Genomic DNA, 56,670 nt, shown 5'->3' with positions numbered 1-56,670 from the left:
GCTCGACGCCTCCTGCGCGACGACAACACGGCCGGTCTTGCGTGCCGACTCGATGATGGGGCCGTAGTCGACGGGCGCGAGCGTGCGCAAGTCGATGACTTCGATCGACACGCCCTCCTTCTCGGCGAGATCGGCGGCCTGCAGGTTCATCGCCGTCTGCGCGCCGAACCCGACGAGCGTCACGTCGCGGCCCTCGCGGGCGACGCGGCTGACGTGCAGCCCGATCGCATCCGACTCGGTGTCGACCTCACCCTTCGGCCAGTACCGCGACTTCGGCTCGAGGAAAATCACGGGGTCATCGCTGCGAATCGCCTGCTGAATCATCCAGTAGGCGTCGTTCGGCGTCGAGGGCGATACGACGCGCAGGCCCGGCGTGTGCGCGAAGTACGTTTCGGGACTCTCCTGGTGGTGCTCGACCGCGCCGACGTGCCCGCCGTACGGGATGCGGATCACGATCGGGAGCTTCACCGCACCATCGGTGCGCGCACCGTACTTCGCGAGCTGCGACGTGATCTGGTCGAACGCGGGCCACACAAACCCGTCGAACTGAATCTCGCAGACGGGTCGATAGCCGCGCATCGCGAGGCCGATCGCGGTGCCGACGATGCCCGACTCGGCGAGCGGGGTGTCGAACACGCGGTGCTTCCCGAAGTCGCTCTGCAGGTGCTCAGTGACGCGGAAAACGCCGCCGAGGGTGCCGATGTCCTCACCCATGATGAGCACCTTCTCGTCGGCCTCGAGCGCGGCGCGCATGCCCGCGTTCATCGCGCGCGCGAGCGGCAGGTTCAGGCGCTGGGGTTCCGTAGGCTGCAGGTCGTCGGTCATTCGCCCTCCTCCAGCGACGCCTCAAAGTTGAGGTAGCTCGCGATCTCTTCCTCGATGAGCGGATGCGCCTCGGCATACACGCCCTGGAACATCTCGATGGGGTCGGGGTCGGGCAGCTCAAGTGTGCGGCGGCGGATGTCGGCCGCGTAGTCGCGCGCCTCATCCTCGAGCACGGCGAAGAAGTCGTCGCCCTCACCCTGCGCCCGCAGGTACGCCTCAAGGCGCACGATCGGATCGCGATCGCGCCAGAACTGCTCCTCTTCGCGGGTGCGGTACTTCGTCGGGTCGTCGCTCGTCGTGTGCGCGCCCATGCGGTACGTAAGGGCCTCGATGAACGCCGGCCCCGAACCCGCGCGGGCCCGGTCGAGGTGCTCCGCCGTCACGGCGTAGCTCGCCATGACGTCGTTGCCGTCGATCTGCACGCCCGGCATGCCGAAGCCGTCGGCGCGGCGGTAGAGCGGGGTGGGCGACTGCACCGAAACCGGCACCGAGATCGCCCAGTGGTTGTTCTGCAGGAAGTACACGGCGGGCGCCTCGTAGCTGCGCGCAAACACGAGCGACTCGTTGAGGTCGCCCTGGCTCGTCGAGCCGTCGCCGAAGTAGACGATCGTCGCCTCGTCGACCTCGGGGTCGCCCGTGCCGACGACGCCGTCAAGCCGCTGGCCCATCGCGTATCCCGTCGCGTGAAGCGTCTGCGACGCGATGACGAGCACGTAGTTGTGGAAATTCGCTGTCTCGGCGACGTCCCACCCGGCGTTCGTCGTGCCGCGCAGCAGGCCGAGCACGCGCACGAGGTCGAGGCCGCGAACGAACCCGACGCCGTGCTCGCGGTACGAGGGGAACGCGTGGTCCTGCGGCCGCATCGCGAGCGCCGAGCCGATCTGCGCACCCTCCTGGCCCTCGGCCGGAACGTACAGCGCGAGCTGCCCCTGCCGCTGCAGGTTCGTGGACTCCTTGTCGAACGCCCGCACGAGCCGCATCGAGCGCAGTGCGGTGCGCCACAGCTCGGGGTCGGCGCGCTCGATGCGCTCCAGGTACGGCTCCGACGCGGCCGTACGGGCGAGCTCGCCCGTTGGCGTCAGCAGCTGCACCGGGTCGGTGGGCTGAACGGTGGAACTCACGCTCTACGCGCCTCCTCGAAGTGGATCAACCTCGCCAGTCTATTGCGGCCCGGTCATGCGGGTGAGCCCGACTCGCCCCGCAGGTACGGGTAGCGCTCGATCGCCTGCCAGCACGCGGCGAGCAGCGGCGTCACCGACTCCTCCTCGCCGATCGTGATGCGCAGGCCGTCGCCCGGGAACGCGCGGGCAATGATGCCGCCCTCGCGCAGAATCTCGTTGACGCCCTCGACCTGGTCGCCCGCCGGCAGCCACACGAAGTTCGCCTGGCTCTCGGGAATCGGCCAGCCCTGGTCGATGAGCGCGCGACGCACCTCGTCGCGGCGCGCCGAGATCTCGTTGACGCGCTCGCGCACCGCGTCGGCCTCCTGCATCACCGCGAGGGTCGCGGCCTGCGCCTGGTCAGAGATCGTGAACGGAATCGCCGTCGTCGCAAACGCCTGCAGCACGGCCGCGTTGCCGAGCATGTAGCCGACGCGCAGGCCAGCGAGCCCGTACGCCTTCGAGAACGTGCGGGCAACGACGAGGTTCGGATGCGCGGCGAGCAGTCGCGTCGCGTTGACCGCCTGCGGGTCGGTCACGAACTCGATGTACGCCTCGTCGGCGATCACGAGTAGGTTGCTCGGTACGCGCTCGAGGAACCGCTCGAACTCGTGCTGGCCCACCGCGGGGCCGGTCGGGTTGTTCGGGGTGCAGACGATGACGACGCGCGTGCGGTCGGTGATCGCGTCGGCGATCGCGTCGAGGTCGACGCGGGCCCCCTCGCCGAGGGGCACCTGCACGCTCGTCGCGCCGGCGACCGTCACGAGGCCGGGGTAGGCCTCGAAGCTGCGCCACGGATACACGACCTCGTCGCCCGCGCCCGCCGCGGCCTGCACGGCCTGGTAGAGCAGCGAGACCGAGCCGGCGCCAACGATGACCTGGTCGGCCGGCAGGCCGTAGTGGGCGCCGAGCGCCTCGCGCACGGCGGTCGCCTTCGCGTCCGGGTAGCGGTTGAAGCCGCTCACGCCGTTCACGGCGGCGAGCACGGCGGGAAGCGGAGCGAAGGGGAGCTCATTTGACGAGAGCTTGAACGCGGTTGCGGGGGCAGGTTTTCCCTGCTGGTACGCGCGCTGCGCGACGATCTCCGGACGAAGCATCACTGGTGCGTCTGACATGCTCGAAGCTTACCCGCCGCGGCGTTCCCAGCCGCAGCCGCCACAATGGGGGCATGCGTTTCCTCGCCTCGATTGTGCTCAACGCCATCGCCCTCTGGGCAACCGTGTGGCTGCTTCAGGGCGGCCTCAGCGTCACCGCCTACGACGACAGCCAGGCGTCGCTCGTGCTCACCTACCTGCTGCTCGCGGTGATCTGGGGGGTCGTGAACGCCGTCATCGGCAAGGTCGTGCGCACCGTCTCGCTGCCGCTGTACTGCCTCACGCTCGGGCTATTCGCGCTCGTCGTGAACGGGTTCCTGTTCTGGCTCGTCGGCTGGGTGAGCGGCATCCTCGACTTCGGCCTCACGATCGACAACTTCTGGTGGTCGATCGGTGGCGCCGTGCTCATGGGTATCTTCTCGGCGATCCTCAACGGCCTGTTCCGCACGGGCAAGCATCGCGACGAGCGCCGCTCACGCAGCGAGGGCGAGCGGTAGGTCACCGGAATTGGGTCGGCCACCGATGGCGGTCGTAGAGCCGCAGCCCCTCGACCAGCTCCTGTCGAGTCGGCCGCGTGCCGCCGCCGCCGTCCCCGAATTCGGGTAACCGCTCGAACGAGAAGTCCGTCGTCTCGACGGCGGTCGCGCCCTGCAGCGGCGCGAGCGCCTCGGCACGCTGGGCCGCGACCTGCGGGTCGTCGACCCCGTCGTATCCGGCCGCCGTCTGCTGATACTCGGTGAGCGAGTGCGGGCCGAGGATCGTCTCGCCCTGCGGTACCCCGTCAGGGAACGGATCGCGGCGCACGACCGACACGTCGCCCTGCGCCTGCGGCGTGAAGCCCTGCAACCCGGTGATGAGGTCGCCGTCGTGCTCGAGCTGGGTCACCGGCACGTCGCCGCCGATCTCGTTGCCGTGCATCGGCGAGCCGGCGAGCAGCACCGACGAGGTGTTCCAGGTGCCCGACTTCGCGAGCTGCGACACGATGAGCGCGCCCTGTGAGTAGCCGACGAAGACGACCTCGTCGCCCTCGTTGATTCCAGCCTCCCCCATCGCCGTCTTGACCGCGGCGAGCGACTCGGTGTCGCTGCCCGCGTAGGCGGCGAGGTTCGAGAGGTTGTCCATGCCGTTCGTGCCGTCGCCGAGCTCGGGCGAGCTCGTGCCCGCGACGCTCACGACGTGCACGGTGCTGCCGTCGTCGCGCACGTACTCGGTGATCGAGGCGTGCGGGCCGTTCGCGTCGGTCGCGGGAATCGTGGCCGCGAGGTCGGCCATCGACGACACCTGCCCCGCCGGCTCGTCGCGCTTCGCTGCCGTCACCTGCATGTTCGAGGGGGTCGTCACCGCGAGCACCGCCGCGAGCGCCCCCGCAACCTCCTCGGGCGAGCTGAAGGCGTGGAAGCCGCCGACGAAGCTGTTCACGACCTCGTCGCCGGCCGAAACGCCCGTGCGCACGAGCAGCACCGTGAGCGGGTTCGCGAGCTTGTGCTGGTTGTCGTTCCACCACGCCGCGACATCCTCACCGTCGGGCACGACACCCGCGTGCTGCAGGCCCGCGCCGGCCGCGAGCGCCCCGACCGTGATTGCCATGCCGGCGGGGCTCAGCAGGAACGGAATCGCGGCAAGCGCGGTCTGCGCGACGAGCGTCGTTGCCGTGTAGACGAGCGCGGCGACGATCGCGTCACTCACCTCGGTAATCGCGGCGACGGCGGCCGCATCGGCCGCCTCGTACCAGGCCTGCGCCTGCGTGAGGTGCGCCGCGACGCCGCCCGTAAACTCCGAGATGCCCGCGACCGCCGAGGAAATGAGCGCGGCCTCGGCGCCGATGATCGCGATCTGCGGGCCTGCGGTCGTCGCCCACGCGTTCGCGGGAATCCAGTTCGCGCTCGCGAGGCGCGTGCTCATCGAGAGAGTGCCATCGGCGATCTCCTGCAGACGGGCCGCCGCCGTGCCGAGCTGGCTCGTCTCGACCGTCACCTCGCTCACTGTGGCACCGCCTTCGGCTCGGTCAGCGCGTTCGCGATGTCTTCGAGCGACACGACGAACGGCTGCACGAGGTCGTACTGCGACGCGACGGTCCCGCAGGCGAGCGCCGCGGCGTCGAGCATCCCGTCGATGCCCGCTCGCGCGAGGTCGTACGTGAGCCGCGCGAACGACACCCAGTCGCCGATCGCCGCATCCTCGACCGCGGGTCGGTGCACCTCCGAGAGCTCACCCGCGGCGTCGCGCAGCAACTCGGCGAGCGAGGCGAGATCGGCCCGCACCTGGGCGCCAATCGACGACTCTCCGCCGTACGCGTCGACGCACGGCGGCGCGGCGTCTGGAGAGACGATTTCGGGGATGCTCTGCACGATTCCTCCTGCGCGCTCGGCGCATCCGGGGCTCGGATGCGGTGCCGCGAGTGTGTCGCAGCGGCCGCGACGCGCGCTCTGGCCGGCCCGCCGCCTGTGGAGAACCGCGCATCCACAGCCGCCCCGCGTGGAGCGGCGCGAACCGCGTCAAGGGCGCGCCGCAACAACTCCCGGCCCAACGCTGTTGTTGACGTCACCCGCATGCGGAACAATGTGCGCATGTCTGCAGTGGAGCGCGCCGAACCCGCATTTCGCATTTGCTTCGTCTGCACGGGCAACATCTGCCGCTCTCCCATGGCCGAGGCCATCAGCCGCGACATGGCCGCGCGCGACGGTTACGGCGACCACCTCGCCTTCGATTCGGCCGGCACCGGCGACTGGCACGTCGGCGAGAAGGCCGACCCGCGCACGCTCGCCTCGCTCGAGCGGGCGGGATACACGGCCGAGGGCCACCGCGCGAAGCAGTTCGACCCCGACTGGTTCGAGCGCTTCGACCTCATCGTGACGTTCGACCCGAGCCAGGAACGAATCCTGAAGACCTGGGCCGACACCCCCGAGCAGCGGGCGATCATTCGCTCCCTGCTCTCGTTCTCTGACCTGTCGGATGAGTACGGCGACGTTCCGGATCCCTACTATGGAAGCGACGACCTGTTCAACGAAGTGCGCGACCTCATCGAGCACGCCTGTGAACAACTCCTCGCGCAGGTCGAACCGGTTGCCCGGGCGGCGCGCGAGACCGCGATTCCCTAGAACGGAGCCCCGATGAGCCCCCTGCCCCCGCAGCTGATCAGCCCTCTCGACAATCGGTACTACAAGGCGGTGGCGCCCATCGGCGAGCACCTCAGCGAGGCCGCGCTCAACCGCGCCCGCGTGCGCGTCGAGATCGAGTGGCTCATCTACCTCACCGACGCGGGCATGTTCGGCGCTGCGGCGCTCGATGACTACCAGAAGGCGCGACTGCGCGCCGTCGTCGACGAGTTCGACCAGCGCGCGATCGACGCGCTCGCCGAGATCGAGGCGCGCACCCGCCACGACGTGAAGGCGGTCGAGTACTACGTGCGCGACCAGCTGCGCGCGCTCGGGCTCGAGGGCGTCGAGGAGCTCACGCACTTCGGCTGCACGTCGGAAGACATCAACAACACCTCGTACGCGCTCACGATCCGTGACGCCGTCGAGCAGGTGTGGCTGCCGGCCGCGCGCGACCTCGTCGCCCAGATCGCCGACCTCGCCAGCGCGCAGCGGGCGCAGCCGATGCTCTCGCTCACGCACGGTCAGCCGGCGACCCCGACGACGCTCGGCAAGGAGCTCGCCGTCGTGGCTCACCGCCTCGGCCGCGTGCTGCGCCGCGTCGAGTCGCAGGAGTACCTCGGCAAGTGGGCGGGCGCGACCGGCAACTTCGCCGCGCACCTCGTCGCAAACCCCGAGTTCGACTGGGAGCAGGCCGCCGACGACTTCACCGCATCCCTCGGGCTCATCTGGAACCCCCTCACGACCCAGATCGAGTCGCACGACTGGCAGGCCGAGCTCTACAGCGACATCGCGCACTTCAACCGCGTGCTGCACAACTTCTGCACCGACGTGTGGCAGTACATTCAGCGCGGCATCTTCAAGCAGATCCCGCAACCGGGCGCGACCGGGTCGTCGACGATGCCGCACAAGATCAACCCGATTCGCTTCGAGAACGCCGAGTCGAACCTCGAGCTCTCGTGCGCCGTGCTCGACTCGCTCGCGGCGACGCTCGTCACCTCGCGCATGCAGCGCGACCTCACCGACTCGTCGTCGCAGCGCAACATCGGCGTCGGCTTCGGCCACTCGCTGCTCGCGATCGACAACGTGCGCCGCGGGCTCGGCGAGCTCGCCGTGAACCCCGAGGTGCTCGACCGCGAGCTCGACGGCAACTGGGAGGTGCTCGCCGAGGCGATCCAGACCGTCATTCGCGCCGAGATCGTCGCGGGCCGCTCGCAGATCGAAGACCCGTACGCCGTGCTCAAGGAGCTCACCCGCGGCCACGCGGTTGGCCGCGACGAGCTCATCGAGTTCGTCGACGGGCTCGACATCGGCGACGACGCGAAGGCGCGCCTGCGCGACCTCACCCCGGGTGGATACACGGGGCGGTCGGAGCAGCTCGTCGAGCGGCTCTAGCTCTCGGGCTTCTCGGGCTTGGGGGCGTCGCCGGCCTCGGCGTCGGCGGCAGCCTCCTCAGCCTCGACAATGCCGTCGTAGGGGCGCCAGGCGGCACCCTTCGCCCCGGGCTCGTCGGAGTCGTAGAGGTGCCGGTCGAGGTAGACCGGCACGTCGGGGTTCGGCTTGTAGTTGAGCAGCAGCAGCCCCATGACGACGAAGACGGCGACCATCGCGATACCGGCGAAGATGAGACCGAGGCCGAAATCCTTCACCGTGAGCAGCACCACGAGCAGCGTGAACAGACCCGAGGCCGCCGCAATGACGACGACCTCGAACGGTTTCATGAGCGCCTTGCGCTGCCGTTTCTTCTGCTGCTCGTCGTGGTCGTTCGCGTTCGCATCGCTCACGCGACAGCTCCTTCCTTCGCCCCGAGCTGCCGGCGCCGCAGCGCCGCCCGCAGGCTGATTGCTTCAACGACCAACAACACTCCGAGCAGCGCGAAGTAGGCGCCGACGAACCCGATCGACTGCACGTCGGCGGTCAGCGAGCCCTCAACGTTCTCGTGCCCGCCGTACGCGTCGTTCAGCTCCGGCGGCACCAGGGCGACGGCGATGCCGAGCAGCATCGTGAGCGCGCCCGCGATGAGGATTTCGCTCGCGTAGAGCGCGTGCTTACGGCTGACGTAGGCAGCGACGAGCTCGATGAGCCCGGTGACGATGCCCCAGATCGCGACCGTGAGAATGAAGCTCCCCGCGGTCGCCCAGTCGTGGCCACCCGTCGCCATGAACAGCGAAAAGCCGCCGGCGAGGGCGCCGAGCAGGCTCCGCACCGCCACGAACACGCGCGTGGGGTGACCCTTGATGCCGACGACTTCGAAGCCGATGATGATCGCGCTCCAGAGCACGACCGCGCCGAACACGGCGAAGCCGAACCGAGCGTTGTGGTCTTGGGTAAACGTGATCACGAGCGCGCCGATAATCGCCGGCAACGCCCGGAGCAGGATCGAGATCCAGAGGCTCTCGGGAAGATTCCGAAGCGTGTCGTCGCCCTTCGCTGCGGCCGCCGTACTCGACATGCGATCCTCCCCGAACTGTAAAAACCTCGTTGGGGATCAGTCTACCCAGCTACGCCGAGTGAGGGGCGCCGCCGGACGTCGGCCGCTACTCGGTGAGGGTCGTGTCGGTCTCGGCAATGAGCTCGTCAAGCTCGCTCGCGTCGGGCATGCGGTCGCTGCAGGTGATCTGGTACATGAGCAGGTCATCCTCGAACGCGTGCACCGTGAGCAGGCCGGCCGAGTTGTAGGTGTCTTCGGTGAACGAGACCGTACCGAGCTCGATCGTGACGCCATTCGTGTCGGTCGCCGTGGTCGTGCCCGCGTTGTCGAGCTCGTACCCGGTGGTGTCGGTGTTGAGGTACACGTTGAGCGACGACGCGACATCGTCGGGGTCGAAGTCGGTACCGGCGGCGACCGAGGGCACATACGAGGTGAGGTAGGTGCAGGTGCTGTCGTCGTTGTAGAACAGCTCCTGCCCCTGCACGTCCTGGCTCTCCCACGAGCCGTTGTAGGTCACGCTGACGCTGGTGACCGGGTCGGTGTTCGAGAGAGGGTAGTCGACGGTGTCGCCGCCACCGTTCTCGCCGCCGCCGTTCTCCTCGCCACCGTTCCCGTTTTCGCCACCGTTGCCATCGTCGGCCGTGTTCCGGTCGTCATTGCCGCCACCGCCAAACAGCGCGATGCCGCCCCAGATACCGCCACCGACGAGGGCGACCGCGGCGACGCCGACCAGCACAAACACCCAGGGCGCGGGGCCCTTCTTCTTCGGCGGGGTGGGGTTCTGCTGGCCGGGGGCGCCGTCACCGTAGTTGCCGTAGGCGGGCGCTGCCTGCGGCTGCCCGCCGTACTGCTGCGGCTGCTGGGCGTAGTCCTGCTGGCCGTAACCCTGCTGCCCATACTGCGGCTGCTGCCCATACTGCGGCTGCTGACCGTAGTTCTGCTGCTGGCCGTACTGGCCGGCGTCGCCCTGAGACGCGTAGTTGTCGCCTTGCGAGGCGTACTGGTCGCCCGAGTACGAGCCGTAGTCATTGCTGCCGTACTGGTTGTACTCGTTCTGCGATCCGAAGACCTGGCGGCCGTTCTCTTCGCCACCGTCGTTCGACGATGCTCCGTAGCCCGAAGGCGGGAATTGGTTCGACACTGGCGTCTCCTTCGTTGGCGCTTCGGTGCTTAGTCTTCGGGGTGGAGCGTGAAGTCGGTGTCCGCCATCATGTCCTTGAAGGTGTCCTCATCGATGTCGCCGCTGCCCTGGCAGATGCCCGCCATCATGAGCATCTCGCCCGAGTCCGAGAACGGGTGCAGCGCCATGTAGCCGACGCCTTCGCCCGACTCGGGAGCGATCTCGTAGAGCACGAACTCGACGTTGACGCCCTCGGTGTCAGCCTTGTCGATGTTCTGGAGCTTCTCGGCGGTCACGCTCGTGCCGCTGCTCGAGCCAGCCGCCTCTTCGACCGCATCCTGCATGCTGCCCTCGACGTCATCGGGGTCGATGCCCGTCACGCCGCTCTCGAAGCCCGCGTAGTAGACGCACGTCATGTCGTCGTTCATGTACGAGCCCTGGCCGTAGTCTTCCCAGTCGCCCTTGTAGTCGACGTCGACGTCAGAGACGGTCTTGTCGGACTCAATGTTGTAGTCGTTGCCGCCACCGAAGATGGCGATGCCGCCCCAGATGCCCCCGCCGATGAGCGCGAGCACGACGACGCCGGTGACAATCCAGGCCCAGACCGGGAAACCCTTCTTCTTGCCGCCCTGCGGGGGCTGCTCACCGTAGCCACCGCCGTAGGCGCCGCCGTACGGCTGACCGGGCTGCTGGCCCTGGCCGGGCTGACCGTAGCCGGTGTTCGCGGCGCCGTAGACCTGCTGGCCGCCCTGGCCCTGCTGGTCTTGCTGGCCGTACCCGCCGTATCCGCCGCCCGACTGCTGACCGTAGCCACCGTAGCCGCCGCTCGACTGCTGGCCCTGGTCGTACGACCCGTAGCCGCTCTGCTGGCCCTGCTGGTTCTGGTCGGGGCTGCCGTAACCCTGGTAGCCCGACTGGGGCTGGTAGCCCTGGTAACCACCGGTCGAAGCGCCGTAGCCACTGTTCGACTGCTCGGGAGCGCCGTAGCCGCCCGACTGGTTCGGGTTCTGGAACTGCCCGGGGTTCTGGGCGTCACCCTGGCCGTTGCCGGTGGGAGGGAACTGGTTCGACATGCGATTCCTCACAAACATTGGGACTGGCGCTCGAAAAATCGAGGTGTACGTCAACGTTTATATCAAGCGGCCTCGCCGCACCCCATCCGCCCTAGGTGCGACATTCGGCTAGCTCGCGGGAACGAGCTCGATCTCAACGTCGCCGAGCGCGCTCATCATGAGGGACTCATTCAGCACGGCCTCGTTGTCACACGTGAGAATGAACACGACGTAGTGCCCCGAGCCCGTGAACGCCCGCACCGCGGTCGCGACGGCGAGCTCGTTGTCTTGCACGTGCTGGTCGTAGATGAGCTCGAGCGTGAGCTTGCTCGACGTCTCGACCTGCACCGAGCTCTTGCCACCCTGCTCGTAGCCGAGCCGCTCGAGAATGAACTCGGTCGCGCCGAGATCGTTGAGCTCGTTCGGCACCTGCACGATGTCATCGTCGTATCGCCCGGTCTCCCACGCGAACATGCAGAGGCTGTCGCCGTCTTTCGTGATGTTGACGTACTGGTGCTCGAATGCCGCGTCGCGGTCGTCGACCTCTTCCCAGCCCTGGTTCCCCGCTTGGAACTCCACCTCGGGCACATCATTGACGGCGGTCTTCATCTCGATGTCGAGGTCGGCGCGCAGCCGCTGAAACCCGAGCGAGAACGCGAGCCACACGACGAGCGCAAAGATGACGGTGCCGACCCCGATGAGGGCGCCGACACCGATGCGCTTGCGCACCGAGGTAGGTGGGTCGATGCCGGGCTCGGCGCGTGTTGCGCTCATGCGTCGTCTCCGACGCGAGGCGGCGACGGCTGCTCGGGGTCGGGCTTGAACATCGGCCGCCGAGCGTCGAGGTCGGGGCGCGCGTCGACGAGGAGGTTGATCCAGCGGTTGTGCGGGTCGGAGTCGACGAGCAGCGCCTTCACGAGCAGCGTCGCGGGCAGTGCGAGCAGCGCGCCGACGGGGCCGAGCGCGAACGCCCACACGAGCAGCGAGACGAACGAGACCGTCGGCGTAACACCCACCGCCTCGCCCGCAAACTTCGGCTGAATGAGCGACTGAATCACGAAGTTGATGATGCTCCACACCGCCAGCACGATGAGCGCGTTCACCCAGCCGTTTGCGAGCAAGGCCATGAGCACGGGCGGCACCATGCCGATCACGAACCCGATGTTCGGGATGTAGTTGGTGAGGAACGAGAACACGCCCCACACGAGCGCGAGCGGTACCCCGAGCATCTCGAGCGCGACGACGTCGAACGCCGCGACGATGAGACCGAACACGGTCGTGACGATCCAGTATCGGGCGACGCCCTGCGAGAACGAGTCGAGCGCGACGCCGAGGCTCGGGCGAACGTCGCGGATCGTGCGCACGCGTCGCTCGAAGCTCATCGCATCAAAGAGGAGGAAGAAGATGATCACCGCGAGCGTCGCGAGCAGCGAGAGCACGCCGCCGACGTTGCTCGCGAGGCCCTGTAGCACCGAGACGATCGCCGAGGGTGAGAACACACCCTGGAGCTGCTGCATCACCTGGTCTTGCGAGATGCCGAAGCTCTCGACCCAGTTGAGCAGCGTGACGTAGAGGTCTTGGAACCGGCCGCCGTACTTCGGCAGCTCTTGGATGAGCAGCGCGATCGACCACGCGAGCAGCGCGACGAACGCGAGCAACAGGCCGTAGACGACGACGCCAGCGATGAGCACCGACACGAGCCGGGGCACGTGGTGACGAATCAGCCAGTGCATGAGCGGCGACACCGCGAGCACGAGATTGACGCCGAGGAAGATCGGCGTCACGAAGCCCTGAATCTGCTGCAGCAGCACGAGGCCGATCATCGAGAGCACGACGATCGCAATCGCCGTGAGTGCGCGCGACCCGCCGCGCACGCCGTCGGCGCGCTCCCCCGCCTGCTCGTGCATCCATGCCCTTCCCTGCAACAAGTTCCCAGGGAGTTTACGCCGCGCAAATGACCGCGAAACAGAATGCTCGACCACGTGGATGCTTTGTCCTATCATTCTGCCATGACGAACCTTCGCGTAGGACTCATTGGCTACGGCACCGGCGGGCGCTGGTTCCATGCCCCGTACCTCGAGGCCGCCGAGGGCATCGACCTCGTCGGCGTCGTCACGCGCTCGCCGAAGCGCGCCGCGCTCGTGCGCGCCGACCTGCCCGGTGTGGCGGTGTACCCCACCCTCGACGACCTCATCGACGCCGGTGTCGATGCCGTCGCGATCTCGACCCCGCCGCAGACGCGCCGCGCCCTCGTGCTCGAGGCGGTCGCGCAGGGGCTCCACGTCATTGCCGACAAGCCATTCGCCCCGAGCGCCGAAGCCGCGGGCGAGCTCGAGCGGGCTGCCCGCTCGGCCGGGGTGCTGCTCAACGTCTTCCACAACCGCCGCGAAGACACCGACATCGTCACTGCGAAGCGCGTGCTCGACTCGGGCGAACTCGGGCAAATCACGCGCCTCGACCTGCGGTTCGACCTCGACGAGCCGGACACCCTCGAGGGCGGCCCGACGGGCGGGCTGCTGCGCGACCTCGGCACCCACGTCGTCGACCAGGCGCTGCAGCTGCTCGGCCCCGCAGCCGCGGTGCACGCCGACCTCTTCGAGGTCGAAACCGAGCAGGGGCCGACCGACAGCGCGTTCGCAATCGCCCTCGAGCACACGAGCGGCGCGAGGTCGTACGTGTCGGCCTCGAAGCTCTCGCGCCTCGTCTCGCGCGAGCTCCGCCTGCACGGTACCGCCGGCTCGTACGTCTCCGACTTCAGCGATGTGCAGACGGCCGCGATCTTCGCGGGCTCGCGGCCCGCCGCCGCTCGCGCCTCGTGGGGCATCGAGCGCGAGGCGCGCTGGGGCATCCTCCGCACCGCCGAGGGCGAGCGACGCGTGCCGTCGGCGCAGGGCGACTACACGCGGTACTACGAGGCGTTCGCCGCCGCGGTCGCTTCGGGCGGCGAGGGCCCCGTGCCCGCGGGCGACGGCGTCGAGGTGCTCCGGGTGCTCGACGCCGTGCGCGAGAGCGCGCAGCAACGGCGAACCGTTGAGGTTGCGCCCGCCACATAGGCAACTCATCGGTACGGCATGGGACTCCCGTAGGAGTCGGGAATAGCGTCGCGGCGTTCCTTCCCCTCCCTCCCCAGGAGTCCCATGTTCCGCACCTACCTTGCGGGCGAACTGCGCGGTCGCAAGAAGCAGACCATCATCGTGAGCCTCGGGCTCGCGATCGCCGTCGCTCTCGTCATCGTTGTGAACTCGCTCTCGCTCGGCGTTCGCCAGGCGCAGGCCGCCTCCCTCGAGGCCGTCTACGGCGTCGGCACCGACCTCACCGTGACGGGCGCGCAGGCCGAGCCCGTCTCGGGCGGAACGATCCGCGAGGGCTCCCAGCTGCAGACCGACCGGATGCGCGGCACGCTCGACGCCTCGACGCTCACGACCGTGCTCGGCATCGACGGCGTCTCGCAGGCGACCGGCACGCTCAGCCTCACCAACTCGACGTTCTCGGACGAGCTGCCCGACGCAGCCGACATGCCGTCGGACGAGGGTGAAATGGGCGAGGGCGAGATGGGCCAGGCCGCACCTGGCGGATTCGGCGGCGGCGAGTTTGGCTTCGACTCGTTCTCGGTGCTCGGCATCGAACCATCGTCGGTGATCGGCCCGATGAGCTCGGTCACGACGACCGACGGCCGCCTGCTCGCGAGCGATGACGCCGGCACGAACGTTGCCGTGCTCGACGAGACGTACGCCGCGAGCGCCGACCTCGCCGTTGGCGACACGCTCGAGGTTGGCGGCGAAGACTTCGAGATCGTCGGACTCGTCGCGTCGACGAGCGACTCGGCTGACACGGCCGCGAACGTCTACATTCCCCTCGACGTCGCGCAGGAGCTCTCGGGCGCGGGCGACGTCATCTCAACCATCTACGTGCAGGCCGCGTCATCAAACGACATTTCGACCGTGCAGGCCGGGCTCGCCGAGGCGCTCCCCGACGCGACCGTGAGCTCGCAGTCGGAGCTCGCGTCGACCGTCTCGGGCTCGCTGAGCACGGCCTCGAACCTCATCTCAAACCTCGGCACGTGGCTGTCGGTCGTGGTGCTCCTCGTCGCGGTCGGGCTCGCCGTGCTGTTCACGAGTTCGGGCATCGCGCGACGCACCCGCGAGCTCGGCACGCTCAAGGCGATCGGCTGGTCGAACGGCCGGATCGTGCGTCAGGTGGCGGGCGAGTCGATGGTGCAGGCGCTCATCGGCGGCGCCGCTGGCCTCGTCGTCGGGCTCGGCGCGATCGCGGTAATCAACCTCATCTCGCCGACGATCACGACGTCGGCTGCGGGTGGCCCCGGTGGCGGTGGGCCCCAGGGTGGCATGCCCGAGGCATTCGCTTCTGCGCTCACACTCAACGCACCCATCAGCGCCGGGTTCGTCGCGCTCGCGTTCGGGCTCGCGGTTGCGGCCGGGGCCATCGCCGGCGCGGTCGGCGGCTGGCGCGTATCCCGCCTCAGCCCCGCCGAGTCGCTGCGTGCGGTCGGCTAATCACCAACGAACCACAGGAGACCACGATGACCATCACGACCGACCTCGCCGCGCTGCGGCTCGAGAACGTGACGAAACAGTTTCCCCGCAAGCGCGGCCCGGTGACGCCGCTCAAGGGCGTCGACCTCGAAGTGCGGACGGGCGAGTTCGTCGCTGTGCAGGGCTCGACGGGCGGCGGCAAGTCGACGCTGCTGCAGGTGCTCGGCGCGCTCGACCGACCGACGAGCGGGCACGCCTACTTCGGTGACGTCGACCTTGCCGAGGCGACACCACGCCAGCTGCAGGGGATCCGCGCGACCGAGATCGGGTTCGTGTTTCAGGCGTTCAACCTGATTCCGACCCTTACGGCCGCCGAGAACGTGAACATGGGGCTCGAGCCGCTCGACCTCGACGACGCCGAGCGGCAGCTGCGGGTCGCCGACGCCCTCGAGCGGGTGGGCCTCGCCGATCGCGCCGACCACCGGCCCGACGAGATGTCGGGCGGGCAGCAGCAGCGCGTCGCCATCGCGCGGGCAATCGCGAAACGGCCCCGCGTGCTGCTCGCCGACGAGCCGACCGGCAACCTCGACGAACGGATGCGCGACGACATTCTGCGCGTGCTCGAGCAGCTGAACGAGGAGGGCCTCACGCTCGTCGTCGTGACGCACGACTCGGCGGTCGCGAAGCGTGCGCGCCGGCGCCTGCGCCTCACGAAGGGCACGCTGCGCGAGCGGGAGTAGCCGCCGGCGCTACCCCATCGGCGCCGGGGCCATGCCGGGCGCGTAGTCGACGAAGCGGCTGAGGTGGCCCTGGAAGAGCACCGTAATGGTGTCGGTCGGGCCGTTACGGTGCTTTGCGAGGATGAAGTCGGCCTCGGAGGCGCGCGGGTGATCCTTCTCGTACGCACCCTCACGGTGCAGCAGGATCACCATGTCGGCGTCCTGCTCGAGCGAGCCCGACTCGCGCAGGTCGCTGATCGCGGGCTTCTTGTCGGCGCGCTGCTCGGAGTTTCGGTTGAGCTGCGACAGCGCGATCACGGGCACCTCGAGCTCCTTCGCGAGCAGCTTGAGGGCACGCGAGAACTCCGAGACCTCCTGCTGACGCGACTCGACGCGCTTGCCCGAGGTCATGAGCTGGAGGTAGTCGATGACGATGAGCTTCAGGCCGTGCTTCTGCTTGAGGCGGCGGCACTTCGCGCGAATCTCGACGAGCGTCATGTTCGGCGAATCGTCGATGTAGAGCGGCGCGTTCGCGATGTCGCCCTGCGTGCGCGAGATCTTCTGCCAGTCGTCGTCAGACACCTTGCCGGTGCGCATGTGCTGTAGCTTCACGCTCGCCTCGGCCGAGAGCAGGCGCATCGCGATCTCGGAACGGCTCATTTCTAGCGAGAAGAAGATCGACGGCATGTCGGCGTGAATCGAGGCCCAGCGGCACAGGTCGAGCGCGAGCGTCGACTTTCCCATACCGGGTCGGGCCGCGACGATGATCATCTGGCCCGGATGCAGTCCGTTCGTGAGCGCGTCGAGGTCGCGGAAGCCCGTGGGCACGCCCGTGAGCTCCCCGTCGCGGTTCGCGGCCGCATCCATGTCGGCCTGCGCGGCGAGCATCGCCTCTTGCAGCGGCACGTAGTCTTCGGTCTCGACGCCGCCGGTGACGCCGTAGATCTCAGCCTGGGCCTGGTTGACGAGCTCGACGACCTCGCCCTCGGCCCCGTACCCCATCTGCACGATGCGGGTGCCCGCCTCGACGAGGCGCCGCAGCACGGCGCGTTCGGCGACGATCTCGGCGTAGTAGCCGGCGTTCGCGGCGGTCGGCACGAGGCCTACGAGGGTGTGGAGGTAGTCGGCACCGCCGGCCCGCTGCAGGTCGCCGGTCTTCGTGAGCTGGTCGGTGACGGCGATGACGTCGGTGGGCTCACCGGCCGAGTAGAGGTCGTAGAGCGCACCGAAGATGATCTCGTGCTTCGGAATGTAGAAGTCGGCGCCGCGCACCGTCTCGACGACGTCGGCGACCGCGTCCTTCGACAGCATCATGCCGCCGAGGGTCGACTGCTCGGCGAGCAGATCGTGCGGCGGCGTGCGGTTGCCATCGTGCGCCGCCTGCCGGCTCGACTCCCGACTGTCTGAGCCGAGGTGCGTGATCGTCATGGCGTCCTTTTCTATCCTGCGTTTTCGCGACGAACGTGCGTCGCGCGGTCGCAACCAGTCGTACCTCGACCCTGCGACATGCCTCGCTGTCGCGAGACGAAACCTCACCCTAGTGCCGTCTCGAGGGGGTCATCCGCACCACCTCGACCTTCCTGTGGATAACTTGTGGATGCCCGGTGGACGACGCGCCGTGCGAATGTGGACGACGGTGTGGATAACTGTGGAATCTTCGGCAGCGATTCTGCGCGAAAACTGCCTTGACCTGGTCTTTATTGCGTCAACAAGCGGTGGATAAGAAGGTGTATAAACCCGTACTTGAAGGTTGCCGACTTGCGAAAGTATCCACAGGTGTGCTTCGTTTGCACGCCGATCAGGAGCGCCGCAGCGCCCGGAAAACGGCGCGAAAACGCCGCCCGCGGGGAGCGTGTGCTCCGCAGCGGGCGGCGTTCGAGCGAGGGCCCTAGCGGGCCGCGATCACCTGCACGGTGAGCGTCGCGGTGACGTCGTCGTGCAGACGAACGACCGCCTCGTGGTTGCCGACAGTCTTGATCTGCGACGGGAAGACGACCTTGCGCTTGTCGATCTTGCCGAGGCCCTGGGCCTCAACCGCGTCGGCGACGTCGGCCGTGCGCACCGAGCCGAACAGGCGGCCTTCGGCGCCCGACTTCACGTGCACGCGCACGAGCGCGTTCTCGAGGCTCTGCTTGAGCGCCTGTGCCTCTTCGACCGACTTGATCGCGCGGGCCTCGCGGGCCTGCTGGATCTGCGCGACCTGCGACTCGCCACCGCGAGTCCAGTTCACGGCGTAGCCCTTGGGAACGAGGAAGTTACGGGCGTACCCGTTCTTCACCTCGACGACGTCGCCAGCCGAACCGAGGCCGGTGACTTCCTGCGTGAGAATTACCTTTGCCATGTTCGCGTCCTCCTAGCGGCCCGAGCCTGCGTAGGGCAGGAGCGCCATCTCGCGGGCGTTCTTCACCGCGCGAGCGATGAGGCGCTGCTCCTGCACCGACACACCGGTGATACGACGGGCGCGAATCTTGCCGCGCTCGGAGATGAACTTGCGAAGCGTGTTGACGTCCTTGTAGTCAATGACGCCGACCTTGATGCTCTTCGCCGGGGCGACGGGCTTGCCCTTACCCCGGTGAGCGTTGCGGCGGTTGCCGCTCGACTTTCCAGCCATGTTGAGATGTTCTTTCTGAAATCGAAGAAAACGTGTTGTGCGGTGAGAGCTGCCGGCCTAGAACGGCGGCTCTTCGTCGTACCCACCACCGGCGCCGGGGGTCGCCCATCCGCCCGAGCTGTAGTCGTTCGACTGCGGCTGCTGGCGGGGTGCGCTGTTGCCCCAGGGCTCCTCGGCTTGCGGCCGCGATGCCTGCTGCACGGGGCGCTGCTGCTGGCCGCCACCGAAGTTGCCGCCCTGGCCCGAGCCGCCCGACGTGCGGGTGACCTGTGCCGTTGCGTAGCGCAGCGACGGGCCGATCTCGTCAATCTCGAGCTCGACGGTGGTGCGCTTCTCGCCCTCGCGGGTCTCGTACGAGCGCTGCTTGAGCTTGCCCTGCGCGATGACGCGCTGGCCCTTCGTGAGGCTCGACGCGACGTGCTCGGCGTAGTCGCGCCACACGGATGCGCGCAGGAACAGCGCCTCGCCGTCACGCCACTCGTTCGACTGACGGTCGAACGTGCGCGGCGTCGAGGCAATGGTGAAGTTCGCTACGGCCACACCCTGCGGGGTGTACCGGAGTTCGGGGTCGGCGGTGAGGTTGCCCACCACGGTGATGATCGTGTCGCCTGCCATTTCGCTCCCTGCGTTTCGCTACGTGTGTGCGGTGTTGGGTTTCGACGTGTGTGACTTACTTGGCGTCAGCGGTGGCGTCGTCTTCCGACTTCGCCGAGCTGAGCCGGAACGATGCCTCGTCGGCGCGCAGGATCTTGGTGCGCAGCACGGCCTCCGAGAGGCGCAGCTGGCGGTCGAGTTCCTGAGCCGTGGCCGAGGTCGCGGTGAAGTTCACGACGGCGTAGATGCCTTCCGACTTCTTCTCGATCTCGTATGCGAGCTTGCGCTTGCCCCAGATGTCGGTGTTCTCGATGGTTCCGCCGTCCTTGGTAATAACGGCGAGGAACTTGTCGAGGCTGGGGGCGACGGTGCGCTCGTCAATCTCGGGCGTGATAATCACCATGAGTTCATACTGATGCACGATTAACCCACCTCCTTTGGTCTCGAACGGCTGCAGACGGTCTGCAGCAGGAGGGTTCTGCATCGCGCCGGTTTCCCGGCGCAGTGTCACGTGACCAGTGGATTCGGCCACGCAACCTTCATATCGTACTGGCAGACTGCTCCCCAGCGCCAGTGCGAGTTCCGACGAGAGAGGCCGCTCAATGACCACCCCGCAGCAACCGCCGTATCAGCAGCCCTACGGCCAGCAGCCCTATGCCCAACCGTTCGGCGCCCCGCAGCCGGCCGGCGGCGAGTTCAACGTGATGGGGCTCATCGCCGTCATCTGCGCCGTGATCGCGTTCGGCCTGAGCTGGATTCCGCTCATCGGCTGGCTCGGCATCGTGCCCGCGATGGTCGCGATCGGCCTCGGTATCGCCGGGTGCATTGTCGAGCGATACCGGGGCCGTCGCGGGCTCGCGATCGCCGGGATCATCGCCGGCGGCGTCGCGTTCTTCACGGCGATCGTGCTGCCGATCTTCACGAGCGCCTGGTTCATCTTTGGCCAGATCAGCCAGATGAACGACATCGGCTAGGCGAGCGAGCTACGAGACCGAGTCGGCGGCCTCCTGTGCCGCGGCGAGGCCCTCGGCGACCGGCGTCGCGCCCGTAAACACCTCGTTGAGGATGGGCGTGAAGGCCTCGGCCTGCGCGTTGAAGTTCGCGCCGGTCACGGGCGCGCCGGGCTCGGCACCTTCGAGCACCGAGAAGAACGGCGCGGTGTCGACGCCCTGGCCCTGCCAGTACTCGTCGTACGCGGCGCGCGCGTCGGTCACGGCCGGGATCGCCGCGCCCTCGGCGCCGATGTAGCTCGCGCCCTCGGTCGAGCCGAGCCACTCGAGCAGCGCCTGCTGCTGTTCGGGGTGCTCGGAGTTCGCGTTGCCCGCGACGATGACGCCGGGCGCGGTGGTCACCTTACCCTCGGGGCCCGCCGCGATCTCGGTCGCCGACCACTCGAAGGTCGCGCCCGACTGCACGTTCGCGAGGTTGTAGGTGCCCGACTCGAACACGGCGAGCTTGCCCTGCAAAAACTGGTCGCGGGTGTAGTCGCCGTTGCCGTTCGTCGCCTCGGCGGGCGGGGCCACGTGGTACTCGTTGATGAGCGCGACGAGGTATTCGTAGGCCTCGACGGTCTTCTCGTTCGTGAAGGTGAGGTTGCCGTCGGCGTCCTGGTACGTGCCGCCGTTCGAGTAGATGAAGTTGAGCTGAATGTTCTGCAGCTCGAGCGCCGCGTTGAAGCCGTACGTCGCGACGTTGTCGGGGTCGAAGTCGGCCGAGGCGGCGTTGTTGCCGTTGTTGTCGACCGTGAGCTTCTGCAGGAGCGGCAGCAGCGTGTCGTCGGCCTCGTTCGGGCTCCAGGTCGCCGCCGAGAGCTCCTCGGCGGTCACGCCCGCCTCGTCGAGCAGCTCCTCGTTGACGTAGAACGCCGAGCCGCCGTCGGTGAGCTGCGGGACGCCCCACAGGCCTTCATCGGTGCTGTACTGCTCGACGACCGACTCGTCCCACGCCGCGAGCGCATCCTCGCCGAGCGTCTCGGTGATGTTCACGAGGTTGCCGTTAGTGATGTAGTCGCCGACGCTGGCGCCATTGATCCAGAACAGGTCATCGCCGGCGCCGCTCCCGACCTCGTTGCGCAGCGTCGTGAAGTAGTTGTCCCACGGCACGACGTTGAGCTCGACCTTGATGCCCGGGTTCGCGGCCTCGAACGCCTCGATCGAGGGCTCGTAGGCGGTCGCGACGTTTTCGTCCCACAGGCGCAGCGACAGCGTGACGTCGCCGCCCTCATCTCCGGCCGAGCTGCAGCCCGCGAGGGCCGCCGCGGTGAGCACTGCCGCAGTGCCCGCGAGTATCCGACGAATGGTCATGATCTTCGTTCTCCCAGAATCGACGAACGCCGATGCATTACGGCGCATGTTTCTGTCGATTGTTGCAGGTGCGAGCGTTTTGCCCCGCGATACGTGCGTTCTCACGTACCCCGTGACCGCGTGTGACGCGAGTCGCCCCGGGGTGCGCCTAGCGGAACCCCGAAATCCGAATCGAGCGCACGATCTGCTTCTGGAAGATGACGAACAGCACGATGAGCGGGAGCATCGCGAGCACCGACGCCGCCATGACGAGCGTCGTGTTGTTCGAGTACTGCTCCTGTAGCGAGGCCGTCGCGGTCGTGAGTACGTGGATGCGGTTCTGGCCGATCATGAGCGGCCACATGAAGTTGTTCCAGTGCGACACCACGGTGATGAGCAGCAGCGTCACGATCGTCGAGCGCGACAGCGGCACGACGAGCCCGAAGAGGATGCCCCACGTGCCCGAGCCGTCGATGCGCATCGCGTCGACGAGCTCCTGCGGGATCTGCCGGAACTGCTCGCGCAGCAGGAACACCGCGTACGGCGAGCCGAACAGGAAGGGCAGCACGAGCCCCCAGAACTCCCCGCCGAAGCCCGCCTCGCTCATCATGAAGTAGAGCGGAATCACGGTGACCACCTGCGGCACCATGAGCGTCGACAGGAACACCCAGAACAGCAGGTTGCGGCCCGGGAATCGCAGCCGTGCGAACGCGAACGCGGCCATGATCGAGAACAGCAGCTGCCCCACCGTCACGAGCGCGACGACGCCGACGGTCACGGCCGCCGCCTCGCCGAAGCTCACGCGGCGCTCGCCGAGGGCGACGAAGTTCTCGATCGTGGGCGGCAGGGGCAGGCTCACGCCCTGCGACGAGAACTGCCGCGGCTCCTGAAATGCGGTGAGCACGGCGAGCACGAACGGCGCGAGCGTGAGGAGAGCGGCGCCGATGAGCACGACGTACGTTGCGGCGCTCCCGAGCCACCGCATCCCGCGGTTGCCGCCGACGAGGCGCGGCTCAATCTTCGGCGCGTCAGCGGTCATAGTTCGCCCTTCGCGAGAAGTACGCGTTCTGCACGAGCGTCACGACGACGAGCAGGGCGAAGAGGATGAGCGCGAGCACCGACGCCTGGCCGATGTTCGAGAGGGGCACCGCCTGCTGGTAGATGCGCGCCGCGATGAGGTCGGTCGAGCCGCTCGGGCCGCCCGCCGGTGACAGCGTGTAGACGAGGTCGAAGGTCTGGAACGCCGCGATGACGCCCGTCACGAGCACGAAGAACGTGGTCGGCGTGAGCAGCGGCAGCTTGATGCGCCAGAAGATGCGGCCCTCGGTCGCGCCGTCGATGCGCGCCGCCTCGACGATCTCGTTCGGGATGTTCGTGAGGCCCGACATGAAGAACAGCGAGACGTACCCGATCTGGGTCCAAGCCTGCACGAACGCGACGGTCGGCAGCGCGAGTCGCTCGTCGCTGAGGAGGCCGAGGTGGGTGCCAGCGAGCGTGTCGGCGACGCCGCCGTACTCGAGCAGCCAGCGCCAGACGATGCCGAGCACGACCGGCGCGCTCACCCAGGGCAGCACGAGCACGGTGCGCAGCACGGCCGAACCCGGGAGGTTGCGCACGAGCAGCACGGCGAGCAGCAGCCCCGCGGCGATTTGCACGGGCACGACGAGCGCGACGAAGAGCGCCGTAACGCCGAAGCTGTGCCACATCGTGCCGCTTTGCAGCGCCCACTCCCAGTTGCGCAGGCCCACGAACTCGACGGGCGAGAGCACATCCCACTGCGCGAACGAGAGCACGACGAGCATGATGATCGGCACGACGAGGAACGCGAGCACGCCGAGCAGTGCGGGCGCGAGCAGCCCGTACGCCGTGAGCGCCTCGCGCACCGCGACCCCGCGGGTCCGCCCGGCCGTCGACATCAGGCGCCGCCCGGCGTATCCCGCTGCGCCCACCAGGCGCGCAGCCGTCGCTCGGCCTCCTCGGCGCCGAGGGCGCCCTCGTCGAGGCGCAGCTCGAGCAGGAAGTTGCGGGCCTCGCCGACGGCGCGCGACGGCTTCAAATCGAGAATGCGCATGATGTCGTCGCCGTCGAGGTCGGGGCGAATCGCGTCGAGCGCCTCCTGCTCGCGCAGCTCGTCGAGGCGCTGCTGCATGTTGTCGATGCCGAACTGCAGGCGTTCCGACTTGCGCTTGTTGCGCGTCGTGATGTCGGCGCGAATGAGCAGCAGCAGTTGTTCGAGCAGCGGCCCGGCGTCGCGCGCGAAGCGGCGCACGGCGGAGTCGGTCCAGCCCGCGTCGCCGTAGTTGTAGAGGCGCATGTGGAGCTCGACGAGGCGCGCGACCTGCTTCACGGTGTCGTTGTCGAACCGCAGCGCCGTGAGGCGCTTCTTCGCGAGCTTCGCGCCGACCCAGTCGTGCCCGTGGAACGTCACCTTGCCGTTCGCGCCGAACTCGCGGGTGCGCGGCTTGCCGATGTCGTGCAGCAGGGCGCCGAAGCGCAGCACGAGGTCGGGCGAGGGGCGCTGCGGGTCGTCGGCGTGCGCCGCGCGTTCGAGCGCGATCGCGTTCTCGAGCACCTTGATCGAGTGGTCGAAGACGTCCTTGTGCTGGTGGGCGTCGTCGCGCTCGAGCTGCAGCGCGGGCAGCTCGGGCAGCACGAGCTCGGCGAGCCCGGTCTCGACGAGCAGCTCGATGCCGGCACGGGGCGAGTCGGTCGCGAGCAGCTTCACGAGCTCGTCGCGCACGCGCTCGGCCGAGATGTCGCGGATGCGCTCGCGCATTTCGCGCACGGCCTCGAGGGCCGGGAGGTCGAGGTAGAACCCGAGCTGCGACGTGAAGCGCACCGCACGAAGCATGCGCAGGGGGTCGTCGCCGAACGACACCTCGGGCTCAATCGGGGTGCGCAGGACGCCCTCAATGAGGTCGTCGAGGCCGCCCGTCGGGTCGACGAGGCGCAGCTCGGGAAGCGCGAGTGCGAGGGCGTTGACCGTGAAGTCGCGGCGCAGGAGGTCGCCCTCGAGCGAGTCGCCGAAGGCGACGACGGGCTTGCGAGACGTGCCGTCGTACGTGTCGGCGCGGTAGGTCGTGATCTCGACCTGCTCGCCGTCGATGCGCGCGCCGATCGTGCCGAACTCGCGGCCGATGTCCCAGTACGCCTCGCTGATGGGTCGCACGATCTCGAGGATGCGCTCGGGCCGCGCGTTCGTCGCGAAATCGAGGTCGTGCACGGGCACGCCGAGGAAGGCGTCGCGCACGGGGCCGCCGACGAGCGCGAGCTCGCAGCCGGCGTCGGCGAAGGCCGCCGCGAGGCGCGCGACGGGGCACGATTCGGCGAGTTCGGAGAGCCGGGCAAGGGCGGTCTGGACGTGCTGCACCGGCCCAGTTTACGAGGCGGCGGCACGCCTCGGCCCCCGATTCGCGGGTGCGCTCGTAAACTATCGCCATGTTCGTAGCCGCCCGGAACGTCTCGAACCGGTCGTTCGCGCGGCTCGGCTCGGGTGTGCTGGCGACGATCGCGCTCGCCGCCGGGCCCACGCTTATCCCCGCCGCGAGCGCCGACGCCTCGACGTTTGCCGAGCCGGTCGACGGCGCGGTGACGGCCGAGATCACGACCGATCCGCTCAGCGTCGACGCCGCCGCGACCGACATCGCAGCCGACGGCACGCTCGAAGTGTCGGGCACCGTCGTCATCACGAACGGCACCGACGACGCGCTCGGGGCCGGCGACGTGCAGGTCGCGGTTGACGACGAGATCCTCACGACGGCGAGCGCCCACGACGCCTGGCTCGCCGCGACCTACGCCCCCGACGCGCCGGGTGACGACGTCGTCGTCGCCGAGGTCTCGACGGGCGAGATCGCCGCTGGCGAATCCGCCGAGGTGCGCTTCGCGACCGAGCTCGAGGTCGACACGACCGAGGCCCTGCAGTCACAGCTGCACGGCATCGCGGCGCAGTACCGGGTCGACGACGAGGTGGCCGAGGGCCGCGCGACCGTGCTGCTACCGGGCGAGACGGCATCCGCGCCCGTCGCGCTCACGACGATCGTGCCCGTCACGGCGCCCCTCGGCGACAACCCGCTGCTCACCGCCACCGAACTCGACGCGCTCACGGCCGACGACGGCGAACTCACGCAGCTGCTCGACGCGGTCGAGGGCACGGATGCGACGCTCGCGATCGACCCCCGCGTACTCGTCTCGATTCGGGCGCTCGGCGTCGACGCCCCGCAGAACGCGACCGACTGGCTCGAGCGCCTCGAGTCGCTCGAGAACCCGAGCTTCCCCCTCGAGTTCGCCGACGCGAACGCCGCACTGCTCGAGCTCGGGGGCGAGGATGCGCCCCTCACGATCGACAGCTTCGACTTCGAGACACGCAAGCACGACTTCCCGGAACCCCCGGAGCCCGAGCCCGACGAGTCGCCGACGCCCTCCGCATCCGGCACCGCGACACCCGAGGCCACCGACCCCGCGAGCGACGAGCCCGTCGACCCGACGAGCGTAGAGGCGCTCACCGCCTTCGACTACACCCGCGGCGACCTCGTCTGGCCGCTCGCGACGACCGAGGCCGACGTCGCCGGGCTCGCGAGCAACGCGACCGTGGTGCTCGACTCGGCGCAGGTCGACGACGCGACCGACTGGAGCGCCGCAAGCGGCACGCAGCAGCGCCTCGGCGACGGCGAGGCGCTCGTCGTCTCGAACCGGCTGAGCACGCTCGCCGCCGACGCCCTCGAGGCCACGAGCGACGCCGAACGCAACGCCGCGATCGGCAAGCTCACCGCCGAACTCGCGCTGCTCATGGGCGACGAGGCCGCGACCGTGACGATCACCCTGCCGCGCTCGGCGCCCGACGCCTCGGCATACGCCGACCTCGTCGCAACCCTCGAGGGGGCGGGCGTCGCCGAGGTGACCGCCCCGCCGGCCGAGGCCACCAACCCCGCCGACCTCGGCGAGGTCGCCGCCGCGACCGGCGGCTTCTCAGACTCGACGCTGCAGCGGTTCGACCAGCTGCTGCAGCAGGAGGAATCGGGCCTCACCCTCGTCGACCTCTACGACAACCCCGACGACGTGCGCGAGCAGCTGCGCGTCAACCTCTTCAAGGCGATCAGCAACCAGGTGATCGAGGCCGGAACCTTCCAGGAATCGGTCTCGGCCTACAGCTCGTTCGCGACCGGCGCCCTGAACGGCATCACGGTCGAGCCCGGCAGCGAGGTGCAGCTCATCGGCCACGAGTCGTCGGTGCCCGTGTTCATCGAGAACACGACCAACCGCACCGTCACGGTGCGGGTCGAGGCCCGCGCGACGACCGGGCACCTGCGCGTGAACTCGTCGACCACGGTCACCGTCGAGCCGAACTCTGCCGCGCGCGCCCAGATCCCCGTCGAGGCGATCGCGAACGGCACGAGCGGGCTCAGCATCACCCTGTGGGCGGGCGACGCGGTGCAGCTCCCGAGCACCGGCAGCTTCGTCGTGAACGTGCACGCCGACATGGAAAACATCGCCATCGTGCTCGGCTTCGTGCTCGTGGCCGCCCTCATCGGCTTCGGCACGTGGCGCATGCTCCGCCGCCGCCGCCACCGGGAATCGGGTACCGTTCCAGAGCCCGCAACCCCAGACTCCGCGGCGCCAAAACCCGTAACCCCAGACTCCCCGACAACGTAGGCGGTACCACGACAGCATGGCAGCATCGCTCGGCCGCACCAGCCTGATTCTCGCCTCGGGCACGCTCGTTTCGCGCGTGCTCGGGTTCGTCAAGGCGATCGTGCTCGCGGGCACGATCGGCCTCGTCGGGTCAGCCTCGGCCGACGCGTTCGCGAACGCGAACTCGCTGCCCTCGAACGTCTACGCGCTCATCTCGGGCGGCCTGCTCAACGCCGTGCTCGTGCCGCAGATCATTCGCGCGACGAAACGCGAAGACGGCGGGCGCGTCTACGTCAACCGGCTGCTCACCCTCGCGATCTCGGCGCTCGCCGGCCTCACGATCATCCTCACCATTGGCGCGCCCGTGCTCGCCTGGATCTACGGCATCACGCTCACGCCCGAGCAGCTCGGGCTCGTCATCGCGTTCGCGTACTGGTGCATACCGCAGGTCTTCTTCTACGGCCTCTACGCCGTGCTCTCCGAGATCCTCAACGCCCGCTCGATCTTCGCGCCCTTCGCCTGGGCGCCCGCGCTGAACAACATCATCGCGATCGGCGTGCTCGCGCTGTTCGGCGTCGTGTTCGGCGCCGACGCGACCGGCTCGCGAGTGATCGAAGACTGGACGCCCGGCATGATCGCCCTGCTCGGCGGCGGCACGACCCTCGGCGTCGTCGTGCAGGCCGTCGTGCTGTTCTTCTTCCTCAAGCGCGCCGGCTTCGCGTACCGCCCCGACTTCCACTTCCGCGGCACCGGCCTCGGCCGCATCGGCAAGCTCGCCGGCTGGTCGTTCGGTGTGCTCATCATCGTGCAGCTCACGGGCTGGATCGAGACCCTCGGCGCGAACGTCGCGTTCGGAACCGCGGCGTCGCTCGCCGCGCTGCAAAACGCGTGGATGATCTTCATGCTGCCGCACTCGATCATCACGGTCTCGCTCACGACGACAATGTTCACGTCGCTGAGCAAGAAGGCCGCCGCGCACGACACCGACTCGGTCGTCGAAGACTTCTCTCGCGGCGCCCGCTCGATCTCGCTGTTCATGGTGTTCTGTGCGGCCTCGCTCATCATCATTTCCCCCGCCTTCGCGCGCATCTTCGACGCGAACGAGGCGGGCCTCGAGGCGCTCGCCCTCGTGCTGTCGGCCGCGCTCATCGGCCTGCTCGCGTACTCGCTGCTCTACTACGTGCAACGCGTGTTCTACGCGTTCGAAGACACGAAGAGCGTGTTCCTCCTCTACGCGTACACGTCGCCCGTGCAGCTCGCGCTCATCGGCCTCGTCGCCTGGCTCGTGCCGATCGAACACATCGTCGTCTCGCTCGTGCTCGTGCAGTCGTTCATCACGTGCTGCCGGTTCGTGCTGCAGTCGTTCGTGCTGCGCCGCCGCCTCGGCTCGATCGAGGGGCGTTCGATCGCCATCTCGACCGCGAAGTTCTTCGTGCTCATGGTGCCCGCAGCCATCGTCGGCATCGCCCTCATGTGGGCCATGGGCGGATACACGACGGGTGGCTACGCCCGCGGCGGCATCTTCCACGCGCTCGTCACCTGCGCCGTCGCCGGATTCTCGATGGCCGCCGTCTACTTCGGCGGCGCGCTGCTCTGGCGCCTCCCCGAGCTCGAGACGTTCGCCGGCCCGCTCATCCGCCGCATCGACGGCACCCGCGGCCGCCACTCCGCCGAACTCCACCGCCACGCCCGCCGCGCCGCCGGCGCCGAGAAGTTCGCCGAAGAGCACGGCACGCTGCTCGAAGAGGTGCAGGCCGACCCGAGCGCCGCCGTCGCCTCAACTTCGCAGGCATCGCCCGAGGCCGAACTCGTGCAGTCGGCCCTGCGCAACACCACCCGCTCGCTCCCCTCGCGCCGCGAACTGCGCGAATACGAGGCACGGATGCGCCGCGAAGAGTACGAGCGCCGGGTCGAGCGCGACGACGAGCCGCTCATCTAGCGGCCAGCCACTCGCCCACGCGCAGCCACAGCGCGCACAATGGAATATCTGCGTGCCCAACGCGTTCAGCTGAATAGGCGCCCAGCCAGAGAATTTTCCGAGCCCTTCCACCACCAAGGAGCCACATGAGCACGCGAAACGTCGCGATTATCGGCAGCGGACCCGCCGGCTACACGGCCGCGATCTACGTCGCCCGAGCCGGCCTCAAGCCCGTCATGTTCACCTCGGCCGTCGAGGTCGGTGGCGAACTCATGAACACCACCGACGTCGAGAACTTCCCCGGCTTCCCCGACGGCGTGCTCGGCCCCGACCTCATGACGAAGCTCCAGCAGCAGGCCGAACGCTTCGGCACCGAACTCGTCTACGACGACGTCACCGAGCTCGACCTCGACGGCGACGTGAAGCACATCACCACCGCCTACTCGGGCGAGTTCGACGCCCTCGCCGTGATCATCTCGACCGGCTCCGCCTACCGCCGCCTCGGCCTCGAAAGCGAAGACCGCCTCGCCGGCCGCGGCATCTCGTGGTGTGCCACCTGCGACGGCGCGTTCTTCAAGGAACAGCACATCGCCGTCGTCGGCGGCGGCGACTCGGCGATGGAAGAGGCGACGTTCCTCACGCGCTTCGCCGACCGCGTCACGATCATCCACCGCTCCGACAACTTCCGCGCATCCAACATCATGCTCGAGCGCGCCCGCGCGAACGAGAAGATCGACTGGCTGCCGTTCAAGGCCGTCGAGGAGTTCATCGGCGAGCAGACCGTCTCGGGCCTGCGTCTGCGCGACACCCAGACCGGTGAGGAGTCGCAGCTCGACGTCACCGGCGTGTTCGTCGCAATCGGCAACGACCCCCGCACCGACCTCGTGCGCGGCAAGCTCGAGCTCACCGACAAGGGCGTCATCGCCGTCGACGGCCGCAGCTCGCGCACCTCGGTCGCCGGCGTGTTCGCCGCCGGCGACGTCATCGACGACCACTACCGGCAGGCAATCACCGCCGCCGGCAGCGGCTGCACCGCCGCGCTCGACGCCGAGGCCTACATCGCGGGCCTGCCCGCCGAGCTCCTCGCCCGCGTCGACGCCGCCGAGCCCGCCGACGCGGCCAACTAGGCCGCGCATCCACCCGAATCGCTGAAGGAGAACCCATGGCCACCAACGGCACCAGCGCCAACTTCCAGACCGAGGTGCTCGACTCCGAGCAGACCGTCATCGTCGACTTCTGGGCCGCGTGGTGCGGCCCCTGCCGCCAGGTCGCGCCCGTGCTCGACCAGCTCGTCGAGGAACACCCGAACGTCAAGCTCGTGAAGGTCGACGTCGACACCGAACAAGACCTCGCGATGCAGTACCGCGTCGCCTCGATCCCCGCGATCAAGGTCTTCAAGGGCGGCGAGGTCAAGGCCGAGGTCGTCGGCGCACGCCCCAAGGGCGTGCTCGAGAAGGACTTCGCGGGCCTGCTCGACTAGCCAGTTTGCGGGTGTGCCGCGCCCGGGCCAACGTGAGGCCCGGGCGTACACTGGCCTTTCGACCTAGCGCAGAAGGATCGACGTGGCAGCGAAGAATCACCCCCCGGCAACCGGCGGCCGAAATCTCGACCCCTGGTACGCGAACTACGCCCGGCGCACCGCCGGCCTCACCGTGAGCGAGGTGCGCGCACTCTTCGCCGTCGCCTCCCGCCCCGAGGTTGTCTCGCTCGCCGGCGGCTCGCCGTTCGTCTCCGCCCTGCCCGAAGACCTCATTCGCGCAGCCTTTGAGCGGATGCTCGCAGAACACGGCGCCGACGCGCTCCAGTACGGCGGCGGCCAGGGCATCGTGCAGCTGCGCGAGCGCATCCTCGACCTCATCGCCATCGAGGGCATCACCGGCGTCAGCGCCGATGACGTCGTCACCACCACCGGCTCGCAGCACGCGATCGACCTCATCACGAAGCTCTTCATCGACCCGGGCGATGTCATTCTCGTCGAGTCGCCCACCTATGTCGGGGCGCTCGGCACCTTCAAGTCGTACGAGGCCGACGTCCGCCACGTCGAGATGGACGACGACGGCCTCGACATCGCCGCCCTCGAGGCCGCGATTCACGCCGCCCGCGCCGAGGGACGCAAGGTGAAGTTCCTCTACACCGTGCCGAACTACAACAACCCCACCGGCGTCACCATGCCGATGTCGCGCCGCCGCGAGGTGCTCGACCTCTGCGTGCGCGAGGGAGTGCTCATCGTCGAAGACAACCCGTACGGGCTGCTCTACTTCGACGAGCCGGCGCCCGACGCCATCCGTTCGCTCGATGCCGACAACGTGCTCTACCTCGGCTCGTTCTCGAAGATCCTCTCGCCCGGCGTGCGCGTCGGCTACGTCATCGCGCCCCACGGCATTCGCGAGAAGCTCATCCTCGCCGTCGAGTCGTCGATTCTCTCGCCCTCGACCTTCAACCAGTGGCTCGTCACCGAGTACCTCGAGACGACCGACTGGCGGGCACAGATCGACACGTTCCGCGGCATCTACCGCGACCGCCGCGACGCGATGCTGCGCGCCCTCGAGGAATACCTGCCGCAGCTGAGCTGGACCACCCCGCAGGGCGGCTTCTTCACCTGGGTGCAGCTGCCACCGGGCCTCGACTCGAAGCAGATGCTGCCGCGCGCCACGACCGAACTCGTCGCGTACACGCCCGGCACCGGCTTCTACGCCGACGGCCGCGGCCGCGACAAGATCCGCCTCTCGTTCTCGCTGCCCGAGCCCGAACGCATCCGCCTCGGCGTGCGCCGACTCGCGAACGTCATCAACAACGAACTCGAGCTGCTCGAGACGTTCGGTGACGTCACCGGCACCCGCGAAATCGACCACCGTTTCTCGTCGGCCCCGCCCGACCTGCAGTAGCCATTCGCTCGAACCGGCAAGGAGCATCCGGATGACCATTCAGGGACAACACGTCGTGATTCTCTCGGGCGGAATCTCGCACGAACGCGACGTTTCGCTGCGCTCGGGCCGACGGGTGGCGGATGCGCTCACCCGCGCCGGCGCGAACGTCACGGTGCGCGAGCCCGACCAGCAGCTGCTGCCGTGGCTGCTCGAGCACCGCGAAGACATAGACGTCGTCTGGCCCCTGCTGCACGGCGCCTCGGGTGAGAACGGCGCGCTCTACTCGCTGCTGCGCGCCGTGGGGCTGCCCTACGTCGGCGCCCGCCCGACCGCCGCGAAGCTCGCCTGGAACAAGGCGACCGCGAAGGCTATCGCGAAGCGCGCCGGGCTCACGACGCCGCAGTCGATCGTGCTGCCGAACGAGACGTTCCGTGAGCTCGGGGCGACGAGCGTCATTCAGGCGATCGCGCTTGGGGTGGACTTCCCGGCCGTCGTGAAGCCCACCGAGGGCGGCTCGGCCCAGGGCGTGTCGTTCGTGAACGACATCTCGGAGTTCGGGCGCGCGCTCGTCACCGCATTCACCTACGGCGACTCGGTGCTCATCGAGAAGCGCGTCATCGGCACCGAGGTGACCGTCGGCGTGCTCGACCACGGCGACGGCCCCTTCACGGTGCCCGCCGTCGAGGTGGAGCCTCGCGGTGGCGTCTATGACTACGCGGCGCGCTACAACGCGGGCGAGACGACGTTCTACGCGCCCGCCCGCCTCGCCGAAGACGTCGCCGAGCGGGTCGCCGAGCAGGCGCTGCTCGCGTACGAGGCGATCGGCCTCGCCGACCTCGCGCGCATCGACTTCATCGTTGACGAGGACGGCACGCCCTGGTTCCTCGAGGCCGACCCGATTCCCGGCATGACCGAGACCTCGCTCGTGCCGTTGGCGCTCGAGGCCGCCGGGCTCGAGGTGCCCGAGGTATACGCGAAGCTCGCGACGCACGCCGCGAACCGCGGGGCGCGCACGAGCGTCGAGACGGTCGCCGAGGCGTAGGCCTACTCGCGCTTTTACTCCGCCGGCGCTACTCGGCCTCGTCCTCGCCGAGGTCCTCGAGGATGCGCGTCAGGTCGGCCATCGACGCGAAGTCGATTGTGATCGTGCCCTTCGTCTTGCGCAGCACCACCTTGACGCGCGTGTTGAGGCGGTCGCCGAGGCGTTCCCCGACCTCTTCGAGGTGCGCCGCGAGCGAGTCGGAGCCGGCCGGCGCATCCTTGCGGGTCGGGCGCTCGGCGCGGCCGGCACGGGTCGCGAGGGTCGCGGCCGCGGTCTCCGACTCGCGCACCGAGAGGCCCTCGTTCACGATCTTGTCGGCGAGCTGCGTCATGGCGGCGGGCTCCCCCACCGAGAGCACCGCGCGGGCGTGGCCGGCGCTCAGCACTCCTGCCGCGACGCGGCGCTGCACGTCGACCGGCAGGTTGAGCAGGCGCAGCGTGTTTGAGATGCGCGGGCGCGAGCGGCCGATGCGCTCGGCGAGCTCGTCTTGCGTGCAGCCGAAGTCGTCGAGCAGCTGGCGGTAGGCCGAGGCCTCCTCGAGCGGGTTGAGCTCGGCGCGGTGAAGGTTCTCGAGCAGCGCGTCGCGCAGCATGTCTTCGTCTTCGGTCTCGCGCACGATCGCGGGGATCTCGTCGCGCCGGGCCGCCTTCGTCGCGCGCAGGCGGCGCTCGCCCATGATGAGCTCGAAGTCGCCGTCCACCGCGCGCGGGTCGCCGGCGGGCAGCGGACGCACCACGATCGGCTGGAGCACGCCGAATTCGCGCACCGAGATGATGAGCTCGTCGAGCGCGTCCTGGTCGAATTCGTGCCGCGGCTGCCGAGCGTTCGGCACGATACGCGAGGGGTCGAGCGTGCGGAGCGTCGCGCCCGGCACGGGCAGCAGCTCGGGTTCGGCGGTGTCCTCGGTGGCTTCCTCGGTCGCCACATCGATGTTGGTCGATGCATCGCTCACTGCATCGTCCGCAGTCGATGCAGCAGGTTCCACATCGTTCGACTTCGATGTGCTGCGCGACTTCGAGGTCGTGCGAGTGCTCTTCGCCGCAGTTGGCTTCGTCTGCTTCTTTGCGGGGGCTGCGGGCTCGTCGGCTTGGGTCTCGGGAGTCTGGGTTTCGATAGTCTCAACCTCGACTGCCTCGACTTCAGCCGGTGCCTCTGCAGTCGCGACGCCGGCTGCCTGCCGACCGGAGGGCGCCGAGCCGTTGAAGAAGACGTCGATGTCTCGATCTTCGGTGGTCGTGCCCGAGGGGATCAGTGCGCTGAGGCCGCGGCCCAGGCCACTGCGCTTCTTCTGTGCCATTAGCGTTTCGCTCCTTGATTTGCGAGCTCGTTGGCCGCCTCGCGGTAGGCCACCGCGCCGCTGCCCTCGGGGTCGTAGGTGATGATGGTTTGGCTGTAGCTCGGGGCCTCAGAGATGCGCACCGACCGTGGGATGACGGTCGTGAGGGTCTGCTGTGGGAAGTGCTCGCGAACCTCGTCGGCGACCTCGCGCGAGAGGTTGGTGCGACGGTCGAACATCGTCATGAGGATCGCGCTGACCGTGAGGTGCGGGTTGAGGTACTCGCGCAGGCGGTTAATCGAGTTAAGCAGCTGGCTGAGGCCCTCGAGGGCGTAATACTCACCCTGAATCGGGATGAGCACCTCTTTCGCCGCAGCGAAGGCGTTCATGGTGAGCAGGCCGAGCGAGGGTGGGCAGTCGATGAAGACGTAGTCGTAGCGGTCGCCGGCTCGTTCGCGCTCCTCGAGGTATTCGGTGAGGGATGCGCGCAGTCGCGTCTCGCGGTTCGGTACGTCGACGAGCTCGATCTCAGCGCCGGCGAGGTTGAGCGTCGCGGGGCAGCATGACAGGCCCTTAATGTCGGGCGAGTCCTGCACGACGTCGGCGAGGGGGACGCCGTCGATGAGCACCTCGTACGTGCCCGTTGCGTCACCATATCGATCAATATTTAGCGCTGTCGATGCGTTGCCCTGCGGATCGATGTCGATCACGAGCACGCGCAGGCCGGCCTGCGCGAGGGCCGCCGCGATGTTCACCGTAGTCGTCGTCTTCCCAACGCCACCCTTCTGGTTCGAGACCGTGAAGACTCGGGTCGATTCGGGCTTTGGCGTGGAGACCGTCTTGAGTGCGCGCTTCTTCGCGTTCAGTGCGGCAATCTGCCGCGCGATCGGTGAGTCGAACGCATCGCTCATAGAGGTGTGGTCCCTTCGCCATTGCTTCAACCGAACGGAGCGGTCTCGGACGATCTATTGTCGCCCACGGTCCCGACATGAGCAGGGAGGCCCGTCGGAGTTGTGGATAACTCGCCTACGCGACGGTTGCCCGCACGACGCGGGTCGATTCGGTGTCGAGGTCGAGGCCGACCTCTTCGACGCGGATGTCGGTGAGTTGGAACTTGCGGATCACCTTTGCCGCCTTCTGGATCTCCGCCTCAGCCGAGCGTCCCTTGAGCAGCACGAGCTCGCCCTCGTAGCGAACGAGGGGGGCAGTGATCGGGATGAGCTTGCTCAGCGCGGCGACGGCGCGAGCGGTGACCTGGTCGAACGTGTGCGTATCGGCGAGGTCTTCGGCGCGGGCGCGCAGAGGCGTGACGTTCTCGAGCCCGAGGGCGGCGACCTGTTCGGTGAGCCAGGTGTGTCGTCGCTCCATCGGCTCGATGAGTGTGAACTGCACGTCGGGGCGGGCGATTGCGAGCGGGATGCCCGGAAGGCCGGCACCAGAGCCGACGTCGCCTACGTTGCCGTTCAGCAGCGGGGCGATGAGCGCCGAGTTCACGACATGGCGCGTCCAGAGGCGGGGATACTCGAGGGGGCCGAGCAGGCCGAGGGTCTCGCCGTCGGTCGCGAGGGCGTTTGCGTACGCCTGCGCGAGCGGTAGCCGGTCACCAAAGATCTGTTCGGCGACCGCTGGGCGCGGTTCCACCTCGACGGTTTCCTCGCCAAGATCGACGCTCGTCACTGGATCCGGCATTGCCGTGGGTCCACTCATCCTCGAAGTCCTTTCCTTCTTTGCAATTGTTTCACGTGAAACGTGGGGTCGGGGTGCCGTTGAGAGCGCGGTGAGGTCGTGTCGAGGAGCGGAGGGAGCTGCGGACCGCTGCTTTCGGCTTTCATATGATTAAAGTCCTGGTCAACATCGTTTTTCGTACGCGGTTGCGTTCACTCAAGCTAGCGTCGCGAGTGCGTGCGCTCGTCAATTCATCTGATGCACTAACCAGGGTTGGTTGCCGTCGCCGATCGGCACATTCACGCCGTTTCACGTGAAACGGTGCTCGTATGGGATGCCACAATCTCGCCTCCGCGTCGCCATTGCGCTCCGGAGGATGACCGCTTGCTCGACCCGCCCCATCGCCAACGATCAATCTGCCCGCAGGTGGATCGCTGCCGTCGACTTCACGCTCCATGGAGCTGAGCAGGGAGGAGCCACCGTCGAAGTAGTCGGTTCCGGTCGGCCGCGCATAGCGGCATCTGACGTCGTTTCACCTGAAACGGCCCCGGCGCTCGGAGACCAGTACTTGGCGCCCCGTCGAACTTCCGTGGGGAACGTGGGAAGTGGGGTTCGCCAGTCCGGACGGATCGGAGTGCGGCGCGAAATCAACGACCAATGCAATGCCGGTCATTGCATACGGATAAGCACTCGCGTACTCCACCGCGCGTGCACATGCTTGCAGTGCCTACCTGCGGCGCTTGCATGACTCCTAACCAGGCAGCGTTTCACGTGAAACGCTGTGACTGCCAACCAGAGAGCGGGGAGCCCGAAATGCCATCCCGAGAAACAACATCACTTGCCAACAGTGAAGGTCATGGCCACCGCAGTAGCTGACGCAGTGACGTACTGCGCCTCCCTACCCGTTAAGCCGCGTTTCACATGAAACACGTGCAGCGTCATTCCCCACTGCACGGTACTCGCGGCGCCGGGCTGACGAGGACGGTCACCTCTCTCGCTCATGAGGGACTCAGAAAGCGTGACCGACTCACGTGGCAAGACGTCACGCCCGCAGATGACAAAGGCCCGTTTCACGTGAAACGCCACCGTGTCAATCAGATTGCCCGGGGAGGGCGACTCCCGACACGCGCAGCCCCGCCTCACTCTGACCTGGCACTCATTGAACCGCCCCTGGATCGCACAGCTGCGAGATGTCTGCAGATCCTGGTTGCCTCGGTTTCACGTGAATCGTGACCGCCTCGCTCAACTGAACCAGGGGCGCACGGACGCCAACGAACGCAAGCCGTCGCGTCACGCCGACGCGCCACTCGCTCAACTCTCGCTTGGGAGAGTGCCGCAAGTTGTCTAGCGCCACTGCTTGCCCCTGTTTCACGTGAAACGTGACCACCTCGCCGAACCGAACCAGGGGCGCGCGGATGTCAACCACCGCAAACCGTCAGGTCACGTTGACGTGGTACGCGCCCAACTCTCGCTTGGACGCAGTGCCGCAGAATCTCTATGGCCACTGCTTGCCTCGGTTTCACGTGAAACACATCCACCTCGCCCAACCGAACCAGGGGCGCACGGATGCCATCGAACGGAAGCCGTCACGTCACACTGGTGTGCTCCTCGCCCAACTCTCGCTTGGGCGCAGTGCCGCAAGTTGTCCGACATCCCTGGTTGACTCGATTTCACGTGAAACACATCCACCACGTTCAACCGAACCAGGGGCGCACGGAGGTGCAGCGTACACAGACCGTCACGTCACGCTGGCGTGCTCCTCTCCCTGCTCTCGTGTGGACACAGTGCCGCAAGATGTCTGTCGCCACTGCTTGCCTCAGTTTCACGTGAAACACATCCAAGTCACCCAACTGAACCAGACGCACGTAGGTCCCGGCATGCGCAGACAAGCTGCCCACGCTCACCTGACCCTCGCGCACCTCTCGATGGGGCACCGCGCAATAGATAGTCGGCCGAACGTGATTCGCTCGGTTTCACGTGGAACACATCCATCTCGCCAAACTTGAGGATGTGGCTGTGAAGGGCATTCTCCTCACACGAGCAGCGAACGATCGTGGGGACAACGGAAGGCTGCTCACTGACGTAGAGCATGTCTGACGGTAGGTGAACTACTTGTGGCCCGGTTCCACGTGAAACACCGCCGCGGATCGCGAGCGAGGTCGAGACTCTCGGAATCAGGTTCGCGCACCGACCCACCCGACCCACCTCCCAAGGGTGAGGGGCTCATCCGACTGGAGCCAATGAGCCAAGAACCATGCGTTTGCGTAGCTTCAGTGGCTTCGTTTCACGTGAAACGGGACGGCCACAACGAGTGCCTCACGAGCTTGTATAAAGGCATCTCCTGAAGCTCAATGGCCGGCAGCAGTGGGGCCCACAGTCAAATTGCGTCTAGGTGACGAGAACGACACTTCTACCGGTCGCCGGCGGCTGCGTTTCACGTGAAACACGAGATCCCCAACCGTGTTTCGCAGGGACCTGGAGGCATCCTGCCTATGAGAGTAATTCCCTGCCGCAATCACGCCAGGACGTTCATAATCACAGGCTGGTGAGAGCGAGAAGTCTCTGCAGACCTCGTCTCGACTCGTTCCACGTGTAACCAACCCGCTTGAGGCTGGAGAACACCCGGCTCTCACAATCCAGGCAGCAGACTCCGCGACTCACAACCATCGCGACTAGAAGTCGAGCACTACGCTCCTACGGAATCCCGTTGGCCGCGTTTCACGTGAAACGAAAAGCACGCAACAAGTCCGCCATGGAGTTGCCGGCACACCGCCGAACAGCAATACCCAACATCAAAGAGACTCACACGATCATTGCGATGAGTCGGTGAGGAGGAGACGTCTCTACTGGCCACCGCTCGTCTCGTTCCACGTGAAACCAATCCGGATCAAAGAGAAGAACGCACCACTCCGACGATGCTCGCCCCGTGACTGACATCCATTACGAGTAGATGGAGAGAACACCATCTCTGCCGAATTCCGTGTGCCGCGTTTCACGTGAAACCCGGTGTACGCAAAACCCTCTCCACGGAGCTACCGTCCTAAACACACGAACAGCGGTTCCCGATAGCAGTGGAGCTCACCAGTTCGTGCGAACCGATTAATGACAGCGACACGTCTCTGCAAAGCTCCTCTCGACTCGTTTCACGCGAAACCGGCCCAATGAAGCGTGGAGAACCCTCCACTAGCGCATTCCACAAAGTCGACTCCGCGACTCACAATCACGGCGAATGGTTGGTGAGAACGACGCGTCGCCACTGGCGTTCCTCGAGTCGTTCCACGTGAAACAGTCCCCGATGCAGCCGAGAAACGCACCATTCTCGCCATGCACGAAGCAAGAGTCTCGACCTTCATTCATAGCGAGTGAGTCGTAGCAACAGCAACCCGGCCAAACTCAGCACCCAATGTTTCACGTGGAACGGGTTCAGCTGCATTGACAACGGCATCAAGCTCGACAACCAACGTCGAACTCTCCGTCGGTTCACATTGTTGAATACGTGGCAAAGCAGCAATGAGTGGAGCAAGTCGACCGCCCATCCACCTACTTCCGTAGCCTTCGTTTCACGTGAAACGCGCGCACACTTCCGTGGCAACGCCTCAGATCCACGTGACACATCACCGTGACCTCGCCAACGACCACGTGGCGACATATTGGCCAATTTGACGCATAAAACCGAGTTGGCTGAAACTCCACCAACGTAATTACATGAGTGTCGGTATACGTCAACTCGCTGCACGTCGCACCCAACCGGCTGAGATCCGCATCAGCAAGCCGAAGTCGGGCTCACCATTACGACACCAACCACATTGATCGCATCGTCACAATCCAGATCAGCGACGCTAGCAACCTACATCGACATTAATCGATCTCGCGACCAACGGGAACAAATTCGGACCGAACACCCACAAGGTGTCCGGCCCGAACCGAAAAACTTCGACGACTACTTCGCCCGCAGCACCGTGTGGCGCTTGCGACCCTCGCCTTCACTCTCGGAGTCGTATCCACGCGCCGCAGCAATGTCGTGCACGAGCTTGCGCTCGTACGACGACATCGGCGGGAGCGCCGCCGTGGCCGCGCCCTCTTCGATGCGAGTGACGGCCCGATCCACGAGCTGCTCGAGTTCGCGCTGGCGCGCGTCCCGCGATCCACCGATGTCGAGGATGAGTCGTGAGAACTCGCCGGTCTCGGCCTGCACGGCGAGACGGGTCACCTGCTGGAGTGCGTCGACCACCTCGGGCGACGAAATGCGCTCGAGGTTGCTCTCGCCATCGGCCGTCACCGAAATGTAGGTGCGCCCACCAGTCACGTCGATCTCGAGGTCGCCATCAATGTCGGCGATATCGAGCAGCTCTTCGATGTAGTCGGCCGCGATGTCACCCTCGTCACGATCGCCGTCGTCGGCAGCATCGTCGTCGGACTCGTCGGCAAGGTCGGTCTCATCGACAAGCTCGGTCTCGGTCGCCAGCGTCGCGGCGGCGTCGGTCTCCACACGCTCGTCGTCGACGAGGTCGTGCTCAGTGGTCTCGTTGGCGCTCATTGCATTCCTTCTCTCAACATCCCAGATTAGTGGGTAACCGGGCGCCGGGTCATCCTCGCCCCGACCGAAAAGCGGGTGCCGAGTCATCCGACCCGACACCCGCATCCCGCAGCTACTTCTTCTTTTTCTTCTTCTGTCGCTGCTTCGACACCGGCTGCTGACGTTGCTGCGACTTCTTCTCCTGTGCCTCGAGCTCGAGCTCGCGCGCGGTCTTGCCGTCACGCACGATGCGGTTCGCCGGGTTGTCGGGGTGGTTCTCCCACTTGCCGCGCTCCTTGAGCCGCTCAACGCGCTTCTTGTAGGCGTCGGAACCGGGGGTCGGCATGTTGCGGATGGTCCACCACTGCTGACCGGTCGTCCACACGTTCGTGAGGAACCAGTAGATCATCACGCCGATCGGGAACATGATGCCCGAGACCGCCATGACGAGCGGGAGCAGGTACATGAGCATCTGCTGCTGACGGAACATCGGCGACGCCTTCGCGGCCTCCGAGATGTTCTGCGAGGTGATCTGGCGCTGCGTGAAGAACTGCGTTGCAACCATGAGCACGATCAGCACGATCGCGACGATGATGACGTTGGTGTTGCCGTTGGCCTGCGAGAGGATCGAGCTCAGCGGGGCTCCGAAGATCTCGGAGTTCGCGAGCAGCACAGCGTGGTCTTGGCTCATGAGGCCGACGCCGGCCTCCTGGTGGTTCGCCGCGTTCAGCACTCGGTAGAGCGAGAAGAAGATCGGCATCTGGATGAGCATCGGCCAGCAGCTCGACAGCGGGCTCGAGCCGTGGCGCTTGTAGAGCGCCATCGTCTCTTGCTGCATCGCCTGCTGCGAGAACTGGTCGCGCTTGCCCTTGTACTTGTCCTGAATCTTCTTCAGTTCGGGCTGGAGCTCCATCATGCCGCGCATCGACTTGATCTGGCGCACCATGAGCGGAATCATCGCCGAGCGCACGACGAGCACGATGACGAGCACCGACAGCACCCAGGTCCAGCCGCTGTCGGCGGGAAGCCCGAGGAAGCTCCAGAACGAGTGGGCGCCGACGAGGATGAGCTCGATCACCCACCGCAGGGGCCAGAGAATTATGTCGAAGAAGTTCATCGAGCGTCTTCGCCTTTCATTTGCATGTCAGACACGACGAACCCCAACTTGGTCCGTCGAATCGGGAAGGGACGTTTGGGCTCCGGGACGTAGTCAAAGTCCGGCTTCGCCCAGGGATGGCATCGCATGATCCGTCGAGCCGCCAGGTAGCTCCCGCGCACCAGGCCATACACCTGCACTGCTTCTAAACCATACGCGGAACAGGTGGGGTAATACCGACACACATCGCCGTAGATGGGCGAGATGATGCGCCGGTACAGCAGGAGGAGCACGATGCCGAGGTTTCGGGGCACGAGCGTGATGGTGTGCAGGATACGCAGCATCGGTCGTCGTCGATCAGCCGGTCGCGTCGGAGCACGAGCAGAACTCGTCGTCGGCTTCGACGCCCGAGGTGTGCATCCCGAGCCGACCGGCGCTGTCGAGCACTGCGCGACGTGTCTCGCGCCGCAGTTGCTCGTAGGAGAACGACGCAGCCTCGGGGAAAACGCGGATCACGAATGACGCGCCCGTCGGCAGCAGGAGCAGCAGCTCGTGCGTGATGGCCTTGAGCCGGCGCCTCGTGCGATTCCGCACAACGGCAACACCCACCCGCTTGGTGATGATGAAACCAAAGCGGGTGGGTGTTGCGGAGTCGCGGTTCGCCTCGCCGATCGCGACGAGACCGGCGGCGTTCGCGCGACGGCCACGACGGGAGATGCGACGGTAGTCGGCCCCGCTCGTAACTCGGTTCGCGCGAGCGAGCACGGGAACTACGCCGAGAGGACCTTGCGGCCCTTCGAGCGGCGCGCGGCGATGACGGCGCGGCCGGCGCGGGTGCGCATGCGGGCGCGGAAGCCGTGCTTCTTGGCGCGGCGGCGGTTGTTCGGCTGGAAAGTACGCTTCGACATAAGAAAATCTCCTGATCGGGGCCCGAGGCTGTGGGGCAGCGAAACAAGGCCCGGATGCGGGCATAACTGCATCAGGGTACGCCACATTCAAGGGTCAGGTCAAGGTTGATGCGAGCTCGAATGTTGGCGGGCTACCACGATTCTCGCTCTCACCTGGCCCGACTCGCCGGAGATGATCAAACGCTGAGCGCCTCGGTTCGCGCCGTGCCCGTGATGTGGTTTACAGTTGCGTATCTGCCCCGCACGGCGTCACTTGCGGCCACAATGGGCAACCTTTTCCACAGGTCCTGTGGATAACTTTGCAATTGTGGATAGCTTGAGAGACGATCGACGTGCAGAGCCGCACGGTACGAGCAGATTACGCGGTCGGGTCTTCACACGACCGCGGTGCCGAGCGCCCAAAAACCACCCAGCCAGACCACCGAGAGGAAGCCACACGTGACGCAAGCCGTGTCAGCGGTCTGGTTAGAACTGTTTGAGGCGATCCGCAACAACCGCGATGTGCCCGGTTCGATGCGGGGATATTTCGCGCTGGTGCAGGCAAAAGGCGTGATGGACGGCACTATTTACCTTGAGGTGCCGAACGATCTCACCCGCTCGCAGATCGAGCAGCGCGGCCGCGTGCACCTGCTCGACGCAATCGCGACGACGCCCGCTGCCGGCGAGGTGAAGAACTTCGCGATCGTCGTGAATCCGAATGCCGAGCCGACCCCGGAGCCGGATGTTCGCGTCTACGACGACGCCGTCGCACCGGAAAGCGCCCTCGATCAGGTCGCGCAGGCGCACCGTGGCGCGACCTACGACGACCAATTTGCCGACTTATCCACCAGTTATCCACAGGTGGATGCGCCGCCGCGGCCAGCTGCGGAGCACCCGCTCGCGGCGCCCCCGCAGGCAGTCCAGCAGCCGGCCCAGGGCCTCGACGTTGCGCCGTATCACGACCCGGTCGCGACACCCCCGAACGGTGACTCGCGGCTCAACCCGAAGTACATCTTCGAGAACTTCATCATCGGTGGCTCGAACCGCTTCGCGCACGCCGCCGCGGTCGCGGTGGCCGAGACGCCGGCGCGCGCCTACAACCCCCTCTTTATTTATGGCGACTCGGGGCTCGGCAAAACGCACCTGCTCCACGCGATCGGCCACTACGCGCAGGACATGTACCCGGGCATCAAGGTTCGGTACGTCTCGAGCGAAGAGTTCACGAACGACTTCATCAACTCGATCTCGCAGAACCGCTCGGCGGAGTTCCACCAGCGCTACCGCAACAACGACATCCTTCTCATCGATGACATTCAGTTCTTGCAGGGCAAGGACTCGACGATGGAGACCTTCTTCCACACCTTCAACACGCTGCACGAGCACAACAAGCAGGTGGTCATCACCTCAGATGTGCCCCCGAAGCAGCTCACCGGGTTTGAGGATCGCATGCGGTCGCGGTTCGAGTGGGGCCTGATCACCGACGTGCAGTCGCCCGACCTCGAAACGCGCATCGCGATTCTGCGGAAGAAGGCCGAGGCCGACCGCCTCGAGCTGTCGAACGATGTGCTCGAGTTCATTGCCGTGCACGTCACGAGCTCGATTCGTGAGCTCGAGGGCACGCTCATTCGCGTGACGGCGTTCGCGAACCTGAATCAGCAGGCGATCGACCTCAGTCTCGTGACGACGGTGCTAAAAGACCTCATCACGAACGACGAGCCGAACGTCATCGCGCCGCAGGACATCATTCGCGAGACCGCCGAGTACTTTCACCTGACGAACGACGACCTCTACGGGTCGAGCCGCTCACAGGCGATCGCGACGAGCCGTCAGATTGCGATGTACCTCTGCCGCGAGATGACGAACCTCTCGCTGCCGAAGATCGGCCAGCTGTTCGGCGGACGCGACCACACGACGGTCATGTACGCCCACCGAAAGATCACGAAGCTGATGACCGAAGACCGCTCGGTCTTCAACCAGGTCACCGAGCTCACGGCGCGCATCCGCCAACCGGCAGGACGCTGACCGCCCGACGCCACACACCACAAGGCACCACCGACAAAACCACACACCGCACGCGCTCGACGGCAAAATCGCCCTCGGGCGCGTAGTTGTCTGCACTGCCTGTGGATAACTCTGTGGACAACCGCGTGGACAACCCGTGGAATCTGGAAAATCATCAAGTTGTGGATAACTTGTGGAAAGCGACGGCCGCGACGTGGACAACCTGTGCCGAATCTCACTCACCCTGTGCAGTCCCCAGCAAATTGCTCGAAAACTGGGGACGATGCTCACTTTCCATCCACGTGAAAATCACATCTTTCACCGATGTAGTTCCCTGGGAAACACTGTTCACCACAGAGTTATCCACACCATCCACAGGTGTTAAGAGTGAGGTTACAGATTTCCTACCCCAAAGAAGCCCGCCGGTGACATTGAGGTTGCCGGCCGTTGACGTCGAAGAGACGGCCGAGCGCAGCCACGACAAATGGCGCGATGAGACACTGGCAACACCAACCCGCTAGCATTGATTCCCCACCGAGCCATGGAGGAATCGCCCATGAAGTTTGAAGTCAACCGCGACATGTTCAGCGACGCCGTGTCGTTTGTCGTCAAGCTCCTCCCGCAGCGGCCGACCCTCCCCATCCTCAGCGGTGTTGTGCTCGAAGCCACGGGTGACAAGTTGCAACTCTCGACCTTCGACTACGAGGTTTCGAGCCGCACGTCGGTTGACGCGAACGTCGAAGACTCGGGTGCGGTGCTCGTGCAGGGTCGACTTCTCGCCGACATCGCGAGCCGACTGCCGGATGCACCGGTGCAGGTCGAGCGCGACGATCGCGGCATCACGATCACCTGTGGTCGCACAAACTTCACGCTGCCGACGATGCCGCTCGAAGAGTTCCCGGCACTCCCCACGATCGAGGGCACCTCTGGTGTCGTCTCGGGCGCCGACTTCTCGGAGGCGATCAGCCAGGTCGTCGTCGCGGCCTCGCGCGAAGATGTCGCTCCGGTCATCACGGGTGTGCACCTCACGTTCTCGCCGACGCAGCTGCAGCTCGTCGCGACCGACCGCTACCGGGTCGCCGTGCGCGAGATCGAGTGGCAGAGCAATTTCGCCGAGGGCGACCAGGCGCTCGTGCCGTCGCGCACGCTCGGCGAGGTCGGTAAGTCGTTCTCCCACGCCGACGAGGTTGTCATCACGCTCGTGAGCGAGGGCGACCGCCAGCTCATTGCGTTCACGGCGGATGGCCGCACGGTGACGTCGCTGCTGATCAAGGGCAACTTCCCCGCGGTTTCGCGGCTGTTCCCGGCCGAGACTCCGCACTTCGCGGTACTGCAGGGCAGCGATGTTGTCGACGCCGTGCGCCGCATGCAGCTCGTGCTCGAGCGCGAGCAGGCGCTGCGCTTCAGCTTCACCGAGGAGGGCCTCAAACTCGACGCGATGGGCGCCGAGCAGGCCGCCGGCGCCGAGGAACTGAGCATCAACCTGCAGGGCGACGACATTGTCGTATCGCTCAAGCCGCAGTTCCTGCTTGAGGGCGTCGGTTCGGTGCACTCGGCGTTCGTGAAGATCGCGTTCACCGCGACCGACAACCCGAACAAGCCCGGCCCCGTGCTGCTCACCGGCCAGACGTCGCTCGACGAGTCGGCCGCGACCGACACCTTCCGCTACCTGCTGCAGCCGAACCTGCTCATGCGCTAGCGCGACAGTGCACGTCACCCACCTGAGCCTGCGGAATTTTCGCAATTACCGCACGGCCGAACTCGAGCTGCACCCGGGCATCCAGGTGTTCGAGGGCGCGAACGGCCAGGGGAAGACGAATCTGGTCGAGGCGATCGCGTACCTCGGCACGCTGAAGTCGCACCGGGTGTCGTCAGACACCGCACTCGTGAGGTTTGGCGAGGAGGGCGCGATTGTGCGGGCGGAGCTCGCGCACGGCGAGCGCACGCTCTCAATCGACGTCGAGATCGCGAAATCGGGCAGCAACAAGCCGCGGGTGCGGGGCCACGCAGTGAAGGCGCGCGAGTTGCCGCGGTTCTTCACAACCGTCGTGTTCGCCCCCGAGGATCTCTCGCTTGTGCGGGGCGACCCGGGCCAGCGCCGCGAGTTTCTCGATCAGCTGCTCGTCACCCACTCGCCCCGGTTTGGCGACACAATTTCGAAGTACGAGCGCGTGCTGCGGCAACGCAACTCGCTGCTGAAGTCGGCACGGCAGCAGCGGCTCGCGGTCGAGCAGCTCACGACGCTTGAGATTTGGGACGATCAGCTGATCGAGCTCGGCACCCGGGTCGTCGCGCAGCGCCTCGCGCTCGTCGAACGGCTGCGGCCGCACCTCGCGAAGGCCTACACGGCGCTCGTCGATGCCGACCACGGTGCGAGCATCAGCATGCGGGTGAGCTCGCTCGCCGATGCGGGGAAACACATGGATGGCGACGGCGAGGGCGAGGAGATCGGTGGCGTCGTGACGGTCGACGAGATCGCCGAGCGGTTCCGCGAGCGGCTCACGGATGCGCGCCCGCGCGAGCTCGAGCGCGGGGTGACGCTCGTCGGCCCGCACCGCGACGACGCGACGTTCTGGCTGAACGGCCTGCCGGCCCGCATCACCGCGAGCCACGGGGAATCGTGGTCGTTCGCGCTCGCGCTCAAGCTCGCGGCGGCGGAGCTCATTCGGGATGAGTCGCGCACCGGCGACCCCGTGCTGATCCTCGACGACGTCTTCGCCGAACTCGACGGGTCGCGCAGGGCGCGGCTCGCCGATTCGGTGCGCGATTTCGAGCAGGTTCTCGTGACGTGCGCCGTGGTGACCGACCTGCCCGAAGACCTGCGAACCGACACGATTCGCATCCGCGCGGGTGAGATCGAGGCGCGCGATGGCTGACTTCAGCGAGTCGTCGCTGGTGTGGATGCGCTGCAAAGAGGTGTTCGGCGGGCAGAAGATTTCGCGACGGCTGCTGGGCCGGCGGGGCGCATCCACCCCCGAAGAGCCCGACAGCGAGGAGCACCTGCCGTTCGGTCCGAAGCGCGACCCGCAGTCGTCGGGCGCCGTGCTTGGTCAGCTGTTCGCGCAGTTCGATTGGCAGACCCCGCTCGCCCAGGCGCGGGTGATAGACGGCTGGGAGGAGTTCGCGGGCGCCCGCACGGCGGCGCACACGAAACCGCTCTATGTCGAGGAGGGCGTGCTGCTCGTGCAGTGCGACTCGACGGCCTGGGCCACGCAGCTGCGATCGATTCGTGGGGAGCTGCTTGGGCGCATCCGTGCCGCCGTTCCCGAGGTCGAGCTCGACGACATCAAGTTCCTTAACCCCGGGGCGCCGTCGTGGCGACACGGAAATCGTTCTGTGCCGGGCCGCGGGCCTCGGGACACCTATGGGTAGGGAACCACGGGGCTGGGGGGAAAAGCCGCGAGAACGGCAAATAACGGCCTTTCCGTGAACTTCTTGGTAGAATTGATCGTCTGAGACTCTGAGTGTCGCCGGCGAGAACCTCGCTGCGCGCTCGGGGCCATGCGAAGTGAACACTAGAGGAGTCCGTATGACCGACACTGGGGCAAACCAGAACGGATCAACCACCGGCCGGGTCGAGCACGACTACGGCGCTGGCCAGATCCAGGTGCTCGAAGGGCTCGAGGCGGTGCGGAAGCGCCCCGGTATGTACATCGGCTCCACTGGCCCCGACGGTTTGCACCACCTGGTCTACGAGATCGTTGACAACTCGGTCGACGAGTCGCTCGCCGGCTACTGCGACGACATTGAGGTGCGCCTGCGCGAAGACGGCGGCGTGACCGTCGTCGACAACGGTCGCGGTATTCCCGTGAGCGAGCACCCGATCGAGAAGATCTCGACGCTCGAGGTCGTGCTCACGAAGCTCCACGCGGGCGGCAAGTTCGGCGGCGGCGGATACGCGGTGTCGGGCGGTCTGCACGGCGTCGGCTCGTCGGTGGTGAACGCGCTGTCGACCCGCTTCATCGCCGAGGTGTCGCGTGACGGCTACGAGTGGCGCATGGAGTTTGCGAATGGCGTGCCGCAGGGCCCGCTCGAGCAGGGTGACGCGACCGACGTCACGGGCACGCGCATCACGTTCTACCCGAACGGCGACATCTTCGAGACGGTTGAGTTCGACTGGGAGACGCTGCGCACGCGGTTCCAGCAGATGGCGTTCCTCAACCGCGGCCTGCGCATCACGCTCGTCGATGAGCGTGACCCCGCGACGCTGAACGAGGGCATCACGCAGGTGCACGAGGTGCTCGAGCCCATCGAGGGCGAAGGCGAGCCGGTTGTACAGGCACCCGATGAGCAGGTTGGCGAGCCCGAGGCGGAGACGACCCCGGTGACGCCGGAGTTCACGCAGCGCAAGCAGGTTTTCAAGTACGACCGCGGCCTTGTCGACTACGTCGAGCACCTCGTGAAGCGCAAGAAGATCGATGTCGTGCACCCCGAGGTCATCGACATGGTCGAGGAAGACAGCGACGCGACGATTTCGGTCGAGATCGCGATGCAGTGGACCGAGGCGTACAGCGAGTCGGTGCACTCGTTCGCGAACACGATTAACACCCGCGAGGGTGGCACGCACCTCGAGGGCTTCCGCACGGCGCTCACGACCACGATGAACCGGTACGCGCGCGACAAGAACCTCCTCAAAGAGAAAGACGAGAACCTCTCGGGCGAGGATGTTCGCGAGGGCCTCGCGGCGATCATTTCGGTGAAGCTCGGCGAACCGCAGTTCGAGGGCCAGACGAAGATGAAGCTCGGCAACACCGAGGCGAAGGCGTACGTGCAGCGCGTCACGAGCCAGGCGCTCACGGAGTGGCTCGACCGCAACCCCACGCAGGCTCGCGACATTATTCGTAAGGCGACCCAGGCATCCGCCGCTCGCCTCGCCGCCCGTCGGGCGCGCGAGCAGACGCGCCGCAAGGGCCTGCTCGAGTCGAGCGGGATGCCCGGCAAGCTCAAGGACTGCATGTCGCGGAACCCCGCGGAGTCGGAGATCTTCATGGTCGAGGGTGACTCGGCCGGTGGGTCGGCGGTGCAGGGCCGCAACCCGCGCACGCAGGCGATTCTGCCGCTGCGCGGCAAGGTGCTCAACGTCGAAAAGGCGCGCCTCGACCGCGCACTGCAGAACGCTGAGATTCAGTCGATGATCACCGCCTTCGGTACGGGCATCGGCGACGACTTCGACGTCGCGAAGGCCCGGTACCACAAGGTGATTCTCATGGCCGACGCCGACGTCGACGGCCAGCACATCACGACGCTGCTGCTCACGGTGCTGTTCCGGTTCATGCAGCCGCTCATCGACTCGGGCTACGTCTACCTCGCGTCCCCACCGCTCTACCGCCTCAAGTGGTCGAACGCGGCGCACGAGTACGCGTACTCCGACGAAGAGCGGGATGCGCTCATCGCGGCGGGCCGCGCGGCCGGTCGTCGCCTGCCGAAGGACAACTCGATCCAGCGCTACAAGGGTCTTGGCGAGATGAACTACAACGAGCTCTGGGACACGACGATGAACCCCGAGACGCGCACGCTGCGGCAGGTCACGATGGCCGACGCCGAGGCGGCCGACGAGGTGTTCTCGACGCTCATGGGCGAAGACGTCGAGTCGCGTCGCGCGTTCATTCAGCGCAACGCACACGACGTGCGATTCCTCGACATCTAGGCGCAACCGCGCACATTCCCGCGCCTGGCGCACCGACTTTTTGACTGAGGCAGCGAAGTAGAAACGTATGGCTGACGAAACCAACACCACCAACGAGACGCCGATCGCCGGCGGCGGCATCGAGCGGGTCGACCTGCAGCTCGAGATGCAGCGCTCGTACCTCGACTACGCGATGAGCGTGATCGTGGGGCGCGCGCTGCCCGAGGTGCGCGACGGCTTGAAGCCCGTGCACCGGCGCGTGATTTACGGCATGTACGACGGCGGCTACCGCCCCGACAAGTCGTTCTCGAAGTGCGCCCGCGTCGTGGGCGACGTCATGGGTCAGTACCACCCGCACGGTGACTCGGCGATCTACGACACCCTCGTGCGTCTCGTGCAGCCGTGGTCGCTGCGCTACCCGCTCGCGCTCGGGCAGGGCAACTTCGGTTCGGCCGGGAACGACGGCGCCGCGGCGCCCCGGTACACCGAGACGAAGATGGCGCCCCTCGCCCTCGAGATGGTGCGCGACATTGAAGAAGACACCGTCGACTTCACCGACAACTACGACGGCCAGACGCAGGAGCCCACCGTGCTCCCGGCGCGGTTCCCGAACCTACTCGTGAACGGGTCGGAGGGTATTGCCGTCGGTATGGCGACGAAGATCCCGCCGCACAACCTCCGCGAGGTGGCCGACGGCGCCTTGTGGGCGCTACAGCACCCCGAGGCGACCCGCGAGGAGCTGCTCGAGGCGCTCATTGAGCGCATCCAGGGCCCCGACTTCCCGACCGGCGCGCAGATTCTTGGCCAGAAGGGCATTCAGGAGGCGTACCGCACGGGTCGCGGCTCGATCACGATGCGGGCGGTCGTGAACGTCGAGGAGATCGGTAACCGCACCTGCCTCGTCGTCACCGAGCTGCCGTACCAGGTGAACCCCGACAACCTCGCCTCGCGCATTGCTGAGATGGTGCGTGACGGCAAGCTGCAGGGCATCGCCGACATTCGCGACGAGACCTCGGGTCACACGGGTCAGCGCCTCGTGATCGTGCTGAAGCGCGACGCGGTCGCGAAGGTCGTGCTGAACAACCTCTACAAGCACACGCAGCTACAGGACACGTTCGGCGCAAACATGCTCGCGATTGTCGATGGCGCGCCTCGCACGCTCTCGCTCGACGGGTTCATTCATCACTGGGTGGCGCACCAGATCGAGGTCATCGTGCGCCGCACCGAGTACCGGCTGCGCAAGGCCGAAGAAGAGGTACACGTGCTGCGCGGGTACCTCAAGGCGCTCGACGCGCTCGACGAGGTCATCGCGCTCATCCGGGCGTCGGCGACGGTCGACGTTGCGCGCACGGGCCTCATGGAGCTGCTCGACGTCGACGAGATTCAGGCGTCGGCGATCCTCAACCTCCAGCTGCGTCGACTCGCGGCGCTCGAACGACAGAAGATTACCGACGAGGCCGACCGCCTCGAAAAGATGATTCTCGAGTACAAGGGCATTCTTGCCTCGCCCGAGCAGCAGCGCGAGATCATCTCTGACGAGCTCACCGAGATCGTGCGTCGCTTTGGCGACGACCGCCGCACCGAGATCATTCGCGGGTTCAACGGCGACGTCGCTGACGAAGACCTCATCCCCGTCGAAGAAATGGTCGTGACGGTGACGCGCGATGGCTACATCAAGCGCACCCGCAGTGACAATTACCGCTCGCAGCGCCGTGGCGGCAAGGGCGTGCGCGGGGCGCAGCTCAAGGCCGATGACGTTGTCGAGCACTTCTTCGTGACGACAACACACCACTGGCTGCTGTTCTTCACGACGTTCGGTCGCGTGTACCGCACGAAGTGCTACGAGCTGATGGAGGCGAGCCGCGACTCGAAGGGGCAGCACATCGCGAACCTGCTGCCGCTGCAGCCCGACGAGCAGGTTGCCCAGATTCTTGACCTGCAGAACTACGAGGAAGACGACTACCTCGTGCTCGCGACCCGCAACGGGCTCGTGAAGAAGAGCGACCTCTCGCTCTACGACACGAACCGTCAGGCCGGCATCATTGCGATCAAGCTCCGCGACGGCGACGAGCTCGTCTCGGCGATGACGATCAAGCACGGCGACCACATCTTCCTGTTCTCGCACGAGGGGCAGTCGCTGCACTTCATCGCCGACGACGAGCAGCTGCGGCCCATGGGCCGCGACACGTCGGGCGTGAAGGGTATGTCGTTCCGTGGGAGCGACTACCTCATCAACGCGGCCGTGGCGGCCGACGACGACCTGTACGTGTTCACGATCACCGAGGGTGGATACGCGAAGCGCACGGCCGTCGGTGACTACCGGATTCAGGGCCGCGGCGGTCTCGGCATCAAGGTGATGAAGCAGTCGGATGAGCGTGGCAACCTCGCGGGCGCGATGCTCGTGCGTGAGGGCGACGAGGTGCTCGTGATCCTCAACTCGGGCAAGGTTGTGCGCTCGAACGTGTCGGAGGTGCCCGCGAAGGGCCGCGACACGATGGGCGTTGTGTTTGCCCGTCACGGCGCGAACGACCACATCATTGGTATGGCGCGGAACACCGAGCGAGACCTCGGCATGGACGAGGATGCGGAGGCCGGCGACGAGTCGGCGGCGCCCGAGTCGGAGCCGACCGACGCGCCCGAGCCGAGTGTCGCATCCGAGTCGCCCGAGGCGTCGAGTGTCGACGAATCGGATGAGGCGCTCGATTCCGACGACCAGTAGGATCGGACATCATGACCTCAGTCGCAGACAAGCTGGCAAAAAAGTCCGAGCGTCGGACCTCGAAGAAGCAGGTGCGCCTCCGCCTCCTGCAGGTCGACGTTTGGTCGGTCGCGAAGCTCTCGTTCCTGCTGTCGCTGTGCCTTGGAATCGTCACGATTGTCGCGGCCGTGCTGCTGTGGACGGTGCTCGCGAACACGGGCGTGATGGAGTCGATTAACAACCTGCTCAACGACGTCACCGGCAGCGAGACGGTCACGATCGAGACGTTCATCAACTTCGGTGGCGTGCTCGGCTTCTCGGTGATCATCGCGGTGCTGCAGGTGGTCGTGTTGACGGCGCTCGGTGCCGTGTTCGCGCTGCTGTTCAACCTCGGCAGCCGGCTCACCGGCGGCGTCGTGATGGGGTTCACCAACAACTAACATTTGTGGTAATGTGTCTCTTCGTGCCGGGAACGTTTTCGGAGGTTCCCCGAGAGGCATATGGGGCTATAGCTCAGGCGGTTAGAGCGCTTCGCTGATAACGAAGAGGTCCAAGGTTCAAGTCCTTGTAGCCCCACCAAGTCGCCGCTTGCGGTGCACTCGGGGCCTTAGCTCAGTTGGTAGAGCGCCTGCTTTGCAAGCAGGATGTCAGGAGTTCGAATCTCCTAGGCTCCACAATCTGAAGACTCGGAATGCATGTTCCACAGCGCAAGCACGACGACTAGGCCGAGTCAGCCTTTTGAGGCGTTCGCCGCAGGCGTGTGCTGAGTCATCGACGGGATGTCCGTTCAGTGTGATTTAGAGGAGACCCTCGTCGCTGAGCCAGTCTTTGACGATCTCAGCGGCGGGGAGCTGATCGGTGACGCTGCGCTCGTTCAATGAGATGAGGTCTTCAGGGCTCATCGCGGCGCTCACCTCGTTAATGATCTCGGCGGCCTTGTCATCGATCTTGTCGCTGGCGAGCGAGACGACGTTCGAGGAGAGGAAGAGCCCCTTGGTGTCCTCGAGCGAAACGAGGTCGTTCTCTTGGATGGACGGGTCGGCGGCGACGATTCCCACGCGAGACGGCGTGAAGCCCAACGTCGGCGACCGATACAACGTGCGGTACGACCCCGCGCATCCGGGCCGCCGCTCGTCGATCTACGTGAATCTGCGGAAGCCGCGAAAGGCTGCTCAGCAGCGGTGACCCGGTGCCCGCCCCGCTACCCGAGCTGGTTCACGCGGATGAGGTTGCCCGACGGGTCGCGGAACGCGCAGTCGCGCACGCCGTAATCCTGGTCGGTGGGTTCCTGAATGACATCGGCGCCGGCCGCTTCGAGCTTTGCAAAGAGCCCGTCGAGGTCGTCGCTCGCGAGGGTGACCGCCGTGAGCACGCCCTTCGCCATGAGCTCGAGCACGGTCTGTCGCTCTTCGTCGGTGACGCTCGGGTCGACGACGGGCGGGTGCAGCACGATCGAGGTGTCGGGCTGGCAGGCGGGGCCGACGGTGATCCAGCGCATGTTCTCGTAGCCGACGTCTTGGCGCACCTCGAAGCCGAGGGTGTCTCGGTAGAAGGCGAGCGAGGCTTCGGGGTCGGTGTGGGGCAGGAATGCGTAATGAATGATGACGTTCATGGCACTCACGCTAGGGAGCTTCCCGGGGTGCGCGCTTCTTGATTCCTGACCGGTCGCGTCACCTGCTTCACGATGCAGGGCGGGATGCCCGCCATCGATTCGCGCAGCAGCTCACGGTATTTGCTCGGCGGCATGCCGACGAGCTCGGTGAAGCGAGTGCTGAAGGTACCGAGCGACGAGAAGCCGACCTCGAAGCAGACCTCGGTGACGGTGAGGTCGCCGCGGCGCAGGAGCGTCATGGCCCGCTCGACCCGGCGAGTCATGAGGTACGAGTACGGCGGCTCGCCGAACACGCGGCGAAACTCTCGGCTCAGATGCCCGGCCGACATGTGCGCGCCACGGGCGAGCTCCTCGACGTCGAGCGGCCGCGCGAATTCGCGGTCGATGCGGTCGCGCACACGACGGATCGCAACGATGTCGCGCAGCGCCTTCGCGGCATCCGGGCTCGAGGTCATGCCGCGATTCTGCCCTACTGCACCGACGCGAGGATGCACGTCACGAGCATCGTGAAGTAGGCGGCAGCGCCGATAATCGCGTGCAGGGCGGCGACCGGGCGCGAGAAGCCGAGCACGTCGCGGGCAACGGCGCCATAATTCAGCGGCCCGGAAACCTGCCGCCGGGCGCGGTAGCTCGCGAACATGAGCCGGTCGCCGAACGTCTGCCCGATCGTGATCGTCACAAAGGTGAGCCATGCGATGAGCAGCGAGTCGTTCACGAGAAACAGCACCCACAGCGCGATGCTCGCGAGCTGGAGCGCGACGTGCGCAGTCACGCGACGCCGCGGAAACTCGGCCGTACGGTGCCGCAGCCACCTGGTCAGCGAGCTGAGTCCCAGGAGCACTGTTACGAAGAGCAGCACCAGTACGGTCGCCGCGAGTAGGTCGAGCCCCGACATAACCCCACGATACTACGAACGTAGTGTAAAATCACTACGTTCATAGTAACCTCGACACATGCCGACCAACCGCGACCGCATCCTCACCGCGGCAATCGACCTGCTCGCCGATGGGGGCATCCGCCGCCTTACCCATCTTCAAATCGACGAGCGCGCGGGGCTGCCGCGCGGCTCGACGTCGAACGCGTTCCGTACCCGCGCGGCCCTCCTCGCCGGCGTAACCGAACACATGCTCGCGCACGAGGTACCCGAGGTCGACGCCGGATTCGCCGTCGCGACTCCCGACGAGTTCGCGGCGGCGCTCGCGGGCATCTATCGCCACCTCACGGGGTCCGGTCGGGCGATCACCGCGGCGCGCCTCGCGCTCATGGTCGAAGCAGCTCACGACGAGGCGATTCGCGACCAGCTCGCCGAAGGCCGGCGCCGAATCGAGGCGCGCATCCGCCCACCGCTCGTCGCCCTCGGGACGCCCGACGTCGACTTGGCGGTTCAGCTCATCGCGACGACCTTCGAGGGACTCTTTCTGCACGAGCTCGGCGGATACGCGTGGGTCGACGCCGAGCGGGTGCTCACCGCGACCGTGCGCGCAATTTTCGCCTCGACGTAACATTCGCCGCTCCGGCCATCGCGGCGGGAATCTGCGTGCTTGGATGTGCGTTGGCCTCGCGCGTCCGCCCCGCGCAGAACCCGCGCGGGCACGCGAGACTCGCTCGCACATCCTGACCTTCGGAGCACCATTGAGTAACGCATCGACGAAGGCGGCGCAGAAGAAACCCTTCTACCGCTCCTTCGGTTTCCAGATTATTGCCGCCCTGATTCTCGGTATCGGCCTCGGCCTGCTTGCGCGCCAGCTTGGCGCGACCACCGAGGAGCCGACCGCGCTATCGGGAACGCTCGCGACGATCGGCCGCGCGTACGTCACGATTCTGCAGGCGGCCGTCGTGCCGCTCGTCATCACCGCGATCATCGCGTCGATCTCGAACCTGCGCCGCGTGCAGAACGCCGCGCGCCTCGCGGGCCAGACGATCCTCTGGTTCGCGATTACCGCGTTCATCGCCGTCATGATCGGCATCGCGCTCGGTCTCGTGCTGCAGCCGGGCAACCGCGCGGGCACGGGCCTCGAGGCGGGCGAGCCGGGCACGCACGGGTCGTGGATCGCGTTCCTCACGGGCCTCGTGCCCGAGAACTTCCTCGGCCTCGGCATCACGGGCGAGGTGGATGCCTCGGGCGAAATTGACGGCGGCGTGAAGTTCAACATCCTGCAGATCATTGTCGTGGCGGTCGTGCTCGGCCTGGCTGCGCTCAAGGTCGGCAAGAAGGCCGAGCCGTTCCTGAAGTTCACCGAGTCGCTGCTCGCGGTCATTCAGCACGTCGTCTACTGGATCATCCGCATCGCCCCGATCGGCACGCTCGGTCTCATCGGCAACGCGGTCGTGCAGTACGGCTGGGAGCGCCTCACGTCGCTCG

General features: G+C 66.7%; 54 protein-coding genes and 2 tRNA genes (2 of these 56 only partly in view). 24 read left to right on the top strand and 32 right to left on the bottom strand.

Annotated features, from left to right (window positions below; genetic code table 11):
- The 3 genes in view from G328_RS0104365 to G328_RS14160 are tightly spaced (at most 53 nt apart) and all read right to left on the bottom strand, a layout consistent with a single transcriptional unit that may run on beyond the window.
- Positions 1–825 carry the 5' portion of an alpha-ketoacid dehydrogenase subunit beta gene (locus G328_RS0104365; protein WP_019618128.1) on the bottom strand. It extends 183 nt beyond the left edge of the window, so 825 of the gene's 1,008 nt are visible here — the first part of the coding sequence; the start codon lies at positions 823–825; its stop codon lies off the left edge, out of view.
- A complete protein-coding gene (locus tag G328_RS0104360) occupies positions 822–1,946 on the bottom strand; it encodes a thiamine pyrophosphate-dependent dehydrogenase E1 component subunit alpha (protein ID WP_019618127.1) in 1,125 nt (374 codons plus the stop codon). Before G328_RS0104360 ends, G328_RS0104365 begins: the two co-directional genes overlap by 4 nt.
- Before the next feature lie 53 nt (positions 1,947–1,999).
- The gene (locus G328_RS14160; protein WP_083919543.1) at positions 2,000–3,100 is read right to left on the bottom strand and encodes a histidinol-phosphate transaminase; all 1,101 of its coding nucleotides are present in this window, start codon (positions 3,098–3,100) and stop codon (positions 2,000–2,002) included.
- Between the two features lie 53 nt (positions 3,101–3,153).
- On the opposite strand from G328_RS14160, the gene G328_RS0104350 reads away from it, so the two are divergent.
- Positions 3,154–3,576 (top strand): phage holin family protein, encoded by a 423-nt coding sequence (locus G328_RS0104350; protein ID WP_019618125.1) that lies wholly within the window; start codon positions 3,154–3,156, stop codon positions 3,574–3,576.
- A 1-nt stretch (position 3,577) separates the two neighbouring features.
- Here the strand turns inward: G328_RS0104350 and G328_RS0104345 are convergent, their stop codons facing one another.
- Positions 3,578–5,062 (bottom strand): hypothetical protein, encoded by a 1,485-nt coding sequence (locus G328_RS0104345; protein WP_019618124.1) that lies wholly within the window; start codon positions 5,060–5,062, stop codon positions 3,578–3,580.
- The gene (locus G328_RS0104340; RefSeq protein WP_019618123.1) at positions 5,059–5,427 is read right to left on the bottom strand and encodes a hypothetical protein; all 369 of its coding nucleotides are present in this window, start codon (positions 5,425–5,427) and stop codon (positions 5,059–5,061) included. Before G328_RS0104340 ends, G328_RS0104345 begins: the two co-directional genes overlap by 4 nt.
- A 219-nt stretch (positions 5,428–5,646) precedes the next feature.
- Here G328_RS0104340 and G328_RS0104335 point away from each other — a divergent pair, with 219 nt between their 5' ends.
- Both G328_RS0104335 and purB read left to right on the top strand, forming a co-directional pair.
- Entirely contained in the window at positions 5,647–6,177 is a 531-nt protein-coding gene (locus G328_RS0104335; RefSeq protein WP_040904721.1) for a low molecular weight protein-tyrosine-phosphatase, read from the top strand.
- Positions 6,178–6,189: 12 nt separating this feature from the next.
- Positions 6,190–7,569, top strand: a complete 1,380-nt coding sequence (purB, locus tag G328_RS0104330) for an adenylosuccinate lyase (RefSeq protein WP_019618121.1) — start codon at positions 6,190–6,192, stop codon at positions 7,567–7,569.
- Here the strand turns inward: purB and G328_RS0104325 are convergent.
- From G328_RS0104325 to G328_RS16305, 6 genes are all read right to left on the bottom strand, one after another.
- On the bottom strand, positions 7,566–7,958 hold the full coding sequence (locus G328_RS0104325; RefSeq protein WP_019618120.1) for a hypothetical protein: 393 nt from the start codon (positions 7,956–7,958) through the stop codon (positions 7,566–7,568). The genes purB and G328_RS0104325 overlap by 4 nt on opposite strands.
- On the bottom strand, positions 7,955–8,626 hold the full coding sequence (locus G328_RS0104320; RefSeq protein WP_019618119.1) for a hypothetical protein: 672 nt from the start codon (positions 8,624–8,626) through the stop codon (positions 7,955–7,957). Before G328_RS0104320 ends, G328_RS0104325 begins: the two co-directional genes overlap by 4 nt.
- Before the next feature lie 85 nt (positions 8,627–8,711).
- On the bottom strand, positions 8,712–9,746 hold the full coding sequence (locus tag G328_RS16600; RefSeq protein WP_019618118.1) for a hypothetical protein: 1,035 nt from the start codon (positions 9,744–9,746) through the stop codon (positions 8,712–8,714).
- A 29-nt stretch (positions 9,747–9,775) separates the two neighbouring features.
- Entirely contained in the window at positions 9,776–10,798 is a 1,023-nt protein-coding gene (locus G328_RS15715) for a hypothetical protein (RefSeq protein ID WP_019618117.1), read from the bottom strand.
- Between the two features lie 108 nt (positions 10,799–10,906).
- On the bottom strand, positions 10,907–11,551 hold the full coding sequence (locus G328_RS0104305; RefSeq protein ID WP_019618116.1) for a hypothetical protein: 645 nt from the start codon (positions 11,549–11,551) through the stop codon (positions 10,907–10,909).
- Positions 11,548–12,684 carry an AI-2E family transporter gene (locus G328_RS16305; protein ID WP_019618115.1) on the bottom strand — a complete coding sequence of 379 codons (1,137 nt, stop codon included), beginning with the start codon at positions 12,682–12,684 and terminating at the stop codon, positions 11,548–11,550. Before G328_RS16305 ends, G328_RS0104305 begins: the two co-directional genes overlap by 4 nt.
- A 102-nt stretch (positions 12,685–12,786) precedes the next feature.
- On the opposite strand from G328_RS16305, the gene G328_RS0104295 reads away from it, so the two are divergent.
- From G328_RS0104295 to G328_RS0104285, 3 genes are all read left to right on the top strand, one after another.
- Entirely contained in the window at positions 12,787–13,830 is a 1,044-nt protein-coding gene (locus G328_RS0104295; protein ID WP_019618114.1) for a Gfo/Idh/MocA family oxidoreductase, read from the top strand.
- An 84-nt stretch (positions 13,831–13,914) separates the two neighbouring features.
- Positions 13,915–15,291: an ABC transporter permease gene (locus G328_RS0104290; RefSeq protein ID WP_019618113.1), complete on the top strand. Its 1,377-nt coding sequence runs from the start codon at positions 13,915–13,917 to the stop codon at positions 15,289–15,291.
- Positions 15,292–15,317: 26 nt separating this feature from the next.
- The gene (locus tag G328_RS0104285; RefSeq protein ID WP_019618112.1) at positions 15,318–16,010 is read left to right on the top strand and encodes an ABC transporter ATP-binding protein; all 693 of its coding nucleotides are present in this window, start codon (positions 15,318–15,320) and stop codon (positions 16,008–16,010) included.
- A 9-nt stretch (positions 16,011–16,019) separates the two neighbouring features.
- Here the strand turns inward: G328_RS0104285 and dnaB are convergent, their stop codons facing one another.
- The 5 genes from dnaB to rpsF all read right to left on the bottom strand — a co-directional run bounded on the left by dnaB (position 16,020) and on the right by rpsF (position 19,618).
- On the bottom strand, positions 16,020–17,417 hold the full coding sequence (gene dnaB, locus G328_RS0104280; protein WP_019618111.1) for a replicative DNA helicase: 1,398 nt from the start codon (positions 17,415–17,417) through the stop codon (positions 16,020–16,022).
- 460 nt (positions 17,418–17,877) lie between these two features.
- Positions 17,878–18,330 carry a 50S ribosomal protein L9 gene (gene rplI / locus G328_RS0104275; RefSeq protein WP_019618110.1) on the bottom strand — a complete coding sequence of 151 codons (453 nt, stop codon included), beginning with the start codon at positions 18,328–18,330 and terminating at the stop codon, positions 17,878–17,880.
- Positions 18,331–18,342: 12 nt separating this feature from the next.
- Positions 18,343–18,600: a 30S ribosomal protein S18 gene (rpsR, locus tag G328_RS0104270; RefSeq protein ID WP_019618109.1), complete on the bottom strand. Its 258-nt coding sequence runs from the start codon at positions 18,598–18,600 to the stop codon at positions 18,343–18,345.
- 57 nt (positions 18,601–18,657) lie between these two features.
- Complete coding sequence (locus G328_RS0104265; protein ID WP_019618108.1) at positions 18,658–19,215, bottom strand: single-stranded DNA-binding protein; 558 nt, start codon at positions 19,213–19,215, stop codon at positions 18,658–18,660.
- A 55-nt stretch (positions 19,216–19,270) separates the two neighbouring features.
- Entirely contained in the window at positions 19,271–19,618 is a 348-nt protein-coding gene (gene rpsF / locus G328_RS0104260) for a 30S ribosomal protein S6 (RefSeq protein WP_026339646.1), read from the bottom strand.
- Positions 19,619–19,796: 178 nt separating this feature from the next.
- On the opposite strand from rpsF, the gene G328_RS14140 reads away from it, so the two are divergent.
- Positions 19,797–20,168, top strand: a complete 372-nt coding sequence (locus G328_RS14140; RefSeq protein ID WP_019618106.1) for a hypothetical protein — start codon at positions 19,797–19,799, stop codon at positions 20,166–20,168.
- Positions 20,169–20,177: 9 nt separating this feature from the next.
- Here the strand turns inward: G328_RS14140 and G328_RS0104250 are convergent, their stop codons facing one another.
- The 4 genes from G328_RS0104250 to G328_RS0104235 form a co-directional block, all read right to left on the bottom strand.
- Positions 20,178–21,497 carry an ABC transporter substrate-binding protein gene (locus tag G328_RS0104250; RefSeq protein WP_019618105.1) on the bottom strand — a complete coding sequence of 440 codons (1,320 nt, stop codon included), beginning with the start codon at positions 21,495–21,497 and terminating at the stop codon, positions 20,178–20,180.
- Between the two features lie 148 nt (positions 21,498–21,645).
- A complete protein-coding gene (locus G328_RS0104245) occupies positions 21,646–22,515 on the bottom strand; it encodes a carbohydrate ABC transporter permease (protein WP_019618104.1) in 870 nt (289 codons plus the stop codon).
- Complete coding sequence (locus G328_RS0104240; RefSeq protein ID WP_051082845.1) at positions 22,505–23,392, bottom strand: carbohydrate ABC transporter permease; 888 nt, start codon at positions 23,390–23,392, stop codon at positions 22,505–22,507. Before G328_RS0104240 ends, G328_RS0104245 begins: the two co-directional genes overlap by 11 nt.
- On the bottom strand, positions 23,392–24,846 hold the full coding sequence (locus G328_RS0104235; protein ID WP_019618102.1) for a CCA tRNA nucleotidyltransferase: 1,455 nt from the start codon (positions 24,844–24,846) through the stop codon (positions 23,392–23,394). Before G328_RS0104235 ends, G328_RS0104240 begins: the two co-directional genes overlap by 1 nt.
- A 68-nt stretch (positions 24,847–24,914) precedes the next feature.
- On the opposite strand from G328_RS0104235, the gene G328_RS0104230 reads away from it, so the two are divergent.
- The 6 genes from G328_RS0104230 (at position 24,915) to G328_RS0104205 (ending at position 32,931) form a co-directional block, all read left to right on the top strand.
- Positions 24,915–27,125 (top strand): DUF6049 family protein, encoded by a 2,211-nt coding sequence (locus G328_RS0104230; RefSeq protein WP_019618101.1) that lies wholly within the window; start codon positions 24,915–24,917, stop codon positions 27,123–27,125.
- 16 nt (positions 27,126–27,141) lie between these two features.
- Positions 27,142–29,043, top strand: a complete 1,902-nt coding sequence (gene murJ / locus G328_RS14135; protein WP_019618100.1) for a murein biosynthesis integral membrane protein MurJ — start codon at positions 27,142–27,144, stop codon at positions 29,041–29,043.
- A 125-nt stretch (positions 29,044–29,168) separates the two neighbouring features.
- Positions 29,169–30,149: a thioredoxin-disulfide reductase gene (trxB, locus tag G328_RS0104220; RefSeq protein ID WP_019618099.1), complete on the top strand. Its 981-nt coding sequence runs from the start codon at positions 29,169–29,171 to the stop codon at positions 30,147–30,149.
- Between the two features lie 35 nt (positions 30,150–30,184).
- On the top strand, positions 30,185–30,502 hold the full coding sequence (gene trxA / locus G328_RS0104215) for a thioredoxin (RefSeq protein WP_019618098.1): 318 nt from the start codon (positions 30,185–30,187) through the stop codon (positions 30,500–30,502).
- 82 nt (positions 30,503–30,584) lie between these two features.
- Positions 30,585–31,907, top strand: a complete 1,323-nt coding sequence (locus tag G328_RS0104210; protein ID WP_019618097.1) for an aminotransferase-like domain-containing protein — start codon at positions 30,585–30,587, stop codon at positions 31,905–31,907.
- A gap of 31 nt (positions 31,908–31,938) precedes the next feature.
- The gene (locus G328_RS0104205; protein WP_019618096.1) at positions 31,939–32,931 is read left to right on the top strand and encodes a D-alanine--D-alanine ligase family protein; all 993 of its coding nucleotides are present in this window, start codon (positions 31,939–31,941) and stop codon (positions 32,929–32,931) included.
- A gap of 28 nt (positions 32,932–32,959) precedes the next feature.
- Here the strand turns inward: G328_RS0104205 and G328_RS0104200 are convergent, their stop codons facing one another.
- From G328_RS0104200 to rpmH, 8 genes are all read right to left on the bottom strand, one after another.
- On the bottom strand, positions 32,960–34,228 hold the full coding sequence (locus G328_RS0104200; protein ID WP_019618095.1) for a ParB/RepB/Spo0J family partition protein: 1,269 nt from the start codon (positions 34,226–34,228) through the stop codon (positions 32,960–32,962).
- Positions 34,228–35,118, bottom strand: coding sequence for a ParA family protein (locus tag G328_RS0104195; protein WP_019618094.1), 891 nt, complete (start codon positions 35,116–35,118; stop codon positions 34,228–34,230). Before G328_RS0104195 ends, G328_RS0104200 begins: the two co-directional genes overlap by 1 nt.
- Positions 35,119–35,233: 115 nt before the next feature.
- Positions 35,234–35,896 (bottom strand): 16S rRNA (guanine(527)-N(7))-methyltransferase RsmG, encoded by a 663-nt coding sequence (rsmG, locus tag G328_RS0104190; protein WP_051082831.1) that lies wholly within the window; start codon positions 35,894–35,896, stop codon positions 35,234–35,236.
- Positions 35,897–39,812: 3,916 nt separating this feature from the next.
- Positions 39,813–40,409 (bottom strand): Jag family protein, encoded by a 597-nt coding sequence (locus G328_RS0104185; protein WP_019618092.1) that lies wholly within the window; start codon positions 40,407–40,409, stop codon positions 39,813–39,815.
- A 112-nt stretch (positions 40,410–40,521) separates the two neighbouring features.
- Positions 40,522–41,505: a membrane protein insertase YidC gene (yidC, locus tag G328_RS0104180; protein ID WP_019618091.1), complete on the bottom strand. Its 984-nt coding sequence runs from the start codon at positions 41,503–41,505 to the stop codon at positions 40,522–40,524.
- On the bottom strand, positions 41,502–41,828 hold the full coding sequence (yidD, locus tag G328_RS0104175; protein ID WP_019618090.1) for a membrane protein insertion efficiency factor YidD: 327 nt from the start codon (positions 41,826–41,828) through the stop codon (positions 41,502–41,504). Before yidD ends, yidC begins: the two co-directional genes overlap by 4 nt.
- Before the next feature lie 13 nt (positions 41,829–41,841).
- The gene (rnpA, locus tag G328_RS14130; RefSeq protein WP_019618089.1) at positions 41,842–42,249 is read right to left on the bottom strand and encodes a ribonuclease P protein component; all 408 of its coding nucleotides are present in this window, start codon (positions 42,247–42,249) and stop codon (positions 41,842–41,844) included.
- 5 nt (positions 42,250–42,254) lie between these two features.
- Complete coding sequence (gene rpmH, locus G328_RS0104165) at positions 42,255–42,392, bottom strand: 50S ribosomal protein L34 (protein WP_019618088.1); 138 nt, start codon at positions 42,390–42,392, stop codon at positions 42,255–42,257.
- A 438-nt stretch (positions 42,393–42,830) separates the two neighbouring features.
- Between rpmH and dnaA the strand changes: the two genes are divergently transcribed.
- The 9 genes from dnaA to G328_RS0104120 all read left to right on the top strand — a co-directional run bounded on the left by dnaA (position 42,831) and on the right by G328_RS0104120 (position 53,370).
- Positions 42,831–44,393, top strand: a complete 1,563-nt coding sequence (dnaA, locus tag G328_RS0104160; protein ID WP_019618087.1) for a chromosomal replication initiator protein DnaA — start codon at positions 42,831–42,833, stop codon at positions 44,391–44,393.
- Positions 44,394–44,928: 535 nt separating this feature from the next.
- The gene (gene dnaN / locus G328_RS0104155) at positions 44,929–46,071 is read left to right on the top strand and encodes a DNA polymerase III subunit beta (protein WP_019618086.1); all 1,143 of its coding nucleotides are present in this window, start codon (positions 44,929–44,931) and stop codon (positions 46,069–46,071) included.
- Between the two features lie 7 nt (positions 46,072–46,078).
- Positions 46,079–47,248, top strand: a complete 1,170-nt coding sequence (recF, locus tag G328_RS0104150; RefSeq protein WP_019618085.1) for a DNA replication/repair protein RecF — start codon at positions 46,079–46,081, stop codon at positions 47,246–47,248.
- Entirely contained in the window at positions 47,241–47,744 is a 504-nt protein-coding gene (locus G328_RS0104145; RefSeq protein WP_019618084.1) for a DciA family protein, read from the top strand. The genes recF and G328_RS0104145 overlap by 8 nt, the downstream gene beginning before the upstream one ends.
- Before the next feature lie 157 nt (positions 47,745–47,901).
- Positions 47,902–50,019: a DNA topoisomerase (ATP-hydrolyzing) subunit B gene (gyrB, locus tag G328_RS0104140; RefSeq protein WP_019618083.1), complete on the top strand. Its 2,118-nt coding sequence runs from the start codon at positions 47,902–47,904 to the stop codon at positions 50,017–50,019.
- A gap of 67 nt (positions 50,020–50,086) precedes the next feature.
- On the top strand, positions 50,087–52,717 hold the full coding sequence (gene gyrA, locus G328_RS0104135) for a DNA gyrase subunit A (protein ID WP_019618082.1): 2,631 nt from the start codon (positions 50,087–50,089) through the stop codon (positions 52,715–52,717).
- A gap of 11 nt (positions 52,718–52,728) precedes the next feature.
- Entirely contained in the window at positions 52,729–53,136 is a 408-nt protein-coding gene (locus tag G328_RS0104130; RefSeq protein ID WP_019618081.1) for a DUF3566 domain-containing protein, read from the top strand.
- Between the two features lie 62 nt (positions 53,137–53,198).
- Positions 53,199–53,275 (top strand) — tRNA-Ile (locus G328_RS0104125).
- A gap of 22 nt (positions 53,276–53,297) precedes the next feature.
- A tRNA-Ala gene (locus G328_RS0104120) sits at positions 53,298–53,370 on the top strand.
- Positions 53,371–53,493: 123 nt separating this feature from the next.
- Here G328_RS0104120 and G328_RS0104115 read toward each other — a convergent pair.
- From G328_RS0104115 to G328_RS0104095, 4 genes are all read right to left on the bottom strand, one after another.
- A complete protein-coding gene (locus tag G328_RS0104115; RefSeq protein ID WP_019618080.1) occupies positions 53,494–53,754 on the bottom strand; it encodes a glycine betaine ABC transporter substrate-binding protein in 261 nt (86 codons plus the stop codon).
- 143 nt (positions 53,755–53,897) lie between these two features.
- Positions 53,898–54,308 carry a VOC family protein gene (locus tag G328_RS0104105; RefSeq protein ID WP_019618078.1) on the bottom strand — a complete coding sequence of 137 codons (411 nt, stop codon included), beginning with the start codon at positions 54,306–54,308 and terminating at the stop codon, positions 53,898–53,900.
- Between the two features lie 5 nt (positions 54,309–54,313).
- On the bottom strand, positions 54,314–54,763 hold the full coding sequence (locus G328_RS0104100; RefSeq protein WP_019618077.1) for a helix-turn-helix transcriptional regulator: 450 nt from the start codon (positions 54,761–54,763) through the stop codon (positions 54,314–54,316).
- Positions 54,764–54,777: 14 nt separating this feature from the next.
- A complete protein-coding gene (locus G328_RS0104095; RefSeq protein ID WP_019618076.1) occupies positions 54,778–55,203 on the bottom strand; it encodes a hypothetical protein in 426 nt (141 codons plus the stop codon).
- A 58-nt stretch (positions 55,204–55,261) separates the two neighbouring features.
- On the opposite strand from G328_RS0104095, the gene G328_RS14125 reads away from it, so the two are divergent.
- Both G328_RS14125 and G328_RS0104085 read left to right on the top strand, forming a co-directional pair.
- Positions 55,262–55,810 carry a TetR/AcrR family transcriptional regulator gene (locus tag G328_RS14125; RefSeq protein WP_019618075.1) on the top strand — a complete coding sequence of 183 codons (549 nt, stop codon included), beginning with the start codon at positions 55,262–55,264 and terminating at the stop codon, positions 55,808–55,810.
- A gap of 130 nt (positions 55,811–55,940) precedes the next feature.
- Positions 55,941–56,670, top strand: the 5' portion of a protein-coding gene (locus G328_RS0104085) for a dicarboxylate/amino acid:cation symporter (RefSeq protein WP_019618074.1). The gene runs 665 nt beyond the window's last position; 730 of the gene's 1,395 nt are visible here — the first part of the coding sequence; it begins with the start codon at positions 55,941–55,943; the stop codon falls past the right edge of the window.

It is taken from the genome of [Zimmermannella] faecalis ATCC 13722 (genome assembly GCF_000381765.1).
In the GTDB taxonomy this organism is placed as follows: Bacteria; Actinomycetota; Actinomycetes; order Actinomycetales; family Microbacteriaceae; genus Gulosibacter; species Gulosibacter faecalis.
The sequence above is the reverse complement of the archived record's forward strand: the minus strand, read 5'-3'. Positions and strand labels throughout refer to the sequence as shown.

Bases quoted from the DNA above. Each gene is read 5' to 3' on its own strand.
- G328_RS14160 (WP_083919543.1), bottom strand. From the start codon at position 3,100: ATGTCAGACGCACCAGTGATGCTTCGTCCGGAGATCGTCGCGCAGCGC.
- G328_RS0104350 (WP_019618125.1), top strand. From the start codon at position 3,154: ATGCGTTTCCTCGCCTCGATTGTGCTCAACGCCATCGCCCTCTGGGCA.
- G328_RS0104335 (WP_040904721.1), top strand. From the start codon at position 5,647: ATGTCTGCAGTGGAGCGCGCCGAACCCGCATTTCGCATTTGCTTCGTC.
- purB (WP_019618121.1), top strand. From the start codon at position 6,190: ATGAGCCCCCTGCCCCCGCAGCTGATCAGCCCTCTCGACAATCGGTAC.
- G328_RS0104320 (WP_019618119.1), bottom strand. From the start codon at position 8,626: ATGTCGAGTACGGCGGCCGCAGCGAAGGGCGACGACACGCTTCGGAAT.
- G328_RS15715 (WP_019618117.1), bottom strand. From the start codon at position 10,798: ATGTCGAACCAGTTCCCTCCCACCGGCAACGGCCAGGGTGACGCCCAG.
- G328_RS0104305 (WP_019618116.1), bottom strand. From the start codon at position 11,551: ATGAGCGCAACACGCGCCGAGCCCGGCATCGACCCACCTACCTCGGTG.
- G328_RS16305 (WP_019618115.1), bottom strand. From the start codon at position 12,684: ATGCACGAGCAGGCGGGGGAGCGCGCCGACGGCGTGCGCGGCGGGTCG.
- G328_RS0104295 (WP_019618114.1), top strand. From the start codon at position 12,787: ATGACGAACCTTCGCGTAGGACTCATTGGCTACGGCACCGGCGGGCGC.
- G328_RS0104290 (WP_019618113.1), top strand. From the start codon at position 13,915: ATGTTCCGCACCTACCTTGCGGGCGAACTGCGCGGTCGCAAGAAGCAG.
- G328_RS0104285 (WP_019618112.1), top strand. From the start codon at position 15,318: ATGACCATCACGACCGACCTCGCCGCGCTGCGGCTCGAGAACGTGACG.
- dnaB (WP_019618111.1), bottom strand. From the start codon at position 17,417: ATGACGATCACGCACCTCGGCTCAGACAGTCGGGAGTCGAGCCGGCAG.
- rplI (WP_019618110.1), bottom strand. From the start codon at position 18,330: ATGGCAAAGGTAATTCTCACGCAGGAAGTCACCGGCCTCGGTTCGGCT.
- rpsR (WP_019618109.1), bottom strand. From the start codon at position 18,600: ATGGCTGGAAAGTCGAGCGGCAACCGCCGCAACGCTCACCGGGGTAAG.
- G328_RS0104265 (WP_019618108.1), bottom strand. From the start codon at position 19,215: ATGGCAGGCGACACGATCATCACCGTGGTGGGCAACCTCACCGCCGAC.
- G328_RS14140 (WP_019618106.1), top strand. From the start codon at position 19,797: ATGACCACCCCGCAGCAACCGCCGTATCAGCAGCCCTACGGCCAGCAG.
- G328_RS0104250 (WP_019618105.1), bottom strand. From the start codon at position 21,497: ATGACCATTCGTCGGATACTCGCGGGCACTGCGGCAGTGCTCACCGCG.
- G328_RS0104245 (WP_019618104.1), bottom strand. From the start codon at position 22,515: ATGACCGCTGACGCGCCGAAGATTGAGCCGCGCCTCGTCGGCGGCAAC.
- G328_RS0104240 (WP_051082845.1), bottom strand. From the start codon at position 23,392: ATGTCGACGGCCGGGCGGACCCGCGGGGTCGCGGTGCGCGAGGCGCTC.
- G328_RS0104230 (WP_019618101.1), top strand. From the start codon at position 24,915: ATGTTCGTAGCCGCCCGGAACGTCTCGAACCGGTCGTTCGCGCGGCTC.
- murJ (WP_019618100.1), top strand. From the start codon at position 27,142: ATGGCAGCATCGCTCGGCCGCACCAGCCTGATTCTCGCCTCGGGCACG.
- trxB (WP_019618099.1), top strand. From the start codon at position 29,169: ATGAGCACGCGAAACGTCGCGATTATCGGCAGCGGACCCGCCGGCTAC.
- trxA (WP_019618098.1), top strand. From the start codon at position 30,185: ATGGCCACCAACGGCACCAGCGCCAACTTCCAGACCGAGGTGCTCGAC.
- G328_RS0104205 (WP_019618096.1), top strand. From the start codon at position 31,939: ATGACCATTCAGGGACAACACGTCGTGATTCTCTCGGGCGGAATCTCG.
- G328_RS0104200 (WP_019618095.1), bottom strand. From the start codon at position 34,228: ATGGCACAGAAGAAGCGCAGTGGCCTGGGCCGCGGCCTCAGCGCACTG.
- G328_RS0104195 (WP_019618094.1), bottom strand. From the start codon at position 35,118: ATGAGCGATGCGTTCGACTCACCGATCGCGCGGCAGATTGCCGCACTG.
- rsmG (WP_051082831.1), bottom strand. From the start codon at position 35,896: ATGCCGGATCCAGTGACGAGCGTCGATCTTGGCGAGGAAACCGTCGAG.
- G328_RS0104185 (WP_019618092.1), bottom strand. From the start codon at position 40,409: ATGAGCGCCAACGAGACCACTGAGCACGACCTCGTCGACGACGAGCGT.
- yidC (WP_019618091.1), bottom strand. From the start codon at position 41,505: ATGAACTTCTTCGACATAATTCTCTGGCCCCTGCGGTGGGTGATCGAG.
- yidD (WP_019618090.1), bottom strand. From the start codon at position 41,828: ATGCTGCGTATCCTGCACACCATCACGCTCGTGCCCCGAAACCTCGGC.
- rpmH (WP_019618088.1), bottom strand. From the start codon at position 42,392: ATGTCGAAGCGTACTTTCCAGCCGAACAACCGCCGCCGCGCCAAGAAG.
- dnaN (WP_019618086.1), top strand. From the start codon at position 44,929: ATGAAGTTTGAAGTCAACCGCGACATGTTCAGCGACGCCGTGTCGTTT.
- G328_RS0104145 (WP_019618084.1), top strand. From the start codon at position 47,241: ATGGCTGACTTCAGCGAGTCGTCGCTGGTGTGGATGCGCTGCAAAGAG.
- gyrB (WP_019618083.1), top strand. From the start codon at position 47,902: ATGACCGACACTGGGGCAAACCAGAACGGATCAACCACCGGCCGGGTC.
- gyrA (WP_019618082.1), top strand. From the start codon at position 50,087: ATGGCTGACGAAACCAACACCACCAACGAGACGCCGATCGCCGGCGGC.
- G328_RS0104130 (WP_019618081.1), top strand. From the start codon at position 52,729: ATGACCTCAGTCGCAGACAAGCTGGCAAAAAAGTCCGAGCGTCGGACC.
- G328_RS0104105 (WP_019618078.1), bottom strand. From the start codon at position 54,308: ATGAACGTCATCATTCATTACGCATTCCTGCCCCACACCGACCCCGAA.
- G328_RS0104100 (WP_019618077.1), bottom strand. From the start codon at position 54,763: ATGACCTCGAGCCCGGATGCCGCGAAGGCGCTGCGCGACATCGTTGCG.
- G328_RS0104095 (WP_019618076.1), bottom strand. From the start codon at position 55,203: ATGTCGGGGCTCGACCTACTCGCGGCGACCGTACTGGTGCTGCTCTTC.
- G328_RS14125 (WP_019618075.1), top strand. From the start codon at position 55,262: ATGCCGACCAACCGCGACCGCATCCTCACCGCGGCAATCGACCTGCTC.